Origin of the sequence: Psychrobacter sp. K31L (assembly GCF_017942195.1) — a bacterium.
GTDB lineage: Bacteria > Pseudomonadota > Gammaproteobacteria > Pseudomonadales > Moraxellaceae > Psychrobacter > Psychrobacter glaciei.
This window is the reverse complement of the sequence record NZ_JAGKSC010000002.1, coordinates 360,702-418,372: the sequence shown is the minus strand read 5'-3', so window position 1 is coordinate 418,372 and position 57,671 is coordinate 360,702. Positions and strand designations below refer to the sequence as shown.

The following is a 57,671-nucleotide window of genomic DNA, read 5'->3' as shown; positions in this document are numbered from 1 at the left end:
GAGCAATATTTGCCCAAGTTCAGTGGTGACGTTTTACCACAGACGCCAATTGGTATTTGCTTAGCATTAGCAGATCGTTTGGACACGCTCGTCGGTATTTTTGCCATTGACCAAGCACCAACGGGTTCAAAAGATCCGTTTAGCTTACGTCGTTCTGCTATTGGTATTCTGCGTATTTTGATTGAGAAGCAGCTACCGATTAACTTGGTAGCGCTGGTTGAGCAAGCCATCAAAGGCTATAGCACGAGCGATGGTAGCAAGATTGCCAAAATGGGTGATACGTTTACCCAAGTAATGGCGTTCTTGAACTCACGCTATCGTGCGATGTATACAGAGCAGGGCGTTAGCGTCGATACGATTCAGGCAGTGCAAGCGATTAACCCGCATATGCCGCTTGATTTTGACCAGCGTATTCGTGCCGTACAAGCATTTAGCGAATTGTCACAAGCATCGATGTTGGCTGACTCGAACAAACGTGTTGCCAATATTTTAGCCAAGTCAGAGGTAAGCGTCGCTGATAATGTCGATGAAGCGTTGTTGTCTGAACCTGCTGAGCAAAGTCTATATGCGAGTGTGCAGCAAGCACAAACAGCGGTGCAACCATTGCTTGAGCAGGCTGACTATACGCAAGTATTGCAAACGCTAGCGAGTTTAGACGAGCCGTTGACGCAATTCTTTGACAATGTCATGGTCAACAGTGAAGATACTGCACTAAAGAACAATCGCTTAGCGTTGCTTAAGCAAGTGCGAGCTTTATTCTTAACCGTGGCTGATATTAGTGAGCTGCAGTTGTGATAAGGGTTATAATATGCAATATGGCTTAACATTTATTGATGATGAAGATTTATTTAATCATGTTAAATCTACTGTTGAAAAGTATCGGGCTATTATCTGCCTGAGGGATTTTCGTAAAAATATCATTGATCCGATTAAGTTGACTTTTGATGCTCGTATTTATCAGCAGTCATGGGAAGAGATAATCGAAGGTGAAGTGATTAGACAGCTTGATAAGTCTAACAACAACCATATTGGTTATTTTCATCAAGATATTTTTCATTATATTGATGGATGGCACGTACCATCACAAGGTTTTGATGTCATTAATCAATCTAAGAAAATATATGTCGAAATGAAGAATAAACACAATACGATGAATTCATCATCCAGTCAGAAAACCTACATGAAAATGCAAGATCAACTGATTGAAGATGCGGAATCAGTTTGTTTATTAGTTGAAGTAATTGCCAAGCGTAGTCAAAACATACCTTGGAAAATTAGCCTTAATAGTGTTAGTAAAAGTAGAGATAATATTCGTAGAGTTTCAATAGATCAGTTTTATCGTTTAGCAACAGGACAAAATGATGCTTTTTATCAGATTTGTCAGGTTCTGCCTCGTGTAATAAATGATGTATTGGAAAGTACCAATTTAGATAGCATAATTCAAAATACGGTTATTGAAGAGCTGATGGAAGGTAGAACGGATGTCGATATCCTCAAATCTATATACCAAACGTCTTTTGCTACTTACGAAGGATTTACTGACTTCAAATGGAGATGATATTGCAGCAGATTTCATTGTTTGATGATGTTGATAGACTCCATTCAGATATGGACAAAAAAAGTATGCCTGAAGTTGAAATCAATCGTAATGCCCTGAGTAGTATTGAGCTGTTTGCAGGGGCAGGTGGCTTAGCTTTGGGATTAGAGCAAGCAGGTTTTAATAATGTATTCCTTAATGAAAAAGATAAATGGGCATGTCAAACTTTACGCCATAATCGTCCAAATTGGCAAGTATTAGAATCCCCAATAGAAGAAGTTGATTTTACTACTTATCGCGATAAAATCGATTTAGTAACTGGTGGATTTCCCTGTCAAGCATTTTCTTATGCAGGTAGCAAGGGCGGATTTGAAGATACTAGAGGAACGTTGTTTTTTGAATTTGCACGTGCTGTTCAAGAAATCCGTCCGAAAATCATGGTTGGTGAAAATGTTAGAGGGTTGCTAAATCATGATAAAGGAAGAACGCTTGCAACTATTAAACAAGTTATTGATGATATCGGATACCATCTCATTGAACCTAAGTTACTACATGCTAAGTATTATCAAGTGCCACAAAAAAGAGAGCGCTTGATATTAGTGGCAATTCGTAAAGACTTGATCAACAGTATCAATTTTCATTGGCCTGAGCCTGAAGAGCGCGAGTATACGTTAGCAGATGGATTGAAAAAAGGTGTTTTATACGATACAGATGTACCACAGTCTGAAGGTCAGAAATACCCTGAAAAGAAAAAAGTGGTGTTAGACCTTGTACCTGCCGGTGGTTATTGGCGAGATTTGCCGGAAGAGATTGCCAAAGCATATATGAAAAAAAGCTATTATCTTGGAGGCGGCAAGACAGGGATGGCGCGAAGGCTTGCTTGGGATGCACCCAGTTTAACATTGACTTGCTCTCCTGCACAGAACCAGACTGAGCGTTGTCATCCTGACGAAACTCGCCCTTTGACAGTAAGAGAATACGCTAGAATTCAAACTTTCCCTGATAACTGGACGTTCGCTGGCAGTACTAGTCAACAATATAAGCAAATTGGTAACGCCGTTCCTGTTAATTTAGCTAAGGCTTTAGGGTTGTCTTTATTTAAAGCTTTATCTGATTGCGGTGGTTCTAAGCAAGGCTAATTCTTACAGTGAAGTAATCAAAAACTGGCTTAACGTGGCCAGTTTTTTTGTTCTAGCACTGCAATCAGTGAGTACGATTATCTAATGAGCAATTCAGTGAAATCAGTAATTGAACGGTAAAGGTGTTGTATTGTCACTATTATTGACGGTAAAATTTATACTATTAAGACGTAGTGAATAATCATTGGCTGAGCCATTTTAATCATTTCTCACGTTTACCCCTCATTCAAGGAGCAATGCTGTGTTCGCTGCTATTATGATGATAATTATTATCTGGATTGTGATGTGGGGCTTTTACAAGTTTATGTACCCGCGCGCACCCAAAAGCATGATGCCAAAAGATGGTGATGTGACCACACTGCGTCACTGCAACTTCTGTGGTAACAGTTTGGCTGAATACCGCGGTGTTCTAGAGACCAAGCCGGGCTTGGTGGCAAGTAGCGATGGCAATACTGACGCTGATATTAAAGGCAGTCAGGAGTTATTCTTTTGCAACTATGAGCATCAAGCGGATTTTCATGCTGGAAGAACTTATAATCCTAATGCATAAGTAAGTAATTCGGCTGTGGATTAAACATAAAAAAGCGCTTGGCTCGATAGAGCTAAGCGCTTATCTGTTCAACAGATCCGTGTTTACCTATAAGATAGAGTGTGCATCCTTCATGATTTTATTGAGTAATGCTTCAGATTGCTTATCTCCTTGAACACGATCTTCATCACTTCTTTGATGCGCATGAATTTTCTCGTATAAATTCAGACAGCACAGTACCAGTAAGCTCTCTTGGCTGAGGCTCGGCGCGTCGCGTTTTAGGTCGAGCGCATAGTTATTAATATAAGAAACGGCTGAATGTAGTTCTTCTTGCTCATGTACTGGGCAATAGATGGGATAGGTGACCCCAGCAATCGCAATATCTACTTTTTTAATCTGCGGCTCAGGAGTGCTATTCGTTTTAGGTGCAGGTTTAGCAGCGACGCTCTGTGAAGCCAAATTATTTGAGGCTGAAGCATTTGGCACGGCTTTTTGGGATTTAAGGCCGTTGATTGGCCGTTGGTTGTTTTGTGATTGATTGTTTGGCGCTTGCTTATCTAAAGGGATAGTCTGGTCATCAGTCATGATAAATCCTACAATATATGTCATTAAAGTGAGTGATATAAGAGCTTACACGTGTGAGTCTGTTGGCTTAATCAATGCTGTATTTTTAATAATTAAGGTACTTGATAATAAAAGTACATTGGTAAACGTGGCTTTTATCGATAAAAATGCTATTTGAAGACAGTGATATTCGTCAATTATGTCCTCGTACCGCTATTTATGAACCTTCTGCTTGATCGATACGGGTTAAGCGTTTTAACACCACTTGCGTACGCTCAGCGGCCAGTTGATTCTTCTTTTGTAAGTCATTATTTTGCTGTTTGATATCGCTATACTGCTGCTTTAATTCATTATTATGCTGTAGCAGCTCGCTGTTTTCTTGTTGTAATTGGCTGATTTGCTTTTGCAATTTATCTTGCTCTTCACCGATCATATGGTGGGCTTCTGCCAGATTTTGATAGCGGTTATCGAGGTCGTTCAGCTTCTTTTTGGCGCCATCGCGCTCTGTATAACTGCTATCGAGCTTGGCCTGAAGTGTGGTAAGTTCTTTTGGATCGGTAGCGGGGTGTTTTTTGAGGCTGCTAAGTTCAGCACTGACAAGCTGATACTGTTTTTTGATGTCGAGTATCATTTTTTCTAATATTCTAAGTTGATCATACATAGTCAGTTTTTATCCTTAACAAGTAAGCGTGAATGAATTTTGTTCTCTGCGTTTAATAATGCCATAGGTGACCGCATAATATCTATATCAACAAAGTAATTGTATGCCGCTTTGTTTCATAACTTCTATTAGCCGCCGCCTCGTTAATGATATCGCGCGGCGTCTGTTTCTATTTAATACTACTAATCAATCACTAGGACATCTATTATGAATGATAATATCTCTGGCTGGAATACATGGCTGACTGCATTTGATGATTGGACTGACGTGTCTATCAGTGAGGTACACGGCTTGATGACAGGGCTGATGACCGCCTGCGATGCACCTGATGAAAAGGTATGGGCGAAGGTGTTTGAAGAGCTGAGCTTCGCCGCTTTACCAGAGCCTGCATTGACTTTGTTGACAGAAGAAGCTGAAGATATAGTGTTCCAGCTCAAAGACAAAGACGATGCCTACTCTTATACGCCATTAGTCCCAGATGATGAACATGATTTATACGAGCGCGTGATGGCACTGAAACAGTGGGCAAATGGCTTTATGACGGGTTTTGGCATTACTGATTGCCGTCTGAGTAGCGAAGAAAACGAGATGCTATCGGATTTGGCTAAAATCGGTGGGATTCGATTAGAAGACGATGAAGACTTTGAAGGTGGTGAAGAGTCTTACCTGCATGTTTATGAATTTGCGCGTATGGTACCAGTGAGCTTTGCCACTCGCCAACGTAAGCCTGTCAAAGACATCGCCTTGATTTCTGGACTTGCCATTGATGCCAAAACCACCAAAGAGTTGCAAGCTGAAGGTAAGGTGTCAAAACCAATGCCGCCAGTTGTTGATATTATGAACCAACACAATCCCTCATAATACGAGTATCACGTATCATAATAAGGATGTTTTATGACTATACAGAATAGTAACGATGATGCCAGTCAAGTATTGGCTGATGCTCATTATCCCACTCAAAGTATCGATTGGCTAACGCGCTTAATTGGCTTTGATACGGTCAGTCGTCATTCTAATTTGGCTTTGATTGAAGATGTAAAAGCTTACTGCGAGCAATTGGGTTTGAGCGTCGATTTGACCTTTAATGAAGCCAAAAATAAGGCCAATTTATTCGTCACTGTGCCAGCAGGGGCAAATGCTGACGACGTCAATCATGGTCTCGTGCTATCTGGTCATACCGATGTGGTGCCAGTCGACGGTCAAGACTGGACGTCTGAGCCTTTCACAGCAACCATTCGTGGTGACAAGCTATATGGTCGCGGCGCTTGTGATATGAAAGGCTTTATCGCTTGTGCGCTGACGATGTTGCCACAAGCGGTAAAACTATCTAATGCAGGCCAGCTGCGTCGCCCATTGCATTTGGCATTATCATTTGATGAAGAGATTGGCTGTCTAGGCGCGCCATTGATATTGGCAGATTTAAAGGCGCGCGGTATAACCCCTGATTATTGTATCGTCGGTGAGCCAACTAATATGGCTATGGTGGTGGCACATAAAGGCATTGCGGTTTATCGTTGCCGTGTGCATGGTAAGTCAGCGCATTCTTCATTGATTGCACAAGGGGTCAATGCCATTAGCTATGCCAGCCGATTGGTGGGCTATGTCGATACGCTTGCCGAAGAGCTAAGTACTCGTAACGGTGCTCTTGAAGATGGGGACGAGATATTCACTGTGCCTTATTCAACGTTGTCAGTAGGTACCATCCATGGCGGTACGGCCACCAATATCGTGCCCAATCTGTGCGAGTTTACCTTTGATTATCGTAATCTGCCGCATATGACGCAAGAGGATGTACTGGCACCCATTCAAGCCAAGATTGCGGAATTAAATTCGCAGATGCAAGCCCGTGCGCCAGAGACTGGCATTGAGCTGATGCAAGAAGAAAGCGTACCGGCAATGACTGATAATGATAGTGCTGAACTACAATCATTGATCGCTGCATTGACAGGGGATGATGAGCGTCATAAAGTGGCTTACGCGACTGAAGGCGGTCAATTTACCAATGCAGGTATTCCAACAATCATCTGTGGACCTGGTAGTATTGAACAAGCTCATAAGGCGGATGAATACGTTGAACTTAACGAAATTGTACGTTGTGATGGGTTTTTGCAGAAGCTGTTAACTAGTTGTGCGGTTAATTAGTAGATTGAGAAGCAAGTGATTGTTTTTTCATCTAACTTTTTATCTAAGTTGGCATAAAACACACCGTCTATATGGCGGTGTTTATTTTTTGCCTCTTTTTCATGTTTCAAGTTTATTTCAAATAAAAGAGTAGGGGTTGGTTGATGTCTTGGCACCTGTTTGCGGTATTTTTTGCGAGTACGTTTTTTATCTCAGCGACCCCAGGTCCCAATATGCTGCTAGCATTCCAGTATGGTATGAACTACGGCGTGAAGCGCACATTGTGGACGCTGGCAGGTTTAAGCCTTGGATTGTTTGTGCTACTGCTTTCGACATTGCTTGGCCTCGATGTGATCAGTCGCCAGTCACCTTGGTTGCTGACGATCATCAAAGCCGTTGGCGCGGCATACTTGATTTATCTGGGTATTAGCTCATGGCGTGATGCTGGCAATGGCAGCTTGATGAGTGATGCTCGTGAAATGAGCGAAGAAGTCGCGGCTGACTATCCTTCTTCTGATAGTGAAGATACAGTTGGTACACCGCAGCCGCGCTCACTCTCGAGTGCTGCTGCTAAAGCTGCCCCAAGTAATATGACTTTGTTTCGTACTGGCGTTTGGGTATCGTTGTCCAATCCAAAAGCCATTTTGTTCTTTGCTGCCTTTTTTCCTAAATTTATCAATTTCAGCGCGCCATTATGGCCACAATATATTCTATTGACCATCGGCTTGTTTTTGAGTGAGACAATTTGGCAGATCATTTATACGTTGGGTGGTAAGAAGCTGGCAAGTTGGCTCGATGTGGGTAATCGCTTGGCTTGGCTCAATCGTGGTTGCGGGGTGATATTTATCATCATTGCTGCTGCTTTATTGGCTGAAGTTATAAATAGTTTTATGGTTTAAAGATTTCTGAGTTCTGTGTTTAAAATAAGACTTTCAATGAAATATAATTTTTTCTATAAAGTAAAATTAATTATTGACTTTATTTTTTAAATCGTTATTATTAGCATTATTGATTTATTAGCTTCTATGTAAGCGATAAATCATTCCAATAAACCTGCTACTATTGTCTACAATAATTAGCCACAACCTATGGAGGAATCATCGTGTCCTATTTAACTACCAAGACGTTTTTAAAGACTGAATTTGTAAACTACATGACAGCAATGACAACTTCGAAAAGGTTTGGCTGAATCTATATACAAGCTATTGAATGATATCCTATTGAATAATATCAACGCATAGCCTCCTGTATCTACTTATGCTATCCCTCTTCTAAGTCTACTGTGTCAAAATCGCTCTGCGATTGTGCTAAGCCATATTGCGCTTGCTGTTATCTGTTTACCTAACATTTTTCTTCACCGTCATTGCCAATAGAGTGCTTCATGCTATTATTTAGCTGATGCTTTTCTATGCGTACAGCATTTACGCAATGGGCAGCGGTTTTGAACCATGTAACCTTTCTTTAAAACGTCTATAATAAATTAACCATGAATTTTTATTGATTTTTTAATTAATAAGAAACGGTATTTTATTGCCTGTGATTTAGCTTTATTTTTTTCTTATTAAACGTTTTGTTTAATTGATATGAATTAGTGATGTCTAAAATTATAAAAATCAGTAAATTAAAAAAATATGCATGGTTATCAAAATAATAAAATGGAAATAATAAGTAATGAGCATTAAATTAATATTAAACGAAAATCGTAAGCACGGCGTACCCGTCAAGATTTACACCTCGGATGTTGAGCAAGGGGCGATGCAGCAACTACGCAATTTAGCCCAGCTGGATTTTGTACACTCACATATTGCGGTGATGCCCGATGTGCATGTTGGCAAAGGCGCTACAGTTGGCAGTGTGATTCCGACTAAGTCTGCCATCATTCCTGCCGCAGTTGGTGTCGATATTGGCTGTGGTATGAATGCGGTGCGTTTGTCCCTGACGGCAAGCGATTTGCCTGATAGCTTGAGGTCATTACGATCGATCGTTGAGCAGCAAGTGCCTGTTGGCTTCAACATGCACAAGCAAATCCAAGCCAAGAACTCAACGTTTGACCCACTAGGCAAACGCCTAAAACCGATTACTGATAAGCATCCAGGTTTACTTAAAATGCTCAAAGGTTTTGAGCGTACATGGGCGAAGCAGTTGGGGACATTGGGCGGTGGCAATCATTTCATTGAGCTTTGCTTGGATGAAAACAATGATGTCTGGGTCATGCTGCACTCTGGCAGCCGTGGTATTGGTAATTGTATCGGCCAATACTTTATTAGCCTTGCCAAAAAAGAACGTCAATCGCGCTTTGGTCATGTGCCAGATCGTGATTTGTCTTACTTTGCCGAAGGGTCTAATAGTTTTGCCGATTATATCGAAGCGGTAGGCTGGGCGCAGGATTACGCGTTAGAAAATCGCCGTGAAATGATGCGCTTAGTGATTAAGTCATTACAGTCGCCACAAGCGGGGTTGCCACGATTTCAGCTCACCAAAGAAGCCATCAATTGTCATCATAACTATGTCAATGAAGAGGTACATTTCGGTGAGCAGGTCTATGTGACGCGTAAAGGCGCTATTAGCGCTTATGCAGGTGAGCTTGGGATTATCCCAGGCTCTATGGGTGCAAAGTCCTTTATCGTACGTGGTCTGGGCGAGGCTGAATCGTTTTGCTCATGTTCACATGGGGCAGGGCGACAGATGAGCCGAGGCAAAGCCATACGAGCGTTCACCATTGATGAGTTAAAAGCGCAAACGGATGGCGTTGAGTGTCGCAAAGACAAAGGCGTCATCGATGAGATACCCGGCGCTTATAAAGACATCGATGAAGTGATGGCCAATCAAACAGATTTAGTCGAAGTTGTGCATACGCTGAAGCAAGTCATGTGCATTAAAGGCTAACAAGTAAAACCATAGCGAGTCACGACGGTGTCAATCGAGTTTAATGTACTAAGTGTACTATTTGCGCTCGATTTCCTAATCGTGGTCTCACTATGGGGTCACTCGAATATATAAAACAGATTTAGAGTTATTAAAAATATAGGTAAAAATATAGGTAAAAATATGAGCTTAAAAGAAACCTTAAAAAAGGCCAAACAAATTGAACGGCAGTTAGAGCAGCAGGCTGTGACAGGTGTGCAACACTCGCTAGGCACTGTCAAACCGCGTAATTATTTGGCACTGGATCCACTATTAAGAAAAGGTGGTATTCACGAAAAAGAAGATATCGATATTGTCCGAAAAAAACGCCGCCGCGAAACCAAGCAGCAGTTACGGAAGACAGATTGGCTATCAGAATAATGATGGTTAGTATTCACGCACAAAAAAGCCGTTCGCTATTATAGTGAACGGCTTTTTTATTCTTACTCAAATTTATAACTTAACCATTGTTGCCTTAACCGCTATGCCAATACTTCGATTAGCTCACCTTTGACCATGTGCGGGCTGACGAAATCAGTAATACGTACGCTCACAAGTTTACCCAACATCTCATCCATTGTATCAACGTCATATGGGAACATAACCGTACGAGTATTATCCGCTGTACCGATTAAGCAGTCGGGATGACGGTTGGCAACTTGTTCAACCAAGACGCGAGTCGTAGTGCCAACCATTTCATGAGTTTTAGCCAGCGTCGAATCAATGATGACTTTTTGGAATTCTGCCAAACGCTCTTTTTTAGTTTTGAAACTCACATCATCTGGCAACTCTGCCGCTGGCGTGCCTGGACGCTTCGAATAGATAAAGCTGTAAGAGTGATCGAAGTTCAATTCTTTTGCTAGATTCAAAGTATCTTGGAAATCTTGATCCGTCTCACCAGGGAAGCCAATAATAAAGTCACTCGATAAGTGAATATCAGGACGAATGGCTTTAAGCTTATTAATCTGATTGATATAAACGTCAATCGTGTGATTGCGTTTCATCGCTGCCAAGATAGCGTTTGAACCGCTCTGAACCGGTAGATGTAAGTGCGATACCAGCTCTGGCAATTGTGCGTAAGCGTCAATGATGTCATCGGTGAACTCAAGCGGATGGCTGGTCGTATAACGAATACGCTCAACACCATCGACATGCGAGACATAATGTAACAGCTCAGCGAAACGGCAAATGCTGCCATCGTCTTTTTCACCGCGATAGCCGTTGACGTTTTGACCGAGCAGGTTGATTTCACGTACCCCTTGTTCGGCAAGGCTATCAATCTCAGCCAATACGTCATCGAGTGGGCGCGATAATTCTTCACCGCGGGTATAAGGTACGACGCAAAATGAGCAATATTTTGAGCAGCCTTCCATAATAGAGACAAAAGCTTTGTAGCCTTCTACTCTTGGCTCAGGTAAAAAGTCAAACTTTTCGATGCTAGGGAAGGACACATCAATCGTACCAATACGGTTTTTAGGCGCGATGTCACGCTGTTCATTTGATTGGTCGTATAGCTCAGGCAGGCGATGCAAGGTTTGCGGGCCAAACACCATGTCGACGTAAGGCGCGCGTTTTTGAATATTGTCGCCTTCTTGCGAAGCCACACAACCACCAACACCAATGACGAGGTCAGGGCGTTTTTCTTTTAGCTTGCGCCAGCGACCCAATTCTGAAAAGACTTTCTCTTGCGCTTTTTCGCGGATAGAGCAAGTGTTCATTAGTAGTACATCGGCTTCGTCGATATCATGCGTGACTTCCATACCGTGGGAATCACCGAGCACGTCGAGCATTTTGCCAGAGTCATAGACATTCATCTGACAGCCTTGGGTGGTGACAAAGACTTTTTTGGTCACTGCTTTTTCGACGGGTGCTTGGGCTGAACTTGCTTCTTTGAGTGCAGTGACAGCAGGCGCAGTAGCAGTTGTCTCAGCAACAGCAGCGTCATTGATGCGGGGATTAAATACAGTAACACTCATAAGGATAAGTCCATGATTGACTAAAAATATAGCAGGGTAGCCGATTAACAGGTGGCATATTTTATCACAACCCTCTGCCAATGTGAAAAATTAGCACAGGCTATTGGTCATCAATATGATAAACAATTCATAGCAGTATCAATTATTTACTAGAATTAGCAGCGGTTTTGACAAAAACTGCGACTAGACACCATTTCTATGTTACACCGCACTGTCCTATTTATTAACAAAAGGTAAAGGAGATAGTTGAAAGCACAATGAATATAGTATGATGAGTGCTATAACCTTGGCGATACTTAGCGAATCGCTATTCCCTTATTTGTAGAGATATCATAAAGAGAGTCAGTATGACAAAGTTGCGTGTTGCTCATAGCATCAAGGATGAAAAGTCTACCAGTAAAAAGCACGCGTCCAAGCGGCTCACAGCCGGTACGCTACGGATGAGCGCGCTGAGTGTAGCGGCAGCAGTGAGTGCGCTAGGCATATCGCAAGTCGCTTGTGCAGAGCTGACATGGGGTGATAACGACAGCTATCAGCCAGAAAGTAATTATCAACAAGACAGCAGTGTTGACTCATTTACAGCCGCTGCTATCGCAGCAGATCGCGGTGATGTCAGTGCGCTTTATAATTACGAACAAATGATGAGCGGCGGTTTGTTTGCGATGTATCCCACTTATTGGCGGATGAATCTAGACCTTAACTCACAAAGTTCAGCGGCTGTAGCGCAGTTTGTGCGTCAGTATCCTGATACAGTCATGGCTGAGAAGTTGGTTGCGGATTTTGCTGAGACCAAAGCGGGGTCAAACGACTATGCCTCAGTCAGACAAGTGGCGAACTTGATTACCAATGCCGATGCCAGCGAGCGCTGTGCCGTTGCGCTTGGGTTCAATAATGGCGGTGATACCATGCGCGCCATGGCCGCCAAGTCTGATGTGTGGCTGACCACCCAAAAACAGCCTGCCTTGTGTGATCAGCTAGCGATGGAGATGAATAATAACGCGCTGATTAGTAATCAAGATCGTGCTGCTCGTCTGAAACGTATGCTTCGTAAAGGCAAAACTGGCGATATTATGGCGTTGTCATCACGCTTAGGCACGCCCATTGCTTATTCTGCTTTGAGTGAGATTCAGCTAAATCCTTCATCATTCTTTACCAGTTTTGGTCGTGAGCCTGCCAGTCAGACCAATCAGTATCTCTATCTGTATGCGATAGGCCGTATCGCTGACAAGTCTTATCGTGAGGCAGCATTGCAGTTAGATTTTGATATCAAACAAGACAATCAGCGCTCAGTCAAACTATTGAATGATGAAACCCGTCGCTATGCTTATCGTACCATTGGGGTACAGCGTATGAATCATAATACTGACGATGGTTTTAACGCTGAAGCAGTTGATTGGTTCCGCAACAGTTTAGATGACGATTTTAACTTCGAGGAAGCTGAAGACTATGCCATGGCAGCGATTCGCTTTGGTCGTTGGGACGATGTGGTCGAAGCCATCTCAAAAATGGATGGTGAAACTCAAAAAGGCAATCAGTGGCAGTATTGGCTGGCTCGTGCTTATGAGCAATCAGGCAATAGCAGTAAGAGTAATACCGCTAAGAAAATGTATCAAAACCTAGCAAAAAGTAACGATTACTATGGTCTAATGGCAAAAGACAGAATCGGTCAGCGTTTTGACGCCAGTCGCTTAGGCGGTAGCAACTTACCCAATGTTAGTACTGCCGATCGTGCCCGCGTCATGCAAGATGGAAACTTTGCTCGTGCCTTTGCTTTATATAAAGCTGACGCTAGCCGCGCTTATGCCAACCGTGAGTGGAACTGGGCAGTCAAGCAAGCACGTGACAATCGTGATGACAATCTAATCATCGCCGCTGCTAGCTTGGCACATGACATGGGCTGGCTCGATCGGGCGATTTATGCCGTTGACAATACGGACAGAGTCGACAGCTTGGCATTGTCGCATCCGATGCCGCACCAAGATGCCGTCGTTCGCTACAGCCAATCGGCGGGGATTGATCCGGCATGGGCTTATGGCATCATGCGTCAAGAGAGTCGATTTGTAGCCTCAGCGCGCTCAGGTGTTGGTGCTAGTGGGTTGATGCAAGTGATGCCTGACACAGCAAAATATATCGCCCGTAATTTAGGTGAGACTTATAGCGCTAGCCGTGCCAACAGTGGTGATACCAATATCCGTTATGGTACTTGGTATATGGGGGATATTTTGGGCAAACTAAATTATCAGCCAGTATTGGCAACGGCGGGCTATAATGCTGGCCCTAATAATGCCAAGCGCTGGCAGCCGGTCTATGGTTCGTTAGCCGCTGATCAATACGTGGAGTCAATCGCTTTTCCTGAAACGCGCAATTATGTGAAACACGTAATGGAGAACGCTACGATTTATAGTAGCTTATTGGGTCGTAGTCAGCCGATTAGTCAACGTATGGGTACGGTGCCAGCTGCATTTTAGGTTATTCATTTAGTAAAAAAGAAACCATTGACGATAGACTGTTAATGGTTTTTTTTATATCTATTTTTCGGCATTCATTTTTATTTGAATCAATGGGTTATTATTCTGCTATATAGAGGTTTGTATTCTCTCTGATTTCTGTCTTATTTTTAATACTTAAGCGATGTTTACGTTTCTGCTATAGATTAAAAAACGCATTTTGCTACCATTGCTTTAATTGTTGTCTGTATTTTTTTTGGTTTATTTTAAGCTTGGTTCAATGAATATTTATACTTTGAGCACCTTTATTTAAGCTTGCCCACTCTTTTATCGTTGCTAGATACCTAACTACTTATGATCAAAAAATATTTCAATTTGCCTATGTTATTGCAAGCCAATCGTCAGCTGTCGAATCAGACGCGGGTGGACACTCTGTCGGAATCAGTCACGATAAAGTTATCTACGAAGCTAAATGACAGTGCGATACGTAAAAAGGATGCGATAGGCAAAGAATATAAGGATAAAGGGTATACGGTGATGGGCGGGGTCGCCTTGCTATTGTTACAGAGTGTGATGATCATACCAGCGCAAGCGGCCAATGCCGTCAAGAGTGGTCAACGTGTGTTAATGATTGAGATGACGCCTGCATTATGTAGCTTGCAACCAACACGAGTACGTATGCGCCAATGTCTAGAAGGGTATTCATTAACGGTATCAGGTTTGGACATGGGCTATGGCGAGCGCTGTGGGCGCGGTGTCGAGCCGCGCCTGACCCCATTACAACTAAAAGTTGTTAACCGTATCATGCCAGACACGACAGTACGTAGCCAAGTATGGCAACATTATGGTGCCTGTAGCCCATTAAGTGCGAGTAGTTATTTTCGCCAAATAACCAACTATGCCGGTGCCCTAAAATTGCCTAACGAGCTCAATACTGGCAACAGTTATACCGTCTCAAAATCACGCTTTATTGGACAAATGACTCGCCTTAATAGTGGCATGCCTGCTGCTAGCATTGATTTAATTTGCCAAGCGGGCAGTCGACGCCAAACGATATTAACCGATGTCCACGTTTGCTACGAAGGCAGTGAATTTGGTAGCTGCAGTGAAGTGGTAGATAATTGCGGCAAAAAGTTTATTATCTCAGGCGGTAAGTAACGTCCTTTTTGGTGAACGATGGATGAATATTGCTCATTTATAAATATCATCCTGTTTAAGTAACTTCTGCTAAAGCTATTTTTTTATCACTTCCTCTTCATTCTCCATCCTTTATCTATAAAGGCTTGACCGATACCAATATCCTCTCGTATAAAATGTAACAATATAGTGAGGGATAGCGTTCGCGCTTTCTCTAGACGGTTAACGGGGGGAAGTGCTACACTATCTCTCGGTTTAAGACTGCTAGTGTTCAGTGAGCAAGTCGATATCTATAATGATAATCATCAATTAGGGAGTATTCAATGTCAATGAAACAGCCTTTACGTGTTGCCGTTACTGGCGCCGCTGGTAACATCAGCTATGCGATGCTATTCCGTATTGCATCTGGTGAGATGCTAGGTAAAGATCAGCCAGTTATTTTGCAGTTGCTTGAAATCACTCCAGCACTTGACGCCCTGAAGGGTGTGGTTATGGAACTAGAAGACTGTGCATTTCCATTATTAGCCGGTATCGTTCAAACTGATGATGCAAACGTTGCATTCAAAGATATCGATTATGCTTTGCTCGTTGGCGCTCGTCCGCGTGGTCCAGGTATGGAACGTAAAGATTTGCTAGAAGCCAACGCTGCGATTTTCTCAGCCCAAGGTAAAGCATTGAATGACGTAGCAAGCCGTGACGTTAAAGTATTGGTTGTGGGTAACCCTGCCAACACTAACGCACTTATCGCTCAGCGTAATGCACCAGATCTTGACCCACGTAACTTTACAGCGATGACTCGTTTGGATCACAACCGTGCCATGGCGCAGTTGGCTGGTAAAACTGACAGCACTGTCAATGACGTGAAAAAAATGATCATCTGGGGTAACCACTCATCAACTCAGTATCCAGATCTAACGGCTTGTACTGTTAATGGTAAGCCAGCATTAGACTTGGTTGATCGTACTTGGTACGAAGGTACTTATATCCCAGAAGTACAACAACGTGGTGCAGCGATTATTAAAGCTCGCGGTGCATCATCTGCTGCTTCTGCTGCCAACGCTGCTATCGCACACATGCGTACGTGGGCACTAGGTACTGATGAAAACGATTGGGTATCTATGGGCGTTTACTCAAACGGCGAGTATGGTATTGCCGAAGGTTTAATCTACTCATTCCCATGCACGTGCACTAACGGCGACTGGTCTATCGTAGACGGCGTTGATGTGTCATCTGATTTCTCAAAAGAGAAAATGGCAGCGACTGAGCAAGAGCTTAGCGAAGAGCGTGATGCGGTAGCTCATTTACTACCATAATCAAATAGCTTGCTAAAACTTTAGTGCTACTTGCAATCATGTTATGTATAAAAAGCCTTCTTGTTTGAAGGCTTTTTTACGTTTAAATATCTGTTATTTTTAATCGCTCTTATCAATTGTATTAATGTTTGAGGCTCAACTATTAATACAATTGATAACGTTAGATAAACGTTGGTTAACAGTTATTAAAATAAAGCTTGCTACAATAAAGTGGTTAGCCTAAATAATAAATAAAACTAAAATTGCACCATATAAGGAGAAAAGTATGTTGGGTGAACCTGAATATAATATGAATGAGTTATTTGCTCAATTGGGACTTGATAGCTCAGATGAAGCGATTGATGACTTTGTTGAAAAACACCAATTGGCAAAAGAAGAAAAGCTAGTAGAGGCAAAAGTTTGGACAGACAATCAACGTGCTTTTTTACAAGAAGAATGGGAAAAAGATGCGGAGTGGGTAGAAGTCATCGATGATTTAAACGTGCGTATGCATCCAGACGCGTAAAAAATAATCTAAAAGATCTAAAAGACAAATAAGAAGTATAGAAAAGCAAAAACCCACGACATTGTATTTAGAATGTCGTGGGTTTTGCTTTTCTATATCTTGAATGCAATGCGTATGATCTAAGTTCGAGACTTTGCTACATTCTAGTTAGGCTGCTCTGCTCGCCATTCAAGCAACGCTTTTACATCATTATGAATACCAACTTTTAGCGCCTCTAAGCCATCATAATGTCGTTCACCATGCAAATAATGTAAAAAACGAACCTGTAAATTTAGTCCATATAAATTAGCCTGCAATTCTGGGAAATGTACTTCTAAACGCCAGTCACTGCCTTTATCGACAGAGGGTCTGATGCCAATGCTGGCTGTGCCAAACAAGCTGTGTGGACGCAAACCTGTTACGCCTAATTTTCCATTAATCGCTTGCTCGGTCAAACCATTAGCGATGACTTTGCCATGGTCATCTAAACTCACCACATCGACGGCAAAGATACCATGCAAAGCAGGTTTTAAGCGCTGCAAATCGATATTAGCTGTAGGGAAGTCCATGGTGCGGCCTATCTGATCGCCACCAACAACTATGCCTGTAATCGCGTAATCACGACCAAGCAGCGTGTTAGCGGCGTCAATATCACCAGCCAATAACAAGTCGCGAACGCGAGTAGAGCTAATACGGGAAGCTTTACCACTGTCATCTATAACGGTATGCAGATTGGTCACATCCAAGCCATAATCCCGCAAAAACTGACTGTCGCCAGTACGGTCATGACCAAAGCGAAAGTCGTCACCCAGTACCAATGCTTTTACGTTCAAACGCTTAGCCAATATATCTGCAAATGCCTGTGCTGATAGCGAACGAAAATCAGTATCGAAGCTCGCTACAATCAAAGTCTCGACCCCATGCTCTGCTAGCAGCGCTTGCTTTTCGGCTAGATTGGTCAGGCGCGCGGGGGCAGTAGCGGGGGCAAAAAATTCACGAGGCTGTGGCTCAAATATCATGACGGCAGAGCCAAGATTTTGCGCTTGGGCAATCTCATGAACTTGAGCCAGCATCGCTTGATGACCCAGATGTACGCCATCAAAATTGCCGATAGTCAGCGCACAAGGTGCTAGATTTATCGGATTCGTACGTGCAGGCAAAGCGCTCGGCGACGCAATCAGTTGCTCAAGAAAATAGGTGTTCATAAGTTTTCAGCTATGATAAGACCAGATAAAAAACGAAAAAACACACCTATACTAACAATCGATGTGTCTAAAAGCAGCCATTATAAAGTAAAATAGCCCCACTAACATCCTATAGTCGACGCATAGTGAAAGTATCAGTCACTCAGCGTGGTCATTCTTTATGAGTTATTTGTATTTGCTTGTGTTATCAGTATGACTATTATTCACTATTATCGATGATGCCGATAATAATGCTAAAAATTATGGAGATCTTATGTCTGATGTTGCCTTGAACGCTATACCAACTGATTTATCGACACATCAGCTCGCTGATCAGTTTGTTGTGCAGCGTGCGAGTAAAGAAGATTTAGCAGAAGTCTTAGCCATTTATAATCAAAGCATACCTGCTAAACAAGCAACAGCTAACCTTACATTGGTAACCGTAGATGAGCGAGCTGCTTGGTTTGATGAGCATCTAAGCAGTCCAACAAGGCCCATATATGTGGTCAAAACATTGCGAGGAGGGGATGATGCAGAGCGAGCGCAGTCGCCGATAGTTGCATGGGGCAGCTATAGTGATTTGTATGCGCGGACAGCCTATCATATCAGCACTGAGATCAGCGTCTATCTAAATCAAGATTATCAGGGTCAAGGCCTAGGTAGCTTGTTGACACGCTGGATGTTGACGCAAGCGCCAAGCTTGGGCATTCGAAATATTGTCGCGCTTGTCTTTGCTCACAATCAGCCAAGTTTAGGACTTTTCCGTAAACTTGGCTTTGAGCAGTGGGGCTACATGCCAGAAGTTTGCGATATGGAAGGGTTTATTGCTGATGTCGTGATGCTGGGTAAAGCGGTGACATCGGATGATGCTTCAGATAAGTAAGCTAAAATAGCTTAACCCAAGATCTTCCATTGACCTTCTATCTTCTGTAGCTGATAGGTCAATGGCGCAGGTTCGCTCTGTCCTTTGAGCATCAACTCACCAGTAATAGTGGCACGAGTCTTGTCATCATTATACTTGGTATCAGTGATAGTAACGCCATCGACAGTCTGCTGAAAAGCGGATTGTGTTTTGGCAAGTTCTTTTTCAAAATTCGCCATATCTACTTGATAGTATCCAACCGCTTCTTTTACATCGCCATAATATAAGCTATTTAGCGCCTGTTTGACGGTGTCTTCTGGCGTACCAGCTTCAGTCGGATTGGTCACTAAGCTTTTTTGTTTGGATGAAGCAGTGATTGGGTTGATGTTATCACTATCAATGGCTGTCTCATCTTTAGCGCTATCCGTCATTTGCTCGCTTGCCACTGTGTTATTTGCATCAACGTCTGCCGTTTGATTGGCTGCATCGACTTCAGGGTTCCCAGCCACGGCAGCTGTATCGCTCGCTGTGTTTGCGCTATCGGCTTCTACATTATCATTGTTGTTACACCCGCTGATTAGCAGTCCGGTGCTCAATACACCAGCAGTTAGTAGCATTGGTAAGCGTCGCAGCGTTGAATATTCGACTGTCATAGTAAACCTCAAATTTCATTTATTTATCAATAACCGATTATGACAACTATCAGCAGCATTCACTGTCAATTCTCATATTAAGCTTGTTTTGGTTTAGTAAGTCATTTATTCAGCGTTCACAAATAAATTAGCCATGCTTTAGCTGACGCGGACGGAAGCCTGTCGCTAATAATACCACCCCATAAACTAGGGCACCCACTGCACACATAATGAGCAGAGCCGCGATACGTCGCCACTGAGCCTCATCGGCTGGGAAGTAAGGTAACATGATATAAAGGACACCAATCATAGAAGCGGTAGAGATTGCAAACTGAGTAAACAGCTTTTTCCAGTGGCTGCCAAAACGGAAAATATCGCGCTTATGTAAGAAATAATATAATAAGCCCGCGTTTACGAATGCCGCTCCTGTGGTCGCAAGGGCAAGACCACCATGCAGAGGTATCTCTAAAAAGTAAAATATCCCAATAAATATCACACTAAAAACCATATTGGCAAATACCGATACGATACCGATTTTTACTGGTGTTCTAGTGTCTTGACGGGCAAAAAATGCTGGCGCAAAGATTTTAATGAGCATAAAGCCTAAAATACCACCCGCCATACTGCGTAATGCCAGCGAACTCATTTGCGCATCACGCAAGGTAAATTCACCACGTAAAAACAGCGCTTGCATCAGCACATCAGCCAGTATAAATAAGGCTGCTGATGCGGGCACACCCACCAATATGATTAAACGTGCTGCCCAATCAATGGTCTTTTTAAAGCTAACATCATCTTTTTTGGCTTCGCTTTTCGATAAACTGGGCAAAATGACTGTACCAATCGCTACACCAATCAGTCCTAACGGCAATTCACTCATACGCTCCGCTGCATAAAGCCAAGAAACCGAACCACCAATCATTAACGAGGCAAAAATGGTATTGAGGAGCAGATTGATCTGAGTGACAGAGACACCAAAGATAGCAGGCAGCATAAGTTTTAAGATACGTTTCACGCCTTCGTGCTGAAAGTCAATCTTAGGTGCAACCAGTAGATTTTGTTGCCATAACTGCGGCAGCTGTATCAAGAACTGTAGCAAACCAGCGATTGCAACGGCATAACCGAGTGCCATAATCGGTGTGTCGAACATAGGGGCAAAAATTAATGCGCCACCAATCATACATAGGTTTAACAGTACGGGTGCAAAAGCTGGCGCAGCAAAACGCCCGTAGCTTTGTAAAATACCGCTAGCAAAAGCAGTCATAGAAATAAATAATAAATAGGGAAAGGTAAGGCGCAGTAGCTCAGCCGTGATGGCAAATTTACCAGGTTGGTCAGCAAATCCGGGAGCAAACAACGTTACTACCCACGGCGCCATCAAAATGACGACCACGGTGAGCATCGACAAAATCAACAACAGGGCGCCTGAGGTACGACTGACTAATATCTGTACCTGTTGTAAGCTGTATTTTTCTTTGTATTCGGACAGTACTGGCACGAAAGCTTGGCTAAAAGCGCCTTCAGCAAACAGACGGCGCAAAAAGTTAGGTATCTTAAAGGCGACCAAAAAGGCATCCATCAGACCACCTGCGCCAAACACCCCTAATAATACGACATCGCGTACCAGACCTAAGATACGGGACAGCATGGTCATGCTGCTGACGACCATGGTTGAGCGAAATAACCGACTTTTTGCCATGAGAACCTATTTTGCTAAGTTGTTTACTGCTGGTTGTTTACTGATGATTGTTTGCTGAGTTGCTGTTATCAAAAAACTGACGGATTATAGCACTTTCATAATCGAGATAAATGGATTGGATGTGGAATTGCTTCATGGTGCTTAGATAAGCTAGGGCGTGTCCTCATTTTAAAAATGGTGATAAAAGTGAGGTAAATTGTAGTCAAACAAGGAAAAGAGCGCAGATATTACTTAGCTATTTGACGATGATTGGCAAGATTTAACCATTTTTAGCCCATTTAGATCGCTATCAGTTGAATTGAGGACACGCCCTAGTCCGTAAGGTTTTTCCCTACCAGTTCACGCAACTTTGGCCAGTCAAAATAATCGCCAGGATCTGTCTTTCGACCCGGTGCGATATCGCTATGACCAGTTAAGTGTCGGCGGGTTTTGGGGTAGGCATCATATAGCGCAGCGATAACGGCTGCAAGTGTGTCATATTGCGCCGAGGTGAAGGACACAAAATCTGACCCTTCCAGCTCAATGCCAATGCTATAATCATTACATTCAGGACGGCCAAGGTAGCTGGATCTGCCTGCGTGCCACGCGCGCTCGGCAAAGTTTACAAACTGTGTGATAGCACCATCACGTTCTATAAATAGATGTGCTGAGACTTCTGCGCCTTTAATCGTCTGAAAATAAGGATGCGCATCCCAGTCCAATTGATTGGTAAATAATGCTTTTACATAATGAACGCCATCACTGCCGCAGACGCCAAACTCATTCGGTGGTAGGCTAATATTGTGAATGACAATGGTGTCAATAGTCAGATGGTCGGGTCGTTTATTATAGTTCGGCGACATAAGCCAAGTGGCTGAGTATAAGCGCCCATCCTTTATAATCATTGGCGGTATCGTGGACATAGTGCTCTCTTTTTATAATTTGTTAATAAGTGCGTAGCAAATAATTGTGATTATCGATTTTTTATTAATTGATAGCAAAACTCTCTAAAAAATAGCTAATCACAACCTTCTTTTGACGATTCAATAGACCCAAAAACGCGATGAGCGTATGGCTTCTACAGTGCGAGATATTACTCATGTCTATATATTCAAACCTTGTGGTGCATTGCAACTTTTTGGCGACAGATTGTACGCCAACAAAGATGAGCAGGCGCTCGCGTTTGCCATTAACGGTTGCAGGTCTGTTACTGACGGCACAAGCGCAGGCATTTTTGCCAACGCCAGCAGAGCTTGTGACCACAGGTGAGCTAGCGTTGGATAACAAAGCTGATGCTGGGCTAAATAATAACATCAAGCCAAATAGCACCTCAAATAAAGATATCGCTGATCATCCTCGCACTAATACTAGCGGTGTCGATAATAACGTTAGTCATATTGTCGCTAGCAACACCAACACAGAACAGCTGCTAGCATCATGGCGCGAGCAAGCAAAAACAGAAAACCTAGCTCAACATACGACATGGCGACGTTTATTGTACTTCTTTGATGATCAAAAGAATCTAATTGGTAAGAAAAAAAACACAAGTCTCGTTGATGATGCTGGCTTCTTTTTAAGTGAAAAAGGTGCGCAAGACTCAGGCGCAGAACTTGATGCATTGCTGGTCGCCCTTGCTGAAGAATCAGTGCTGACTCATAATACGGTTGTCAAAGACAATACCGCTAATAATTCGGTACTTTGTCGTTTCCCAGCGCGCGTACAATGGCTGACCGATACGCTAAATATCGATAAGACAAGCTGGCAAGCTGAGTGTCCAGAGCTGGATGAGTGGATGCAAAAGCTGGCACCTGAGCAGCTGTCTATTATGTTTGCCGAAGAGTATTTGGACAATCCCATATCAGCCTTTGCCCATACCTTGTTGCGTATTGACTCAAAGGCCAGTGTGGCTGATCCCAGTCAGATTCATCATGCCTACGCGCTGAATTATACGGTCGATGGTGATCCAAACGATAGTTTTCCAGTTTATGCCATCAAATCCATGACAGGTCTCTATGATAACGCCATCGAAATCGATCCTTACCCAGAAAAACTGGCGAAATACTTGCAAGACGATGAGCGTGATGCGTGGACGTATCAGTTGAACTTGACCCCAAGCGAGGTGCAACAAATCATGTTGCATGTTTGGGAAACCAAAGGGTTAGAGTTACCGTATTACTTCACCACTGATAACTGCGCCTCTGAGGTTTTGCGCCTCATCGATGTCGTGCGTCCGCAGCAGCATTTATTAAGCCGATTGCCTTATGCCGTCGTACCCTCTGACGTCATTCAGCTGCTTAATGAAGAAGACTTACTGGCAAACCCTCGTTATACGCCAGCTGACAATACCGTACGTCAAGCCGCGCTTAACCAAGCCAAGGCCGCCGCTAAGCTGGGTTATCAGCCATTGACTAAAGAAGCTGCTCAAGAGATTAAATCCGCAGAGCGCAATCCAGAATCCAGTATGTCAGCAGATGGTCAAACCATACTAGATCTACCTATCGTCGCTGCCAACAATAATCCAATAGACAGACATCCATTGCAAATGGCGCAGATTGGTGTCGGACAGCGCGGTGACAATAACTATATCGATGTGGGCGTGCGTGCAGGCTTTCATGACACCCTTGATCGGGCCGCTGGTTTTTCACAGTTTTTTAATTTAGAAGGGCTGGCAGCGACGCTACGCCTTTATGACAAAGATGACAACAATAGCAACCACAAACAGCCAGACAGTGTGGTCTTGCAGAATTTTACACTGCTGCGCGGACGCTCATTTAACCCAGTAAATAGCGCTCAGCAAGGCAAAACTTGGGGCGTCAGTGTCGAGGCGACTCGAGTAAACGACGGCTCACAGCAAGATGGCACGGATCATCTGGTTGGGAGCGTGGGTTATGAGACTGGCTGGTCGTGGGCATTTGGTACACCAAGTGCTGGTACTGGCGAGATGCCGCCGCAATTATGTTACACCTTGCTATCAGGCACGGGACAAGCAGGGCGCGGTATTAATAAAGGCTTTCGCGTAGGTGCAGGTGTGAATGCTGGTTGCCGTTATCAAATTAACAATCAGTTACGTGCGCAGGCTGAATTGCAATTGCCATATTGGTATCATGGCAGCAGCGATGAGTCTAATGCTCGCGGTCATTACTGGCAGCCGGTCTCAACTTTGGGTCTACAATACGATATCGATAAAAAACAAGCATTACGTATCAATGCCAACTACGAGTGGCAAGATCGCATCGATGCCAATGACGATGTACAACTGTCATATAGACGTTATTTTTAGCACTTATTATTAAAAAAATGTATAAGCAGTCATTAGAAATGGCGTTCGAATAAAGGATAAATGATGAGTACGCAAAATTTACTGATTATCGGACAAGGTGATATCGGTTTGCCGGTCACCAACAAGCTTGCGCAAGATGGCTTTAACGTTACTGGGCTGGCACGCAATGAACGCGAGCACTATCATCTGGATAGTGAGGCAACGTTTATGCAAGCCGATGCGTTGACATTGACCGCTGAGCAGCTGCAAGACTTTACACATATGGCGATTATCGTCACGCCCGATGACTATTCAACCAGCGGCTATCACGAGAGTTACTTGGCGATTAACCAGCATTTGGCGACGTTTGCTCCAAAGTTAACCAACCTTAAACGTATTGTCTTTATTTCCTCAACAGGTGTTTATGGGCAAGATAACGGCGAATGGATAGATGAAAATACCACGCCTGTCAGTCCTGAGCGCGAAGCATCAAAGGTCATATTGCAAGCAGAGCAAGTCTTGCAGCAAGGCTTTGGTGATAAAGCCATTATCATTCGTCCGAGCGGTATTTATGGTCGCGCGCGTCTCATGCGCCTGCGCAAAGCCAAAGAGAAACAAAAAGAGCCAGTAGCCGCACAGCACTGGAGTAATCGTATTATGGATCGTGATTTGGTCAATATTATCACCAACGTCCTGACCATTGACGCACCAAAGTCACTCTATATCGCCACTGACTATGCGCCCGTCACTACTTATGAGCTAGGCGTTTGGTTAAGCGAGCAAATAGGGGAGACGCCGCCTGCTATTGATCATTCAAAAACAGCAGTTACGGGGAAGCGCTTGCATAGCAACATTCCGTTAGCTTGGCTGGATTATCCTGACTGGCAGGCAGGTTACCGTGATATTTTGAGCCATCAAGAGTAAGCCCTTAAGAGTCAGCTTTTAAGAGTCAGCTTTTAAGAGTAAGATAATTGCCTGATTTAAGCATTCTTATTCGTTTTATATTTTATAAATTATGGAGATTTCATGACCCAGCCTTCTACTTCTGATGACCGTTTGTCTCATGCTAATCTGGCAGCAGAAGGCGGTAAGCTGGCAGAAAACCATGTGCAAAAAAAGGCTGAGCAATCGTCTATGCTAGCTGATTCACAGCAGCCTGCAATCGTCCATCCCAACTTTGATCCCAGACAATCTCCCCTTGATCCTGCACGGCCCTTAACTGATATCCCAGAGCCTGCCCGCCGCTTGAACGGTCAATTGAGACGGCTTTACGGTAACTCTGCGCGGTTCTATCAGCCCAATGAAGACCGCTTTTCGAAATGGGCACTGATTGCTTCAGAAGCGCTGGCTGAGCATTTGTCATTACTCAATGCTGCCAAGCTTATCGAGTTGCCTGATAACTTTTATGAGAATCATAGCGAGCAGCCATTGTTATCAGCATTATCCGATATGACTATGTTAGATATGTCAGATATCCAAAAGGCCATTCGTGCTTACCCAAAACTGCATCGCTTTGGGTTTAGGCCTGCTGATCGCTCTGAAATGATTGAGTCAGATAATAAACGCCACGACGCTTCAGCATCGCTACGAGCATTGACCAAGCGTTATAATCCTGATGAGCTACTCAATAGTCTGTATGCCGATGATTGGCAAGTGGTTTTGCAGCCGCAGCAGTTTGAGACAGGAGAGGGTAGTTTAGCGACAGATATCATGGCCTGTAGTGCTGCTGTCCACGCTCTAAAACAGTGTAGTACGCGCAAAAGTATCAATCATAGCTATAGCGCTGCGCAAATATGTCAGCATGTACGTAGCTATTTGCTCAGTCAGATTGTTTATGAGCCCTCGCAGCGGCACGCGTATCGTCAAATTCGGATGTTTTCTGGTCACATTATTGTTGCCGCTTATCATTTGGGCTGGGAGATACAAGTACGGAACGATGGCCAAAGCTATTTTAATGTCTCATCACGTAGTGGCTTACTGACTCGCTATGCCAATATGCAGGATTATGAGATCAATGGTTGGTCAAGCTGATCAATAATGCGTACAATAATGCCAGTTTTTCGCCCCTCTTTTTGCTGATAGGAATGTCATAATGTCTCACGTAGCACGCTCTCAAGACTCCACGTTTTCATCTCATCAATTCATTCAATTGGCCTTAGACAACCAAGTCCTGAAGTTTGGTGAGTTTGTACTCAAGTCTGGTCGCATTAGTCCGTATTTTTTTAATGCTGGCTTGCTAGCGACGGGTGAGATGTTGTCGTTACTAGCGCGCGGTTATGCCGATGCCTTGGCCGAACAGTTGGCTGAGCAAATGGCTGCTAGCGATAACGGTATAGATGAGCAAGAGCTGGTTATTTTTGGCGCGGCTTATAAAGGTATTCCATTTGTGGCTGCAACCGCGCAAGCCTTATGGCACCATCATGGTATCAATGCCAAGTGGGGTTATAACCGTAAAGAAGCCAAAACTCACGGTGAAGGTGGTAATTTGGTCGGTGCTGATGTCAGTGGCAAAGCAGTTTGGGTACTTGACGATGTCATTACGGCTGGCACAGCGATGCGCGAAGTGGTCGATATTTTAGAGCAAGCAGGTGCCAGTGTGGCAGGTATTATCGTGGCCCTTGATCGTAAAGAAAAAGGCTTGGCTGAGCATTCTGCTATTCAAGAGCTTGCTGCGACGCTAGAAGTGCCAGTGCGCGCACTGGTCGATATTGACGACTTAATCAGCTATTTGTCAGACGGCGAGAGCCAGTACAAAGATGCGACTCAACTAGCCAAAATGCAACATTACCGCGCGCAGTACGGCGTATAGTTGGGCACTGAAGTTTGAATCTGTTTTAATAAAAATATAACGTAAGTGAGCCTTATCATGAGCCAAGAAAATCAAAAAAAATCTTTAAAAATACTCGTCATCATGGATCCTATCGAGCGGGTTAATTATAAAAAAGACACCAGCTTGGCGATGATGTGGGCAGCGCAAGATCGCGGGCATCAGCTTGGCTACTGTCAGATTCATGACTTATGGTTGGATCGTGGGCAGTTGATGGTTGATACTCAGCCGCTCACGGTAAAGCATGATCCAGCAGATTTTTATACGTTGGGTGATAAAAGCACAGGTCCAGTCAGTGGTTATAACGTGATTTTGATGCGTAAAGACCCACCGTTTGATATGCGCTTTATTTATGCGACTTATATGCTCGATCACGCCAAAGCGGCAGGCGTGCTCGTAGTCAATGATCCACAAGCGATCCGTGATTGTAATGAAAAACTATTTGCGACATGGTTTAGCGACTATATGAGCCCAACGATTGTGACCAGTAAACAGGCACATATCCGTCAGTTTATCGCTGAACAACAAGATGTCATCGTCAAGCCACTAGACGGCATGGGTGGAACTGGTATCTTCCGTCTGACCGCCGATAGTCCCAATATTGGTGTAACGTTAGAGGTGCTGACTGAACTTGAGACACTGCCAATCATGGCGCAGCGTTACTTGCCAGAGATTAAAGATGGCGATAAGCGTGTATTAATCGTCGACGGCGTCGTGATAGATTATAGCTTGGCACGTATTCCAAGCAAAGGCGAGACCCGTGGCAACCTAGCAGCTGGTGGTAGCGGCGTGGCCATGCCATTGACTGATATCGAAAGCCAAGTAGCGGAAGTTGTGGCACCAATCGTCAAACAAAAAGGCCTGATGTTCGTTGGTCTAGACTTAATCGGTGGGCGCATCACTGAGATTAACGTTACTAGCCCAACATGCGTGCGTGAGATTGATGATCAATGCGGTACAGATATCGCAACCGATTTTATCATGGCGATTGAGAATAAATTTACTGCATAGTTTTAGCTATGTTAAGGAATACTTTGACTACGTAAAACCCATATTTTAAGGTATTGTTAGTCATTGATTTTTCTTACCGTTTATTAGCATTACACGACGCCAAGCTGTGACCGATCATGGCTTGGATTTTTGTTATTTTTGCTGCATAAAGTGCTGTATATAAGACGATGATTTCCTCTATACTATGCGGGCTTTGGCTAGGTCATTATTTTTTCATAATTGTCACCGCAGCAGCGAGATAAACCCTTCATATAAATAAAGTAAAGATAGGCAGGCGTTCATGAAAACACCGCATATATTGATGATGGCAGCTGGTACTGGCGGGCACGTTTTTCCAGCGCTTGCCGTTAGTGATGAGCTGACCCAGCGCGGTGCGGTCATTCATTGGTTAGGAACGCCAAACGGTATGGAAAATGGTTTGGTCAAACCGACTGGCTATACTTTTCATGCTATTAATATGCAAGGGCTGCGTGGTAAAGGCGTTGGTCGACTATTAAAGCTACCAATGACTCTGCTGTCAGCGACGATGGCTGCCGTAAAAGTGATTCGTAGTAATCAGATTGATGTGGTTGTTGGGTTCGGTGGTTATGTGACTGCACCTGGTGGTATCGCTGCACGTCTAACCAATACGCCACTGATTATCCATGAGCAAAATGCCATCGCTGGCATGAGCAATCGCTACCTGTCTAAGCTTTCGACTAAGACGTTACAAGCGTTTGAGGATACCTTTGCTAATAGTGCACAGAATGCCAAGCTTGAGACAGTGGGCAATCCCGTGCGTAATGCCATTACTGGTGTCGCAGAGCCAACCGTACGCTATGATGTGAATGATCGCTCACCGCTTAAATTGTTGGTAGTAGGCGGATCACTTGGCGCTCAAGCCTTAAATGACACCGTGCCAAAAGCGCTTGCATTGCTAAATGAGCCTTTTGAAGTGCGTCACCAATGCGGACGTAACAATGAGGCCGCCACGCAAGCAGCTTACGATAGCGAAGACTTAAGCAGGCATCAGTTTACGGTACAGCCTTTTATCGATGATATGGCAGCGGCTTATAACTGGGCAGATATGATTGTATGCCGTGCAGGCGCGTTGACCGTGACGGAAATTCAAAACGTTGGAATTGCTGCTATTTTTGTGCCGTTACCACATGCCGTTGATGATCACCAAACGGCTAATGCTCGCACGCTAACCTCACATGATGCGGCAGTCTTGTTACCGCAGTCGGAGTTGACAGCCAAGCGTTTGAGTGATGAGCTTGCTGTACTTAATCGAGAAAAGTGCTTAACGATGGCAAAAAAAGGTCATGCTCTTGCCAATCGTAGTGCGAGTAAGCAAGTTGCCGATATTATTTGGCAAGCGTTGTAGCCTGTAACTCATACCCATTATTTTTAATTTACCAAATTTTATTGACCTTTAATAAAGAGAGATCCTTATGTCTACCTCTGCGAAAGCATTACCTAAGCGTTTGATTGAAATACCAGAGATGCGCCGTATTCAGCATTTGCATTTTGTCGGTATTGGCGGTTCAGGTATGTGCGGTATCGCAGAGGTAATGAACAATCAAGGCTATCAAGTCAGTGGTTCTGATATCGCAGAAAGCTTGGTGACTAAGCGCCTACAGCAGATTGGCATCGACATATCGATCGGTCATGACTCCAAAAATATCGCCAATGCGGATGTTATTGTCGTCTCGTCAGCGATTGATCGCAGCAACCCTGAAGTAAAAGCAGCATTAGAAGCGCGTCTGCCAGTGGTACGCCGTGCCGATATGTTGGGTGAGTTGATGCGCTATCGTCATGGTATTGCGGTTGCTGGTGCGCATGGCAAAACCACCACGACCAGTTTGCTGACCACGATGATGGCAGAAGGGCAGCTCGATCCTACTTATGTAATTGGTGGTAAGCTGAACGCCTCTGGCAAAAATGCCGCACTTGGTAGCAGCCGTTTCTTGGTGGCAGAAGCCGATGAATCGGACGCATCATTTCTGTCTTTGCATCCGATGGCAGCGATTGTGACCAATATCGACCAAGACCATATGGAAACGTATGAAAATAGCTTTGATAAATTAAAAGCGGCTTATATTCAGTTTTTGCAAAACATGCCGTTTTATGGCTTGGCAGTGGTGTGCGGTGATGATCCAGAATTGTATGCAATGATTGATGATATCGGTCGCCCAGTCTTGACCTTTGGGCTTGAACCTTTTAACGATGTACAAGGCGTTGACTTGGTGACGGAAGGCACTAAAACGCACTTCACAGTATTGCGCCGTGACCGTGAACCTTTGCGCTTGACGCTTAATATTCCTGGTACGCATAACGTCTACAATGCCCTTGCCGCTATCACCATGGCGACCGATGAAGGTGTCGATGATGAAGCGATCAAACGCGCTTTGCAGAAGTTTGAAGGCGTTGGTCGTCGATTTGAGCAGCATGCCTCTGTCGATATCGATGATGGTAATGTCTTATTGATCGACGACTATGGTCATCACCCAAAAGAAGTCGACGCCACCATTAAGGCCGCTCGTCAAAGTTTCCCTGATCGTCGTTTGGTAATGCTATTTCAACCGCATCGTTACAGCCGTACCCGGGATTGCTTTGATGACTTTGTCGAAGTGCTCTCAAGCGTAGATGAGCTATTATTATTAGACGTCTATTCAGCAGGTGAAACACCAATTACAGGCGCTGATACCAAATCATTAGCACGCAGTATTCGCTTGCGTGGTGAGGTTGAGCCGACGATTATTGATAAAGATAATTTAGCCCCTGTCATGCAACGTTTACTAAAAGCCAATGACATGCTCATTACTCAGGGTGCAGGTAATGTGGGACAGATTGCTGTCGACTTGGCTGCCAATAACCTTTACATTTAGTAAGCTAAAAATTTTAGGAACTGTCCTTATGACAACGAACGATAATCAAGAAAGTATAAACAATAATAATGCTATTAATTCTGCTGAGGATAAGACAGCCATTATCAATCCAGAGTCCGCTCTAGCCGCTGCTGCACAAGCAGAAAAAAATGATATGGAAAACAACCAGTCGAACCAAGATAAACTATTGAACGCTGATGCCAAAGAAGTAAAAGATGCTGGACAATTTGGTAAAGTAGCCGTCATTTATGGTGGCAGCAGCAATGAGCGCAGCGTATCGTTAGATAGTGGTGCCGCTGTATTGCAGGCGCTACAAAACCAAGGTGTTGATGCCACTCATTTTGATCCTAAGCATCAAGACATTACTGAGCTTCGTGACTATGATCGCGTGTTTAACGTGTTGCATGGTCGCGGCGGCGAAGATGGCTTGCTACAAGGCGTGTTGCAATGGTTTGATATTCCGCAGACGGGTTCAGGTATTCTGGCATCAGCGCTAGGTATGGACAAAGTTCGTACCAAGCAATTGTGGCAAGGTTGCGGTTTAGCGACGGCACCATTTTCATTGTTGACGGCCGATACCGACTGGCAGCAAGTGGTTAACATGTTAGGTTTACCACTTATTATCAAGCCAGTTCATGAAGGCTCCAGTATTGGCATGACCAAGGTCAACAATCTTGACGAGTTGCCAGCGGCTTATGCAACAGCGGTACAATGCGGTGATGCGGTCATGGCTGAGCGCTGGATTACTGGTCGCGAGTTTACGATTGTCATTATCGATGACGAAGCCTATCCGGTCATCCGTCTTGAACCTGCTGATATTACCAACTTCTACGATTTTGAAGCCAAATACAATCGTAACGATACCAGCTACTATATTCCGTGCGGCTTGAGTGATGCTGATGAAAAGCATTTGCAAGACTTGAGCCTTGCGGCATTTCGCGCAGTAGACGCAAAAGGCTGGGGGCGTATCGATGCCATGCAAGATGAGGCGGGCAATTTTTGGTTACTTGAAATCAACACCGTACCGGGTATGACCAGTCACAGTTTGGTACCGATGGCAGCTAAGGCGCGTGGCATGGATTTCGATACACTGTGCTGGCATATCCTTGCGCAAACGTTATAAATAATTGATAACAGCTCAGATGTTTTTATCTAGGTTAATATGAATGACGCAGTTTATGACAGAATTATTGATAGCATAGATGTGTAAAAAACGGCTATTAACGAGTAAAAATAACCGTTCGAATAGCACTGATACTGTTGGTTGTTGGCAAACATAAGCATAATTGAATGTATCGCTAGCCCTGCTATACCACAGCTTCATGTAAACTTGTGTAAATTCGTTGTCCGTAGTAGGGGTTAGGCTATTGTTTGACCGCAAAATACGTTAATATTGTAATTATTGAATCGTTTTAGTGATATTTATGAATGATTTATGACCTTGCGTTGTAAATCGAGAGAAATAGACGCTTAATCGAGAATGATAGCGTCTCAAAGACGTTTTTAGATAAAATTTTTGATAGTATATTCGTTTAATATGTCGCTGCAAAATATAAGCAGACTCACCTTTAACAAAAGCACTATTGGCTTCATGCAAATAGCTTTATGCAAAAACAGGGACAAAGGTCATTATGGCTCAAACTGTCAACGACGTAACTGACTTGATGAGTGATAAAGCCCGTCGTCCAACATCTAACTTCCAAGTACCGAATTCGGTCAGATATTTTTTTATGGTATTGGTGTTAGGTTTGCTAGTGCTTATATTAATTATGGGTGGTAAAGCCTTACGTGATGCGCCTCCAGCTGCCATTCATGTCAGCAATCAGGGACTCACGGTTGCTCAGTACCAAAAGCTACAGCAAGTCATGAATCAACAGAAAGTGAGCAGTTTTTTTACTTCTGATTTACAAGCATTAAGAGATATTACTACGGGTCTTGCTTGGGTGGATCAAGTGAGTGTGACTCGTGATTGGCAACGTGGCATTGTGGTCACAGCGCTGCCCAAGCAAGCAGTTGCAAATTTTGGTACAGAACGTTTGGTTGACGCAAAAGGGATTGTTTTTGTCCCTGCTGATAGTAAGGATTTGACCCAAGCCCAGTTTGCCACTTTGCAAGGTGAGATAACGCAAGCGCCGGTCATCATGCAACAGATGCAACAAATCAACGATTGGTATGCACCACTCGATATGCAAGTTGCAGATATTATCCTGTCGCCAAGAATGACATGGCTCATTCGTTTTGATAACGGTCAGCGAGTCATTGTTGATAATGAAAATACCGCGCAAAAGCTGCTGAATCTTAGTCAATTACTAGGTAATCAATTAAGTAATCGCCGAAGTGAAATACAGTCTGTAGATTTACGTTATAAAAATGGCTTTACCATCGCTTGGAATATGGCACAACCAGAAATCGAAGCGCCAAAAAGCTGACTGTCATAAAAAATAGTGAGTAGTAAAAACAGTAAGCAAAAGTAGTTGATAAACCACCAGTACTTCATGACACTTTGTTTATTTAGCATAGAGATTGTAGGTGCGGTAGGATGTAACGGCGGAAAGATGGTGGTTTTTTTAATGATTTAATGGAGACGTCATTTGGTCTCCTGTTTAGCGATAATTTGTCTGGTACCATGAAAAATACTGAAAATCTGGTTGTTGTCCATCTAAGTGCCACGGCAGTGTATGTCGTTATTGGCAGCGTTGTCTCTGCAAAAGACATTCGTATTATGGGTGTAGGGCAAGTTAAAAATAGTGACTTCTATCAAGGTCAAATAAAACATCGCGAACGCTTGCAAGGCGCTATCAGGCAAGCCATTCAAGAAGCAGAAGATACTGCCAATTGCCGTGTGCATAGTGTGTGGTTGACGTTGGCAACGCCTGAGCTCCTGAGCAAAAACAGTGCGGGCGAAGTACTAGTAGAGGATGAGGTCGTCCGTGCCAAAGATATGGTACAGGCATTGTCCAACGCCAAATCACGCGACTTGTCCTCAGACTATTATTTGATGCATTGTTGCCAGCAAGGTATCTATGTCGATGAACAAGACTTTATGGTCGACGATGCGATTGAGACGGTAGCGCACAATATCAGCGTGATGTATCACATGATGATGATGCCGGTCGCCAGCCGTCAGAACATACAAAAACTATTGCAGAGTTGTGATGTCGGCATCGATCATATTGTCTTTGATGCGGTGACCAGTGCAGAATATAGCTTGATGAGTGATGAACGCCAGCAGGGTGTCTGTTTGGTTGATATCGGAGCGAGCACGACTAGCATCTGTGTTTATAAAGAAAACAAGTTGATTTTTACCCATTGTATCGCGACTGGCAGCCATGAGGTGACGATGGATATTTCAGCAGATGTCGGTATATCGATGATAGAAGCTGAAAAGCTTAAAAAATCGCATGGTACGGTCGATGTCAATAGCGTCGATCCTAGCTCGTTCTTTATCTTTAAACCGCAAGGGACCAGCGACGAGATTAATATTGGTATTTATAATTTAGCCCGTATTATTGAAGCGCGTTATGTGCAAATCTTTACTGAAGTGGCGCGTCAATTGCATGAGGCGGATTTGATCAGCTATATTGATAAAGGCATCGTGCTGACAGGCGGCGGTAGCGTAATCAAAGGCATGATACCCTTTGCTAAGAAGCTGCTTAAAATGCCAGTTGTTTTGACCAATACCCACCCAGCAATCAGCGCTTATAATCACTTTGATAATGACGAATCATTTAAACAGCTAAATATTCAAGTCAATGATCGCGCTTATCAAACGGCATTTGGTACACTATTATATAGCCAAAGCGAGCAGTTTCGCCACAGTGAAAAAAGCGAACCGGAAGCGATTCAAAAAAACAGAGTAACAGGCGTCTTTCAAAGTGCAGGGCAACGTTTTGCTAGTGTGCTCAAAAAGATACTATAACTCCGCTGCTAACGACGTTGGTATAAACATATTTATATAAAAGAATGCTTATACAATAAGCATTGTTGTTCTGAAAGATGTACCGCAATTAAGCGTATAACGTAATATCAAAAGCAATATTGAAAGTAGCATTTAAAGTAATACCCTGAGCAATGATGACATATTTTCGTCCAAGCTTAACGGTTTAAGATATAGCCCTGTTTTATTTAAATACATTTATATATAGTAAGTCGATAGCGCGTCATATGAGTGCGTTACCATGTATCGACCATCACGCTATCTGCAACTGGAGAATCTTTTTTATGTCAAAATACACCATGCCAGATGATAACCAGCTTCAAAATAACGGCCAAGCAAGCTTCACAGTATTCGGTGTGGGTGGTGGTGGCGGTAATGCGGTTGAACATATGGTACAACAAGGAATTAGAGGTGTGACGTTCGTCTGTGCTAATACGGATAAACAAGCACTTGATCGTCTGACAGCGCCGCATAAGTTACAACTGGGCGCAAAAACGAACCGCGGTCTAGGCGCTGGTGCCAATCCAGAAGTCGGACGTGAAGCAGCAGAAAGCGAAGAAGAAGCCATCCGTGCGTTACTCGAACATTCAGATATGGTCTTTATTACCGCTGGAATGGGCGGCGGTACTGGTACGGGTGCAGCGCCAGTCGTGGCTCGTATTGCCAAAGAGATGGAAGTATTGACGGTCGCTGTTGTGACTACACCTTTCAAATTCGAAGGCGGGAAACGTATCAAAGCAGCTAAGGCTGGTATTGAGCAACTGACCAACTTCGTTGACTCTATCATTACCATTCCAAATGATAAGTTGATGAGCGTCTACGGCAATATCTCTATGCAAGATGCGTTCAAAAAAGCGGATGATGTGTTATTACACGCCGTGCAAGGTATTGCTGAAACCATCGCAAGCGAAGGTATGATCAATATTGACTTTAACGATATCCGTACGGCGATGACTGCTAAAGGTCACGCCATGATGGGTATTGGTCGTGCCAGCGGTGATGATCGTGCGCGTCAAGCCACTGAAAAAGCCATTAGATCGCCATTGCTTGATGATTTACGTTTAGAAAACGCCAAAGGTCTACTGGTTAACGTTATCTCTTCTGAGTCATTATCATTAGATGAGATGAGCAAAATCAGCGCAATCGTTGAAGAAATTACCGATATCGATGATGCCCATATCTTCTATGGTTCTGTAATCGATGAAAAAATGGGTGAAGATCTACATGTGACCGTTATTGCAACGGGTTTGACCTTGGATGAAAATGCAGGCCAAGAGCCAGAAGTAGTGGAGCAGCCTGTGCCTTCTGTGAATAGCACACAGCCTGTTGATCCTAACTTGCATACGAGTGCGCTAAACAGCCAAAAGCAGTCACAAGCGCAACTGCATCAAGATAGTTTAGCGCGTGCAAATCCGACGCAAGAGCAGCCCAAAACCAAGACCAACAGCATTCAAGACTATTTAAAACGTCAACAAAATAAATAGGTATTCTGCAATATTATTGGTCAGAAAAAGCCAGCGCTATGTCGCTGGCTTTTTTGTGCTCATCCATAAGAAATGATTTGTTTTGAAACATTATTTTTTAGTAAGCCATTATTAGAGCGTGCTGAACGTTCACCGATAGTCTCTGTCAGTGCATGATTAAAGGATCAAACACGCCTTAGCCATATGCCATACGATATATGCTGTAATCATTATATTTATTCATAACTGGCTGTTTTTTAAGGAGATTTATAGGTCGGTAAAATATAATTCATTCGAATAAAAAAATCACGATAAGTGTTATCAATCAAAGAGATAAGAAAATTAACGCTTTTTAACTGTGGCGAATGGGGTGTGGATAATGGTACACTAGGTCAATTGTAACAAAATATGTGGGAAAACAGCCATGAACCAACGAACCATAAAAGCAGCGATAGCTGTTACAGGTACCGGTCTCCATAGTGGTCAGCCTGTTGATTTAGAGTTTCATCCACAGCCAGTTGATACTGGTATTGTTTTCGAGCGCTCAGATATTGAAGGCAGTCAGCCAATTCCAGCCAGTGCTTTCTTAGTACAAGATACTATGATGTCATCCAATCTCGTATTCGGTGGCGCACGTGTAGGTACTGTAGAACACTTATTAAGTGCAATTGCTGGACTGGGTGTTGATAACCTATTGATTCGTGTTTCCGCATCAGAAATACCTATCATGGATGGTAGTGCTGCACCGTTTGTCGCGTTACTGATGCAAGCTGGTTTTTGTGAGCAAGAAGCTTCAAAGAAGTTCATTAAGATTGTAAGACCAATAAAAGTAAAAGTAGACGATAAATGGGCAGAGCTACGCCCTTATGAAGGCTTTGAATTAAATTTTGAGATTGACTTTGATCATCCTGCTATTGATAAAAACTTTCAGCATGCACAGCTACAGTTTTCTACGCAAAACTTTATAGAAGAGCTGAGTTCAGCGCGTACTTTTGGTTTTTTACGAGACATCGAAGCCCTACGTCAGAATAACTTGGCTTTAGGCGGTAGTATGGAAAACGCGATTGTCATCGACGAGGCCAATATCCTTAATGAAGAAGGCTTACGTTTTAATGATGAGTTTGTGCGCCATAAAATTTTGGATGCTCTAGGCGATTTATATCTGATTGGCTATCCAATTTTGGGTCGTTTTAACGCTTATAAGTCTGGTCATGCATTAAATAATTTGTTGGTACGTGAGATATTGTCTAATCCTGATAGCTTTGAAATTGTAACTTTTGATGACAATGTAACCTGTCCTATCGAATATTTGCCCCTAAAAGGGGTAGCAGTTGAAGGATGAATACAGGAATACACACGAAGTATCGAAACATTTACGCAATATTACATAAAATGGTTATAAGAACCGTTAATTTATATTCTCGTACATAGATATATAAGTAAGTATTTTTAAACAATACAACGTTAGCGTAGATAATACCGACGCTGTAGGTAATCAAAAAATCATCTGTTAGTCGCATTCACATTGTGAAGCTGACTAACAGATGATTTTTTTTGTTTACGTCATTACAAAAACCTAGCGTAAATGGCCACGTTTTTTGAAAATAGTTACATAACTTTACATGTTGAAGTCGGGATTTTTAATGATTTGCTAAGCGCAAAAGTGCTTTTTTGAGCTTTTCATCAGTGGTGACATGCTCTGCGGCCTGTGATATAGTCCGCTTTGTGTTTTGGCTAAGAGCCTGATTTTCATTGGCTTTGTGAGACTTTGATAAAGTTGCTGATAGCGCTAATGGTTTTTTAGATGAAAGACTATGCGCAGATATTTTAGCTACAACGACGCGAATTTGCTTGAGTTGTTTAAATGTAATCGACTGCTCTGTTAATATCTGCAAATAAGCGTTCTGTAAATAGCGAATATGGTTAGCAGCGGTCATTGAGCCCACACTGAGTGTTAATTGCTCAGAGGTTAAGCCAACGACCCAGCAGGTACTAAGAATTTCTTCCGGTAGACAGTCTATTAGAAGCTCTTTTATCTCAGTGGTTGCTTCAATATATAGACGCATATTGTCAGCAAGGGTTTGGGGTAGCGCGCTACCAGCAAAAGCTTGATGATCGATAAGTTGGGCAAGCCGATTAGGCTGTTTTTTTGACATCGTAATGACTCATCTAATAGGTGACAAAATCGATATTCATAATAAATAAGCTCAATATATATGGGATGGATAGCAAACGATTTATGAAGCAGAAGACCGCGCTGCCAATAATACCAGCGTTAGTTACTGTAGAAAAAAGAGTGAGCTGTTGTACTAAGGATTTTATCATGTTTATTTGATGATTATGTCCTCTAAACTAATTGATGCTTTGTCACGGATGACGAGCAGTCTTGTATTAACAAATAGGTAGTAAATTTATGAAACAAGCTTTATTAATTTTGTCAGTACTGGGAATGGGCATAGCACAAACGAGTGGTGCTGCCGAGACCACCTTTCAACCAAATAATACCTTGAGTCATACCATCACCAATATCTCTACTTCTGCGAACTACGGTTCTAGTCGTAACATCTATAGCACTAATAGTGGTGCTCATGTATATAGCAACGACGAAATCAGCCAAGCGATTGACAACTTAAGCGCACATGCCAAGCAAAAAGAATATCAGCTTGCCTCGCTAACCAGTCGTTTATCGTATGAGCAGCGTCAGCAGCAAGCCAGCCGTGTGCCTGATCGCAACTCTGCTCCTGCTATGGCAGCAGCAAGCGCATCACGAGTAGCGCTATCTAGAAGCTCTGGTTACTGTGCTCGCTATGTACGCAAAGCGCTACAATCAGCAGGTTATGAATTTACGCCAAATCCTTCAGCTTATCAGTACGCCTCTCGTGGTACGCTTGCTCAAGCAGGCTTTAGCAAAATCAGCAACGATATGTCGCCACAAGTTGGTGATGTTGTAGTCTACAATCGCACGTCAAGTCGTCCACATGGTCATATCCAGATCTTTGATGGCAATGATTGGGTATCAGACTTCCGTCAAAACAGCATTAGCCCATACAGTGGCACTTATAGCTATACTACATGGCGTGACTCGCAGTACGTTGATGATGCATCAGACCGTGGTATCTACCTTGCAATGGCTGACTAATAAGCGTCAAGTACATCGTGTTTTAAGTAAACCGTTTTCTCCGAATCCAGTAATGCTCTTAATGACATTGCTGGTTTTTTTTGTTTAATAATATTAGATACGCGTTATCGTTCAATTGCTATCGGTGACGCTAGCTGGTTAAGTAAGGCGGCTTCAGGATCAAACCTAGACCAGTAGCGACGGTCGTGAAAGTCAGGCGGGGAGGCATGTGTAGGTGCGAAATATAAAGCGGTTTCACCGAACCATAAAATGACGCAAGGATTTATGTGCTCAATAGTCATATTACTGATAGCAAAATTTTGGCTAGACAGTTTGTCTAATGGCACACCGAAGGTTCGCTCGCAGCTATGAGGTGTATGCGTTTTCGATAATTTGTTCGAGGCATTGGCCTCTATGGATGATATTTGCGTATTTGCGCGGTCAGTCCAGCTAATCTTTGCTGGTGTAGGCCCATTTGCTAATAACAAAGGGGATGGTGGCAGAGTGGCAGGGTTTCGATAGCTGTCAAACTGATAAAGCGCATAACGACCGTCTGGGCTGGCGTTAACTTCAATATAATTCGAATTACTGCTAATGTCAGCCATATCGTGATTATTTATTGAGTTACCTGTTATAAAGCATTCAAGACAGCTCTCTTCCCACAGATAGTCAGTAAAGCTGACGTTTACTTCTTTCCAAGTAGGCCAGTCTAATTGGCTAACCAAAGACTGTGTGGGCAAGGTGATTTGATAGGTTAGCTGTAAATGCAACTGTGGCTGCTGCATGATAGTCGCATGCACAACGACTTGGATAGCTCTTAGCGTGTCTATGCTAACGCCAAGCTGCTGGGCATCATCTGCTATCTTTTCAGTGGCGATGCAAAGGTTAAAAGTCTGGCTCATAATTTGGTATGACTCAAGTAGTTATAATAGGGTCTGTTAAACATTCAAATGTGGAACTGGCAGTCCTAATATTTGAATGTTCAAAAGACCCTAAGTTCACAAAAAGATAAAAGCCGCGAGCAGATTGCATCGCGGCTTTTAGGTTGTATCAAAACACTCAAATCAAGCTGAGCATGACACACTATTGCGTGTGACGAGCAAGGTTTGATAGCTTAGGGTTGGCGTTTGGATTTTTACGTAGTAACAATGCCATGCGGCCAATTGAATGTACCAAAGATGCCTTTGCTGCTGCGGCAAGCTCAGCACCGATGACATCGCGTTCTTCTTTTGTGCCAGCAGGCAATTTCACTTTGATGAGCTCATGATCTGATAAAGCGCGATCAATCTCTTCAGTAATGGTCGGGGTAATACCTTTATTGCCAATCATAACGACAGGTTTTAGCTCGTGACCGATGCCTTTTAGGCGTTTGATAGTAGCGTTATCGAGTTGCATAGAATTCCTAGGTGTTGGTAAAAATAAAAATGGTACTGTCAAAAAACAGTGATTAATCATTATAGATAATCTGTGCCCATCTTGCATGAGATCAGCAGGATTTTGCACGATTTTACGTGACGAAAATGTTAAACTGAATGTTTGGTCACATTATAAACGCTACTGCCTTATAAAGCAGTGTTTTAACCAATAGAATTTGGTCAGTTTGCGACCATCAACGAATAAATAGCCTGATTGATGACACATCTAGAGTAATCGACGCTTTATTGAATTTAGGTTGTCAGTGATAGAGCGATTAAAAAAATTGTATTCAGGTTTTGTAAGGTAATAGGAGCAGGTATTTTGGCCACGCGTATTGAGAACAAAAAACTGTCAAAGAGCAGCAGTGCTTGGATGAAAGAGCATATTGACGATCATTATGTCCAAAAGGCGCAAAAAGATGGCTATCGTGCCCGTGCCGCTTATAAGTTATTAGAAATAAATGAAAAGACCAACCTTATCAAAAAAGGCATGACGGTCGTTGATTTGGGTAGTGCACCGGGCAGTTGGTCACAAGTTGCTGGCCAATTGGTAGGTGAACAAGGTATCTTGATTGCCTCTGATATTTTAGCGATGGATACCTTGCCTGATGTTACTTTTATCCAAGGTGATTTTCGTGAAGCTGAGGTTTTTGACGCCATTATGGCAGAAGTCGGTGACAGGCAGGTTGACGTAGTATTGTCTGACATGGCACCCAATACTGCTGGCAATAGCGCAATTGATCAGCCGCGTATGATGTACTTGTGCGAGCTGGCAGTGGACTTTGCACTTGCAACCTTACCAGAAGGTGGCGCGCTTATTATGAAAGTGTTTCAGGGCGAGGGTACACAAGAATTACGCAAGCAGATGCAGCTCGATTTTAGTAAGATTCGTAGTATCAAACCAGGTGCATCACGACCGCGCTCAAAAGAGATGTTTTGGATAGCGATTAAATAGTTTTAACATCAATGAGTTGTTGCTATTGTAAGCGAGATGATGAGTCACCATAAAGTATCATTATTGCACTATAAAAACCGCTACAATCGTTAACTGAATAAAAGTGAAACCTGCTTGAATTATGCAGGACAACACCACATATCATGGTATATTAACTTTGTTTCGAGCATATGTTTTAAGCAAAGTCGTCTGAAAATAAGCGCTTTATCAGCTCATTTACGATAGGTCAATGATAGCGAGTACTTGTTAATGCGTCTTTTTAGTCGCTGCAATGCAAGTACAGTGTTAAATGTCTAGGCAGTTATTCAAGCAATGAGCAATGCGTTTATAGACGTCACGTGTTTAGTAAACACACCAATAAGTAAGGGATGGGAATAACTAGTGAGCGACATGGTAAAAAATACCTTATTGTGGCTGGTGGTAATCGGCGTTTTGGTGCTGGTGTTTAGCGGCTTTGACCAATCGTCTGAGCCGGATAGCCTTAACTACTCTGAATTTGTGACCGCTGTGTCAGAAAGTCAGGTAGCCAGTGTTGAAATTGATGGCGAGCAGATCACCGGCGAAAAGAAAAATGGCTCATCTTTTGAGACCATTAGACCAGCCGTGGCTGATGAGCAACTAATGCCATTATTGCGCGAGAACCAAGTTGAGGTTCAGGGCACAGCACCGAAACGTCAAAGTGTGTTGATGCAATTACTGATAGCCAGTTTCCCAATCCTATTGATTATTGGTCTGTTCTTATTCTTTATGCGTAATATGCAGGGCGGCGCAGGCGGTAAAGGCGGCGGCCCAATGAGCTTTGGTAAATCAAAAGCCAAGATGCTGACTGAAGACCAAATCAAGGTTAACTTCGAAGACGTGGCGGGTTGTGAAGAAGCCAAAGAAGAAGTGGTCGAAGTGGTCGAGTTCCTGCGTGATCCTGATAAATTTACCAAACTTGGTGCAACCATTCCACGTGGTATCTTGATGGTAGGTCCACCGGGTACTGGTAAAACGTTGCTAGCAAGAGCGATTGCTGGTGAAGCGAAAGTACCATTCTTCTCAATTTCAGGTTCTGATTTCGTTGAGATGTTCGTTGGTGTCGGTGCCTCGCGTGTCCGTGATATGTTTGAGCAAGCGAAGAAAAGTGCGCCCTGTATCATCTTTATCGATGAGATTGATGCAGTCGGTCGTCATCGTGGCTCTGGTATGGGCGGCGGTAATGATGAACGTGAGCAAACACTTAACCAACTATTGGTTGAGATGGATGGTTTTGAAGGCAATGAAGGCGTCATCGTTATTGCCGCCACTAACCGTGCGGATGTGCTTGATAAAGCGCTATTGCGTCCGGGTCGTTTTGACCGTCAGGTACAAGTTGGCTTGCCAGATATCAAAGGCCGCGAGCAAATATTAAAAGTACATTTAAGAAAGTTGCCGAATACCGTTAGTGTTGATGCCAACTCTTTGGCTCGTGGTACACCAGGATTTAGCGGGGCACAGTTGGCCAACCTTGTAAACGAAGCCGCTTTGTTTGCTGCGCGTCGTAACAAGCGTAGCGTTGATATGAATGACTTTGAAGATGCCAAGGACAAGCTGTACATGGGTCCTGAGCGTAAATCAATGGTTATCCGTGAAGAGGAACGCCGTGCCACTGCTTATCATGAAGCAGGTCACGCGCTAGTGGCTGAGCTACTACCGGGTACCGACCCAGTGCATAAAGTCACGATTATGCCGCGTGGTTTTGCCCTTGGGGTAACTTGGCAGCTGCCTGAGCATGATCAAACCAGTATGTATAAGTCAAAAATGCTCAGTGACATTGCGATTTTATTTGGTGGTCGTATCGCTGAAGAAGTCTTTATCAATCAAATGTCGACGGGTGCCTCAAACGACTTTGAACGTGCAACCAAAATGGCACGAGCGATGGTAACTAAATATGGCATGTCTGATGCCTTAGGTATCATGGTCTATGAAGATGATGACAATTCACAAGGTTACTTCGGTGGCGGTGGTCGTACGATTTCTGAAGCAACGCAGCAAAAAGTTGATGACGAAGTTCGCCGCATGCTAGAGGAGCAATATGATATTGCTCGTGAACTGATTGAAGGCAATCAAGAGAAAATGCATGCGATGGTTGATGCGCTGATGAAGTGGGAGACCATTAATAGTGATCAACTACAAGACATCATAGCGGGTGAAGATCCACGTCCACCTAGAGTGTACCAGCATAATGAAGTAAACTTAGCCAAAAACGATGTGAAAACGACGGGTTCGACTCCGCCGCCATTACCAGCGATGTAGTTTACCGCTCATGAGTAGCAAACATAAAAAGCCCTTTTTAATAGAGGGCTTTTTTATTGTCATCATTTTATGAAGGATTTAGAAAGACAGCAGATTTACTGATATCATAAGAGAAAAATAGAGCGCTAGCCCAGTTTTTATAAATTTAATCTACAACGGATTGGCTATGTCATTATTTCAACCTTTACCTATTTATACCGTCTCTAGTCGCGAAAAAACTTTAGATTTATCGCAACCACACATTATGGGCATCCTCAACGTCACACCCGATTCATTTTCAGACGGCGGCCAGTTCAATGCTATTGATAGCGCGCTTGCTCATGCCAAAGAGATGATAGAGGCGGGTGCGACCATTATTGATATTGGTGGTGAATCTACCCGTCCAAATGCTGACGCCGTTGCTACCACTGAAGAAATGCAACGAGTTGTGCCGATCGTTAAAGCAATTAGACAGCAACTTGGTAATGCCGTTTGGTTGTCTATCGATACCAGTAATCCTATCGTTATGCAGGCAGCTTTTGAGGCAGGCGCTGATATTTGGAATGATGTGCGCGCCCTCAAACGCGAGGGTGCAGCAGCGTTAGCGGCGGAGCTTGATATACCAGTTATGTTGATGCATATGCGTGGTGAGCCGACGACGATGAATAATCTGGCGCTTTATGACGATGTCATCGCTGACGTTAGTGCGGAGCTAAGCGCTCGTATCGATGAGGTCACGAGCGTTGGTGTTAAGCGTGAGAAAATAATTATCGACCCAGGTTTTGGTTTCGCCAAAAACTACGAACATCATTGCGCGCTATTGTCTCAGCTAGGAGAGTTAAAAAGTCTTGGGTTGCCTATGATGTTTGGTATCTCCCGCAAGCGTTTTTTGGCAGAAGTATTGACCAAGAGTGGCGTCGAAGCGGTGGCTACAACTGAGGCGGTAGAACGAGATACGGTCGGTGTTGCTGCTGGTATATTTGCCCTGCAACAAGGCGCTAGTATTATACGTACCCATAATGTCGCGATGATGCAGCAAGCAGTGGCGTTATGGCATCAATTGTCTGCCTACAATCAACACTAAGAAGTTAGCGTTAGTATGGCTCTAATCACTGCCAGTACCACATTTGAATGTTCAACAGACCCTAATAGTTAGCGCCAATAATTAACATTTAATATTAATCTGAACACCTACTAAAATAATGAGAGTAATGCTATGACCACTACGACCCAGCCAGAGCCAACCAATGAACAGCGGCGTGTCATCTATCAAGCCCGTCGTGGATTAAAGGAGCTGGACTTTTACATTGACCTATATGTGAAAGAGCTTTATTTAACAGCAGACCCCGCTGAGCAGGAAAGCTTTGCCCAGATGCTGACTCATGAAGATCCAGATTTATTAGATTATTTTACCAATCAAAATCGTCCAGATGATGAAAGCATATGGGCACTAGTGAATAAGATTAAAACATGGCGTCATACTAAGGATATCTAGTGGATTTACTTTGAAACAGATACAGTGCGATTGGGATGAATTTTTCGTAGCCTCTGTGATAGCAGTAAGCAAGCAAAATTTATAACAGTCGTACCTAACGAGTAATGTATCGATTTTATTCTGAACTGACCATATTATAGCTGGGTAGCTTATCAGTTAAGCTATCCATGATTTTGAGTTTCCTTTTATGTGGTTAAATTTGTATTGATGACTGAGACAGTCTGATAAATATGACGGTTTTTCCCATATGGCAGTTTTGTATATATGACAATGATTACCTCACCACGGATTGATACTGCTATCAAGACCGCTAGCCATTTGCGTACGTTACTGTATCTTGGTTTGGCGTCAGTCATGCTTGGATTGGCATGGCTTGCTGCATTGGCGCTGTGGCAATATGTATTGATATTAACGATCACGGCAGCCGTCGTTAGCTATCTGGCATTGTCGCGTCCTATTTTATTGCATCTAACGCAGCCACCGCTCGACCAGCGTGTCGATCAACAGTGGCAACTTCTGATACGTACGAGTCAAGGTGATGGGCTATGGCAAGCACAATTGAGGACTGTTCAACATAATTATTGGACGATGAGCTTTGATTTTATTATTACAGAGCCTTATCAGCGTTCCTTGTCGGTGACTGTATTTCGCGATCAAGTGAGCCTTGAGCAATGGCGAGAGCTAAATATTCTGGCGAATGTGAATGCTGCAACAACAACTTGATTGGGCACACGAGGTTTCTCCTGAATGTTCAACAGACCCTAGGTTTGTAATGATTTTAATAGGCCAATATGGTGAATAACAAAACACCTATCTCGATAGTAAGATAGATTTGTTATATTGAAATACGAAAACATATTCAGCTTTTATGCCATCTATTGATTTTATAACAGTCTGGTCAGATGGCATAGCGGCTTAGAAAAACAAATAAAATGAACAAAAAGGAAGAAATTATGAGCTTATTAGGGAATTTAGTCAGTCAAGTAGCACGTAGTGCGATGGCTCCAGATGATGCACAGCGCAATCCTGTCAATCAGCGTACGACATCACGCCGCACTGGCGGGCTGGGTGATATTTTAGGTGGGGTATTGGGTGGTGGCCAAACCGGCGGTTATAACCCACAGCAGTATGATCGTCAGACGGATAATGGATTTGGTCTGGACGACATTATAGGTAGTCTCACCGGCAGTAGTCAACGCGGCGGTATGAGCACTGGTGCGGGTGGCTTGGGCGACATCCTAGGTAGCGTACTGGGTGGTCAAAGTAATAGAAGTGGTAGCGGTGGTAAAGGCATGCTGGTTGCCGCTCTCATGCCCATGGTATTGAGCTGGATTCAGCGTAATGGCGGCTTAGGCGCTGCTCTCTCAAAAATTACAGGTATGGGTCACGACAATCAAGTACGTTCTTGGATGAGTAGCAATGAGGTCAATGACAATTTGGATCCCAATGAAATCAACCAATTATTTGACGAAAATGAGATTCAGCAAGTAGCCGCACAGACTGGTGCTAATGAGACTGAAGTGCGTCAAGGTTTAGCGGAGTTGCTGCCAGAAGTGATGAACCAATTGACGCCAAACGGCAACCTAGACAATGAAGCTGAGGCCAATCAAGAGATTGAGCAAATCATTGGTCAGTTATCGAGTCGACTGGGTACGTTAAAATAACCACACTAAAATAGCTGCTTTTTAACAAACCAGTATTGATAAAAATGCAATAAAAAAGAGTATGTCTAATCACGTACTCTTTTTTTACGACTAATCAATCGTTATGAGTCATTAGTCTAAAAGCGCTCATCTAACGTGTCTAGCGTATAGTTGAGCGCAGCAAAACAGATATCACTCTTGAAACCTCTATATTGCAAAAATCGTAGTTGGCGAGCTTTGTCTTTTTGCTCAGTGGGGATGTCGTCACCATATTTTTTGGTGCGGGCGGCAACCGCTAATTTCAGCCAATCAATCCCTTCGACGAGGTTGTCGGCGCTGTCATCTACAAATTCGCTAAACTCATCTGACTCTGCATTCGCCATATCGATTAGCTCGTCGATATTACCAGGCATGGCCATCTTTTTACGATAAAACTCCTGCTTGATACGTCCACGTCCCCGACCTTTACGAATATTTTCACGAATAAGCATGAGGGTAGTGCGATAGTCACTTTGATAGCCTTTCTGCTCAAACTCTTCAAGTAGTGCATCGATTTTGGCAGGATTCTGCTCCTTATCGAGCAGCTTTTGTTTTAATTCAGCCTTGCCATGTTCACGGCGTGATAAATAATAAAACGCCAACCAACGTAAGCGGCTTTCCGCTTTAATGGCATCAACATCGGCCTGTCGTTGTTCAGGGGTACGTAGATAGGCTTTTAATGCTGATGGCAAGTTATCCATTTGATTAACTGCAGCAGTGTCTTTCTCTGGCTCTGATAAATGCTCATCGGTGGAACCAAATGTGGTGTCGTCGATGATGTTATCTGTATCTGAGTTTTCTTTTATATTGGACTTGCCATCTAGCGAGTTGTCATGAATGTCACGCTTAACTTCCGCTAGCATCTCTTTGATACTTTGCGGTTCAGGTGATTGATAAGTAGGTACGTTATTAGGCTCTGGCTCGAAGTTAGCAGCCGGATGGAAGCGTTTCTTACGCTTTTTAGACTTGGTTTTAGAGGATTTGGATGAATGTTCAGGAGTAAAAAATGAGCTAGTGTCGTTGTCGAAGTGATCAACGGTTTGGGACGTTTCATCGTCCTCAAAAGTTGAGCGCGCGGGACTAGACTTTGGATGTTTTGATTTAACTACAGGCTGTTGTCGCTTAGCAGATTTTTTAGAGAGATACTTTTGAGTGGCTGTTTTTTGTTTAGAGACAGGAGTACTAGCTGAATCGGCTTCCGACTCAGCTAGAATTTCGGCTAATGTTTTAATCTTCATAACTATTAGGGCGTGTCCTCAATTCAATCGATGGTCATCTGAATAGGTCAAAAATGGCTAAACCTTGCCAAATAGCTGACTAATATCTCGATATTATCTGCGCTATTTCTCTCTTTTGACTGCAACTTATCTCATTTTTATTGCCACTTTTAAAATGAGGACAGGCCCTAGTTTGCTAATCAGTAAAAATAGTCAGGTAACGATTACTGTACTGGACTTGCCACTGTTTCTTTATTAGCTTTGGCTACCTCTGGTGCTTTACTATCGTCGGCAACACTACCATCATCGGTAACACCTAGCTTTTCAGCACGGATTTTGGCTTCAATTTCTTCAGCAATGACAGGGTTTTCTTTGAGGAATAACACTGAGTTTGCTTTACCTTGACCGATTTTTTCATCGCCATAGCTATACCAAGAGCCTGCTTTACCGACTGCGCCAATTTCGACACCCAAATCAATCACTTCGGCTAAGTGGTTGGTACCTTCGCCATAAGTGATTTCAAACTCGGCTTGACGGAATGGCGGTGCCATTTTATTTTTAATAACTTTCACACGAGTTTGGTTACCGATGATTTCATCACCATTTTTGACCGCACCGATACGACGAATATCCATACGGACTGAGGCGTAGAATTTCAGCGCATTACCACCGGTCGTGGTTTCAGGGCTACCAAACATCACACCAATTTTCATACGGATTTGGTTAATAAAGACCACCATACAGTTTGAGCGTTTGGCATTACCGGTAATTTTACGTAGCGCTTGGCTCATTAGCCGTGCTTGCAGACCCATGTGTGAGTCACCCATTTCGCCTTCAATTTCTGCACGTGGTGTCAAGGCTGCGACTGAGTCAATGACGATCATGTCGACAGCACCCGAACGTACCAACATGTCGGTAATCTCAAGCGCTTGCTCGCCATTATCAGGCTGCGAGACTAGCAAGTCATCGGTCTGTACCCCAAGTTTACGCGCATAGACAGGATCTAGAGCATGCTCTGCATCGATAAAGGCACATACGCCACCTTGCTTTTGGCATTCTGCAATCGCCTGCAAAGTCATGGTGGTTTTACCTGAGCTTTCTGGGCCGTAGATTTCAACGATACGCCCTTTTGGTAAGCCGCCGATACCAAGGGCAATATCTAGACCAAGCGAGCCTGTGGATACTACGTCGACATCAAGCGCAGCAGAGTTATCGCCTAAATGCATAATGGTATTTTTACCAAATTGCTTTTCAATTTGACCTAGTGCCGCTTTGAGGGCTTTGGCTTTATTGTCGTCCATACTGGATTCCTTATCTTCAATCATTAGTGTAAGACTATAAATTTGGTGCTATAAAGAAAATATTCGTACCATGACGGTTAATGGCTCAATAGTGCTGATAATTATCTACATAGTAACCAGCGTTCAGCTAGATTATATAGGTTGTCATATCGATGAGATAGATAGTAATATTGGATATATCACCTTACTATACAGTAAAATCAAATAATGATAAAAGTAAAATTAAGTTCGTAATTAATGGCTACAGGGGTAACTTCTAGGCTGTATTAAGCTCGTTAATCATGAAGCGCTTCTTTGTGCCACTATTACTTAGGTAAGGCAATTATAACAAAAACCACGGATCATATAGCGGGTTAGATGATGTTAAACGACACTATATGTCGCATGATAAACGACTGAAATTTTATATAGACTATGCTAGAACTTATGTATTATTTCAGACGGGATAATGGGGTAGTTTGTCAATAGATTTATAAGTTGTCCACAACAAATAAATAGCGTTTATTTACCTTATGTGAAACATCGCTAATATTAAAATAATATTTTAAAATATTAAAAATAATTTATTATGATTTAAATTTACATATAAGTTGTTGAATAATATAGGTTTTTAAATTGTACAAAAAATGAACGATTTTACCTAACCCTTTAAGCTACCTAGGAAAATTCTTGTCAAGTAGTGACTTATACACAGGGTTATCCACAGCTTATGGGGAGAACTCGTGCAGCCCTTATAGTGCCAATGTTTGCCTGAATGTATAGTGTCAGCGAATCATTCAATTATATGTTTTGTGCCATCATGCAACTATTTTTTCATCTGGCAATTTCGTCAAAATTGCTATGTTTCACATATTGCTGCTCTGTAAATTTAATAAATAAAATTTTTCAAAGCGTCTCAAACAGAGGGTTTGGCTGATTAAATACTGAATATATCTAGATAAAATGAGGGTGGGTAATACCAGCTGCATAAAAAAGCGGCTAAATGTCTTAGCCGCTTTGTCAAAAATCATTAAGGGTAACGCGATGAGGCTTACTCTTTAATATAGATTAAATCCCAGACACCATGCCCGCGCTCTAAACCGCGGCGCTCAAACTTGGTCATTGGACGAAAGTCAGGGCGGTCAGTAAAGTTGCCTGCACCCGCTTGATTGGTGAGTCCTGAAAAACCGTCTAAAACCTCAACCATCCAAAAGGCATAATGCTCCCAGTCGGTTGCTGTATGGAACCAGCCACCTTGTTTTAAACTGCGCGTGACAATCGCCATACGCTCAGGGCTGACAAAACGACGCTTATAATGGCGCTTTTTTTGCCATGGATCAGGGAAGTAGAGCTGAATACGGTCGATATGATTTTCTGGAAGCTGCTTGAGCAATTGGATGGCGTCGCCGTTAATGATTTTGACGTTACTTAAACCCTTTGTACCTGCCATATAAGCACATTTACCGATACCTGGCTCGTGTACTTCAACACCCACAAAGTTACGCGTCGGCTCGGCAGCTGCCATCTCAATGAATGAGTCACCCAGTCCAAAACCAATCTCTACAGTAAGCGGCGCATCAATACCGTTGGGCGTATCGGCGAATAGTACGCGCAAGTCATCGATACCATCAAGATTGCCGTCACCGAAGCTGTTATTAACCAAGTAGTCAGCAAACTCTGGATCAGTGAGAGCCATCTCGGCGTTCTTATTCATGTGCGTGCGCCGTTTCATAAAAGTATTCACAATACGAATATGTTTATCATTTTGCGAAACGGTCTCGATGGCAGTATTAGGCTCAGCCACTTGATTTATATCATTTGAGTTATCGGGATTAGAGGATTGGTTCATAGGGTTACTAAGACTTTATAAAGTTGCGAATATAAGCGTATTATAGGTTAAATATGAGCAAGTGTGAACGTTCAATTATCAGGCAGTTGCTGATGGCGTAAACCGCTTTCACTCTCCTTTCAAACATTTTCTAAGCTTTCGTACATAATTTTAAACCTGCATCGATGATATCGCCCGTAGAAACTTTGGCGTCAGCAGATGATAAATAGTTGTTATCTGTTTCAGTATCTGTCTCAGTATCGCGCCAGATTGTATCTTTTGCACTGAGTGTTTTCATTGGCGGCTTATCGATGTCTGTATTTGAATCAGCATTGAGAATATAACGCTCTCCACTGAGGGTTATTATAGAAACAATTGATTTGTCATTAATTTTATCACATCTTATTACCACACTCTCGGCGGTAAATGGCCATTGACCTACAAAGGTGCTTTGATCAAAACCTAGCTCATTTTTATAAGGATCAGATATGGCACTGACGTTAACGATGATAAGGGTTATAGCAGTAGCGATTAGAACGGTAATAATCATAATGGTTATGATTATATTGCGCTTGAGTGTAGACATGAGATGCTCACGAATCAAATAAGGACAAGAGCTTAGTCGCTCTATGATTGGCTTTTGCATCAGTTTATACTAAAGATATTCTATAAATATGAAATATTAATGAAGAATATAAAGAGTGTATTTAATCTAATTATTCGCTGAAAAAAGTATCTTACAGTGATTATTGATACGCTTTTTATCGAGAGCCTACTGCTATGTTATTTATCGAGACGGATTCACCGCCACCGTTTTACCAAGAACAGCTGACTGCTGCCAAGCGTGAGCAGTTGGATAAATGGTTTATCGGTCATCGTACCCAACGCTATTATCTCAAGCGCTTCGCGGAGTTTGATAAGCAAGGCTATTTGTCGCCAAAATGGCACTGGGCCGCGTTTTTTATTACTTTTCCTTGGCTGCTATATCGCAAGCGCTATATGGATGCGATCGTCTATAGCGTGGCAGGTTGGTCCTTTATTCAGCTTAATATTGCGATTGTGTTGGTTGTCTTTGAATTTGTGGCGATGTCTTATATTCCTGATGCGTATCAAATGGCAACGCGGCTAGGTATTGCAGCGATGATTTGGTTATATTGGGCGTGTATGGTGGCGCGTTGGACAGACGCTTATTATTACCGTATGGCACGGCGCGAAATCGCTGATGCGATTGATGACCATCCACGAGATGACACCGAGCAGCAGGCACATCTGCGCCGAGAGGGTGGGGTGAGCTTATTTGGTTTGGGATTGGGTTTTGGGCTTTTTGCTTTCGCCTTACTGGTGATTAAGGTGCAGTTTTTACCTATTATCGCAAAGCCAAAAGCCAATGAAATATTATTCAATGCTTATGACATCACCAAAACGACGCAGAATCGTGTGGCTGTCATTTACCAACAGACTGGGCAGTGTCCCATTGATTTGCCATTTAACATAGACGACCCGCAAGTGCTGGTGCGTATTGACACTCAACTGCCGGGCGTTCCTAAAACAGATTGTGCTGTCATAGGAACGATTCATGATGTTAAATTCCCACTGCGTTATCTCAATGAGCAAACAGTGGCTTTCTATCATGTGGAAGATGGCGATAGTTGGCAATGCACCAGCTCGCTAAACGAAAAACTGGCGCCGCCAAACTGCTCAACGGATTAAAAAAGGTAGTTAGGCTTTAGGATCAGGAACGATATCGTCTTTTTCATCAACGGGCGTCGCTTGGTTTTTTAGGGCGTCAGAAAACTCACTCAAATCCATCTTACGCGCCTTGCCAATATCCTCATCAAACAAGCTTTCAAGCTCTGCCATTGATGATTGTACTGATTCAATCAGGCTAGCTTCATCATCATAGATGGCTTGCTGACGTTCAATCAAGTCGTCATCATAATCACGGAAAGTCTGTACAGTTTCGCGTGCTTTTTCTGGAGAGATGCCGAGCAGCTGCAAGGACTCACGCGACATATCTAACGACGATAAATAAGTCTCACGCCAAATATGACGCACCCCAACTTCACGTAGGCGATAATAATGCTGACGATCACGCGCTCGTGCCAAGACGATTAAATCAGGGTAGTTTTTACGCAAATATTGAGCGGTGGTAATAGAGCGCTCTAAATCGTCAATGGCAAGAATAAACACACGTGCTTTTTTGATACCAGCGGCACGTAATATTTCAGGGTTTTTTGGATCACCATAATAGACTTGGTTACCAAAGCGACGGACAAAATCCACCCGATTGGCAGAGCGTTCGATGGCTGTGAATTCGATATTATGCATGCGTAATACACGACCGATAATCTGACCGACACGGCCAAAGCCCGCGATAATGACCTGATGCTCATGATCGGGAATGGTGTCGTACTCACGGCTGGGTTTGCTTTTGGCAAATAATGGCTCTCCTATTTTTTCTAATAGTAAGAATGCCAATGGTGTCAGCGCCATAGAGATGGTCACAATGAGATTTAGGGTGTTTGCTAGCTCAGGTCGCAGGACGTTTTGGGCGGTGGCCACACTGAACAAGACAAACGCAAATTCACCCCCTTGAGCGAGAGTCACCCCCAATCTGATACTGGTTGGCCATCGATTGCCAGATATTTTTGCGATAGCGGTGACCACACCGAATTTGATAAACATCAATGCCATCGCACAGCCGATAATAAAGATGGGCTTGGCCAAAATGAGTTTGACATCAGTCAACATACCGACTGACATAAAGAATAGCCCCAACAGCAATCCTTTAAAGGGTTCGATACTGGCTTCTAACTCGTGACGGTACTCCGAATCTGCCAGCAATACGCCAGTCAAAAATGCGCCAAGCGCCATCGATAAACCAATTTGACCCATCAAGATAGAGACACCCATGACGATAAATAGTGCGACCGCAGTCAGTAATTCTGTCGCACCACTAGAGGCGACAAATTTAAAGAAAGGTCGAACCACATAGCGGCTGGCAAAAATCAGTCCAGCGAAAACGGCGAAAACCTTGCCAAAATAGATTAAGTCATAGCTCTGCTCGCGCACCCCTGACAAAAACGGAATGACCGCTAATAAAGGAATCACGGCAATATCTTGGAATAATAAGATGGTAAACGCTTCGCGACCATGGGTACTAGACAGCTGCTGTTTTTCAGTCAGTATTTGTAGCACAAAAGCGGTGGAAGAGAGCGCCAAGCCGAAGCCGACGATAAAAGCAGTATCGAGTTGTAAGGAGAAAAATTGATATAGAATACCCATCAATAAGGTACCGGACAGACCGACTTGCAAGCCGCCAAGGACGAATATTGAGCGGCGCAGCGCCCAAAGCCGTGAAGGCTGGAGCTCAAGACCAATGATGAAGAGCAGCATCACCACGCCAAATTCAGAAAAATGTAATAAGCTCTCAGCATCGCCCGCTACATCTAGCGCACTAGGCCCTAATATCAGTCCGGTGATCAAATAACCAAGGACGGTCGCAATACCAAAGCGTTTGCCAAGGGGTACAAAGAGCAGCGCGGCTCCCAAGAAAATTGTAGCTTGTAACATTAAATTTGGTGAGCCGGCGGCGGCAGCGAACATCTGGAATCCTCAAAATTGGCAATAAAATAAGCAATGTAAAACAGTCAATATAAAACAAGAAGGACAATAATAAATAACGCGAGCATACGTTATTTTTTGCGATAAATCTTCCACACGCCATTATCGGCAAGCGGATTGTTATAAGCATCATTACGACGCTTACGCGGTGTCTGCCGACTGTCTATCATTTTAAAATTGGGCAAAGCGTGGACAATGAGTCCAGTACGATAAAAGCGTACGCGCTCAGGCTCTAACATCTCACCTTTATTATCGCGACAAAAGACGTACGCACGCAAATCAATAAATTCACGATGAGCGACCAAACGAGCCTCATCGTCGTTATCAAATACGGCTGCCATACGCGCAATCTCATCAGCGCTGTAATCCCCGCATTTATCCGTAAGTGCACCGACTGAGCCAAAACTTTTAGATTCTTTAGCGTGAGTTTTGGTTAGATGCAGTCGTTGCACATGATAAATAAACTGCGGTATTTCGAGGCTGGCTGGTAGCGGCAGATAATCGGGTGGTAGATTGGCCGCAGGATAAAAGGCCATCGCGCGTTCGAGCAGAGTCTGCCAACGCTGTTGATAGGCTTTGACTTCGGCTAAATTGCCTTCATAGATAGGCATGTCGCGAACTTGTCGCAAAATATCAGGTGGAAATTGCGCATCACGAAAGCTGGCGATGTCTTCTTGCAGGGTTGATAGCAAAACCTTGGCGTGTTTTTTGCCATCTTTTGAGGTAGGGTCGTCGATATAGTCTGGGGCGACAAAAGGTGCTGAGCGTCTAGACATAGTGGGATATCATCAATGAATAAATTAAAAAGATACTAATAAGTATGTTTGCCAATGTTCAATAGGGTTTGAATTGATCATTTATCATTAATTGATAGTTATTATAACCATATAAACTTACTGGCACTTTATTTTTTTAAAGTGATTGAGCAAATTTTAATGAGAGTTGCCAATATAGCAGCCATATGAAGAGCTGGCTTAGTATTAAATTAGCATCGCTTAATCTTAATCTTAATATTAATACAGCATACAGATTTTGCTGAGTAGCGTTATTGACGGACTCTAATATAGCTGCTCAATGATTGTGACCAATATGACTCCCATTATCAACGGCTCGCTCGGAGATGTCACAGACTAACGCATCGCTATGGGTAGCTGTTTGCGGATGCGATGAGCTTTCGACCTGAATAGTCGCATGATGAATGCCAAGTGTTAACAAGCTTTTTTCCAGATCCTCAATCAGCAGACTCGATTCGTGAATACTCATTTCTCCATCGACGACAACGTGACAAGACAGTGCATTTAAGCCGCTGGTGATACTCCAAACGTGCAGGTCGTGTACCTTGTGTACTTGAGGATGGGCGATCAGTTTTTGCTCCACATTGACTAGCGATATACCTGCTGGTGTGCCTTCCATCAATATATGGACTGAATCGCGTACGACGCGGTAACCACTGATTAAAATCAGGATGGCAACGATGACTGACGCCGCTGCATCTGCCCACAACCAACCAAAACCTATCATTAGTAACGCGGCAATAATAGCCGCAACCGAACCCATCAAGTCGCTCAAGACATGCAAATAAGCACTTTGCATATTCAGATTCACTGGTGCTTTGCTATCAGATGCTTTGTCTGTACTGGCGCCGTGGCTATGCTGATTTTCAGCGTGGCTACCTCGGTGCATCAACCAAGCGACTAAAATATTAATCAGCATGCCGATGGTCGCAATGATCAGCATCCCTTGGGTAGCAATGTCAGGCGGTGAATTAAATCGTTTAATCGCTTCATAAAAAATCATCAGCGCGATAATAACCAAGGTAGCGCCATTTACTCCCGCCACCAAAATTTCAAAGCGCTTATAACCAAAGGTCTTTTGATGGGTCGCTGCTTTTTCACCAATTTTGAATGCCATTAACGTCGCGCCAAGGGCCACCGCATCGCTGAGCATGTGACCGGCATCGGATAATAGTGCCAAACTACCGGTGAGCCAGCCACCGATCGCTTCGATAAACATGTAGCCAGTGATTATAATAAAGCTAAACAGTAAAGTGCGCTGATAGCCTTTGGTATCGCGCGGTGCCGTGGTCTGTTCTAAGTGTTCATCGTGGTCGTGAGTGTCTTGCTTGTCATGAGTGTAATTGCTCTCATTATCTTGAAGCAGAGGTTCAGGCATATCAGCATCGCTCTGATGAGAATGGTTACTTCGTTCAGGGTTTGAATTATTTTGACTCATAACAACACTCAGGATGATAGAAGGTAAAATGGAT

Annotated in this window: 51 protein-coding genes (1 of these 51 only partly in view); 34 read left to right on the top strand and 17 right to left on the bottom strand. The window is 43.4% G+C overall.

What is annotated here, in order from left to right:
- The 4 genes from glyS to J5X94_RS04895 form a co-directional block, all read left to right on the top strand.
- Positions 1–795, top strand: the 3' end of a protein-coding gene (gene glyS / locus J5X94_RS04910; protein WP_210540440.1) for a glycine--tRNA ligase subunit beta. 1,299 nt of this gene lie to the left of the window's left edge; 795 of the gene's 2,094 nt are visible here — the last part of the coding sequence; its start codon lies off the left edge, out of view; its stop codon occupies positions 793–795.
- Between the two features lie 13 nt (positions 796–808).
- A complete protein-coding gene (locus tag J5X94_RS04905) occupies positions 809–1,558 on the top strand; it encodes an Eco47II family restriction endonuclease (protein WP_210540439.1) in 750 nt (249 codons plus the stop codon).
- A 2-nt stretch (positions 1,559–1,560) separates the two neighbouring features.
- A complete protein-coding gene (locus J5X94_RS04900) occupies positions 1,561–2,676 on the top strand; it encodes a DNA cytosine methyltransferase (RefSeq protein WP_228293160.1) in 1,116 nt (371 codons plus the stop codon).
- Between the two features lie 283 nt (positions 2,677–2,959).
- Positions 2,960–3,226: a hypothetical protein gene (locus J5X94_RS04895; RefSeq protein ID WP_210540544.1), complete on the top strand. Its 267-nt coding sequence runs from the start codon at positions 2,960–2,962 to the stop codon at positions 3,224–3,226.
- A gap of 87 nt (positions 3,227–3,313) precedes the next feature.
- Here the strand turns inward: J5X94_RS04895 and J5X94_RS04890 are convergent, their stop codons facing one another.
- Both J5X94_RS04890 and J5X94_RS04885 read right to left on the bottom strand, forming a co-directional pair.
- Positions 3,314–3,790 (bottom strand): cell division protein ZapA, encoded by a 477-nt coding sequence (locus J5X94_RS04890; protein WP_210540438.1) that lies wholly within the window; start codon positions 3,788–3,790, stop codon positions 3,314–3,316.
- Positions 3,791–3,986: 196 nt separating this feature from the next.
- A complete protein-coding gene (locus J5X94_RS04885) occupies positions 3,987–4,430 on the bottom strand; it encodes a hypothetical protein (RefSeq protein ID WP_189585515.1) in 444 nt (147 codons plus the stop codon).
- A gap of 207 nt (positions 4,431–4,637) precedes the next feature.
- On the opposite strand from J5X94_RS04885, the gene J5X94_RS04880 reads away from it, so the two are divergent.
- The 5 genes from J5X94_RS04880 (at position 4,638) to J5X94_RS04860 (ending at position 9,836) form a co-directional block, all read left to right on the top strand.
- On the top strand, positions 4,638–5,291 hold the full coding sequence (locus tag J5X94_RS04880) for a UPF0149 family protein (protein WP_189585512.1): 654 nt from the start codon (positions 4,638–4,640) through the stop codon (positions 5,289–5,291).
- A gap of 33 nt (positions 5,292–5,324) precedes the next feature.
- Complete coding sequence (argE, locus tag J5X94_RS04875; protein ID WP_210540437.1) at positions 5,325–6,572, top strand: acetylornithine deacetylase; 1,248 nt, start codon at positions 5,325–5,327, stop codon at positions 6,570–6,572.
- Positions 6,573–6,715: 143 nt separating this feature from the next.
- Entirely contained in the window at positions 6,716–7,450 is a 735-nt protein-coding gene (locus J5X94_RS04870) for a LysE family translocator (protein WP_201592132.1), read from the top strand.
- A gap of 772 nt (positions 7,451–8,222) precedes the next feature.
- The gene (locus J5X94_RS04865; protein ID WP_210540436.1) at positions 8,223–9,437 is read left to right on the top strand and encodes an RtcB family protein; all 1,215 of its coding nucleotides are present in this window, start codon (positions 8,223–8,225) and stop codon (positions 9,435–9,437) included.
- 162 nt (positions 9,438–9,599) lie between these two features.
- Positions 9,600–9,836, top strand: a complete 237-nt coding sequence (locus J5X94_RS04860) for a hypothetical protein (RefSeq protein ID WP_210540548.1) — start codon at positions 9,600–9,602, stop codon at positions 9,834–9,836.
- Positions 9,837–9,937: 101 nt separating this feature from the next.
- Here the strand turns inward: J5X94_RS04860 and miaB are convergent, their stop codons facing one another.
- Positions 9,938–11,431 carry a tRNA (N6-isopentenyl adenosine(37)-C2)-methylthiotransferase MiaB gene (gene miaB, locus J5X94_RS04855; RefSeq protein ID WP_210540435.1) on the bottom strand — a complete coding sequence of 498 codons (1,494 nt, stop codon included), beginning with the start codon at positions 11,429–11,431 and terminating at the stop codon, positions 9,938–9,940.
- A gap of 347 nt (positions 11,432–11,778) precedes the next feature.
- Here miaB and J5X94_RS04850 point away from each other — a divergent pair, with 347 nt between their 5' ends.
- The 4 genes from J5X94_RS04850 to J5X94_RS04835 all read left to right on the top strand — a co-directional run bounded on the left by J5X94_RS04850 (position 11,779) and on the right by J5X94_RS04835 (position 16,833).
- Positions 11,779–13,899 carry a lytic transglycosylase domain-containing protein gene (locus J5X94_RS04850; protein WP_210540434.1) on the top strand — a complete coding sequence of 707 codons (2,121 nt, stop codon included), beginning with the start codon at positions 11,779–11,781 and terminating at the stop codon, positions 13,897–13,899.
- 360 nt (positions 13,900–14,259) lie between these two features.
- Positions 14,260–15,036: a ribonuclease T2 gene (locus tag J5X94_RS04845; protein ID WP_228293170.1), complete on the top strand. Its 777-nt coding sequence runs from the start codon at positions 14,260–14,262 to the stop codon at positions 15,034–15,036.
- A gap of 308 nt (positions 15,037–15,344) precedes the next feature.
- The gene (locus J5X94_RS04840; protein WP_240215757.1) at positions 15,345–16,328 is read left to right on the top strand and encodes a malate dehydrogenase; all 984 of its coding nucleotides are present in this window, start codon (positions 15,345–15,347) and stop codon (positions 16,326–16,328) included.
- A gap of 265 nt (positions 16,329–16,593) precedes the next feature.
- Positions 16,594–16,833, top strand: a complete 240-nt coding sequence (locus J5X94_RS04835; RefSeq protein WP_210540433.1) for a DUF2789 domain-containing protein — start codon at positions 16,594–16,596, stop codon at positions 16,831–16,833.
- A gap of 143 nt (positions 16,834–16,976) precedes the next feature.
- Here J5X94_RS04835 and ribF read toward each other — a convergent pair whose 3' ends face one another.
- Positions 16,977–18,017, bottom strand: a complete 1,041-nt coding sequence (gene ribF, locus J5X94_RS04830; RefSeq protein ID WP_228293159.1) for a riboflavin biosynthesis protein RibF — start codon at positions 18,015–18,017, stop codon at positions 16,977–16,979.
- A gap of 253 nt (positions 18,018–18,270) precedes the next feature.
- Here ribF and J5X94_RS04825 point away from each other — a divergent pair, with 253 nt between their 5' ends.
- Positions 18,271–18,879 carry a GNAT family N-acetyltransferase gene (locus tag J5X94_RS04825; protein WP_210540432.1) on the top strand — a complete coding sequence of 203 codons (609 nt, stop codon included), beginning with the start codon at positions 18,271–18,273 and terminating at the stop codon, positions 18,877–18,879.
- An 11-nt stretch (positions 18,880–18,890) separates the two neighbouring features.
- Here the strand turns inward: J5X94_RS04825 and J5X94_RS04820 are convergent, their stop codons facing one another.
- The 3 genes from J5X94_RS04820 to ampD all read right to left on the bottom strand — a co-directional run bounded on the left by J5X94_RS04820 (position 18,891) and on the right by ampD (position 22,091).
- Positions 18,891–19,511, bottom strand: coding sequence for a hypothetical protein (locus J5X94_RS04820; protein WP_228293158.1), 621 nt, complete (start codon positions 19,509–19,511; stop codon positions 18,891–18,893).
- 127 nt (positions 19,512–19,638) lie between these two features.
- Complete coding sequence (murJ, locus tag J5X94_RS04815) at positions 19,639–21,189, bottom strand: murein biosynthesis integral membrane protein MurJ (protein WP_210540431.1); 1,551 nt, start codon at positions 21,187–21,189, stop codon at positions 19,639–19,641.
- A gap of 311 nt (positions 21,190–21,500) precedes the next feature.
- Positions 21,501–22,091, bottom strand: coding sequence for a 1,6-anhydro-N-acetylmuramyl-L-alanine amidase AmpD (gene ampD, locus J5X94_RS04810; protein WP_210540430.1), 591 nt, complete (start codon positions 22,089–22,091; stop codon positions 21,501–21,503).
- A 176-nt stretch (positions 22,092–22,267) separates the two neighbouring features.
- On the opposite strand from ampD, the gene J5X94_RS04805 reads away from it, so the two are divergent.
- The 12 genes from J5X94_RS04805 to lpxC all read left to right on the top strand — a co-directional run bounded on the left by J5X94_RS04805 (position 22,268) and on the right by lpxC (position 37,877).
- Entirely contained in the window at positions 22,268–24,448 is a 2,181-nt protein-coding gene (locus J5X94_RS04805; RefSeq protein WP_228293157.1) for a DUF4105 domain-containing protein, read from the top strand.
- A 63-nt stretch (positions 24,449–24,511) separates the two neighbouring features.
- Entirely contained in the window at positions 24,512–25,351 is an 840-nt protein-coding gene (locus J5X94_RS04800; protein WP_210540428.1) for an SDR family oxidoreductase, read from the top strand.
- 102 nt (positions 25,352–25,453) lie between these two features.
- Positions 25,454–26,458 carry a hypothetical protein gene (locus tag J5X94_RS04795; protein WP_194619350.1) on the top strand — a complete coding sequence of 335 codons (1,005 nt, stop codon included), beginning with the start codon at positions 25,454–25,456 and terminating at the stop codon, positions 26,456–26,458.
- A gap of 61 nt (positions 26,459–26,519) precedes the next feature.
- Positions 26,520–27,236, top strand: coding sequence for an orotate phosphoribosyltransferase (gene pyrE / locus J5X94_RS04790; protein WP_210540427.1), 717 nt, complete (start codon positions 26,520–26,522; stop codon positions 27,234–27,236).
- 57 nt (positions 27,237–27,293) lie between these two features.
- A complete protein-coding gene (gene gshB / locus J5X94_RS04785) occupies positions 27,294–28,265 on the top strand; it encodes a glutathione synthase (protein WP_210540426.1) in 972 nt (323 codons plus the stop codon).
- Positions 28,266–28,545: 280 nt separating this feature from the next.
- The gene (gene murG / locus J5X94_RS04780) at positions 28,546–29,631 is read left to right on the top strand and encodes an undecaprenyldiphospho-muramoylpentapeptide beta-N-acetylglucosaminyltransferase (RefSeq protein WP_189585462.1); all 1,086 of its coding nucleotides are present in this window, start codon (positions 28,546–28,548) and stop codon (positions 29,629–29,631) included.
- Between the two features lie 67 nt (positions 29,632–29,698).
- Complete coding sequence (gene murC / locus J5X94_RS04775) at positions 29,699–31,135, top strand: UDP-N-acetylmuramate--L-alanine ligase (RefSeq protein ID WP_210540425.1); 1,437 nt, start codon at positions 29,699–29,701, stop codon at positions 31,133–31,135.
- Positions 31,136–31,289: 154 nt separating this feature from the next.
- Positions 31,290–32,258 carry a D-alanine--D-alanine ligase gene (locus J5X94_RS04770; RefSeq protein ID WP_210540541.1) on the top strand — a complete coding sequence of 323 codons (969 nt, stop codon included), beginning with the start codon at positions 31,290–31,292 and terminating at the stop codon, positions 32,256–32,258.
- Positions 32,259–32,766: 508 nt separating this feature from the next.
- Complete coding sequence (locus tag J5X94_RS04765) at positions 32,767–33,564, top strand: cell division protein FtsQ/DivIB (RefSeq protein ID WP_210540424.1); 798 nt, start codon at positions 32,767–32,769, stop codon at positions 33,562–33,564.
- Positions 33,565–33,761: 197 nt separating this feature from the next.
- Positions 33,762–35,054 carry a cell division protein FtsA gene (gene ftsA / locus J5X94_RS04760; RefSeq protein ID WP_201592179.1) on the top strand — a complete coding sequence of 431 codons (1,293 nt, stop codon included), beginning with the start codon at positions 33,762–33,764 and terminating at the stop codon, positions 35,052–35,054.
- Positions 35,055–35,356: 302 nt separating this feature from the next.
- The gene (gene ftsZ / locus J5X94_RS04755) at positions 35,357–36,556 is read left to right on the top strand and encodes a cell division protein FtsZ (RefSeq protein ID WP_010201472.1); all 1,200 of its coding nucleotides are present in this window, start codon (positions 35,357–35,359) and stop codon (positions 36,554–36,556) included.
- 403 nt (positions 36,557–36,959) lie between these two features.
- Positions 36,960–37,877 carry a UDP-3-O-acyl-N-acetylglucosamine deacetylase gene (gene lpxC, locus J5X94_RS04750; protein ID WP_189585450.1) on the top strand — a complete coding sequence of 306 codons (918 nt, stop codon included), beginning with the start codon at positions 36,960–36,962 and terminating at the stop codon, positions 37,875–37,877.
- Positions 37,878–38,175: 298 nt separating this feature from the next.
- On the opposite strand, the gene J5X94_RS04745 is transcribed toward lpxC, so the two are convergent.
- Complete coding sequence (locus J5X94_RS04745; RefSeq protein WP_189585447.1) at positions 38,176–38,691, bottom strand: hypothetical protein; 516 nt, start codon at positions 38,689–38,691, stop codon at positions 38,176–38,178.
- A 257-nt stretch (positions 38,692–38,948) separates the two neighbouring features.
- Between J5X94_RS04745 and J5X94_RS04740 the strand changes: the two genes are divergently transcribed.
- Positions 38,949–39,674 (top strand): CHAP domain-containing protein, encoded by a 726-nt coding sequence (locus J5X94_RS04740; RefSeq protein ID WP_010201465.1) that lies wholly within the window; start codon positions 38,949–38,951, stop codon positions 39,672–39,674.
- 104 nt (positions 39,675–39,778) lie between these two features.
- Here the strand turns inward: J5X94_RS04740 and J5X94_RS04735 are convergent, their stop codons facing one another.
- Both J5X94_RS04735 and J5X94_RS04730 read right to left on the bottom strand, forming a co-directional pair.
- Positions 39,779–40,555 carry a hypothetical protein gene (locus J5X94_RS04735; protein WP_210540421.1) on the bottom strand — a complete coding sequence of 259 codons (777 nt, stop codon included), beginning with the start codon at positions 40,553–40,555 and terminating at the stop codon, positions 39,779–39,781.
- Positions 40,556–40,736: 181 nt separating this feature from the next.
- Entirely contained in the window at positions 40,737–41,048 is a 312-nt protein-coding gene (locus tag J5X94_RS04730) for a YhbY family RNA-binding protein (RefSeq protein ID WP_010201459.1), read from the bottom strand.
- A 342-nt stretch (positions 41,049–41,390) separates the two neighbouring features.
- On the opposite strand from J5X94_RS04730, the gene J5X94_RS04725 reads away from it, so the two are divergent.
- The 6 genes from J5X94_RS04725 to J5X94_RS04700 all read left to right on the top strand — a co-directional run bounded on the left by J5X94_RS04725 (position 41,391) and on the right by J5X94_RS04700 (position 47,438).
- Positions 41,391–42,023 (top strand): RlmE family RNA methyltransferase, encoded by a 633-nt coding sequence (locus J5X94_RS04725; protein ID WP_025652421.1) that lies wholly within the window; start codon positions 41,391–41,393, stop codon positions 42,021–42,023.
- Between the two features lie 381 nt (positions 42,024–42,404).
- Positions 42,405–44,300 (top strand): ATP-dependent zinc metalloprotease FtsH, encoded by a 1,896-nt coding sequence (gene ftsH, locus J5X94_RS04720; RefSeq protein ID WP_308430273.1) that lies wholly within the window; start codon positions 42,405–42,407, stop codon positions 44,298–44,300.
- A 166-nt stretch (positions 44,301–44,466) separates the two neighbouring features.
- Entirely contained in the window at positions 44,467–45,363 is an 897-nt protein-coding gene (folP, locus tag J5X94_RS04715; protein WP_210540419.1) for a dihydropteroate synthase, read from the top strand.
- Between the two features lie 132 nt (positions 45,364–45,495).
- Positions 45,496–45,774, top strand: coding sequence for a succinate dehydrogenase assembly factor 2 (locus tag J5X94_RS04710; RefSeq protein WP_010201454.1), 279 nt, complete (start codon positions 45,496–45,498; stop codon positions 45,772–45,774).
- Between the two features lie 264 nt (positions 45,775–46,038).
- A complete protein-coding gene (locus J5X94_RS04705; RefSeq protein WP_210540417.1) occupies positions 46,039–46,497 on the top strand; it encodes a hypothetical protein in 459 nt (152 codons plus the stop codon).
- Positions 46,498–46,727: 230 nt separating this feature from the next.
- Positions 46,728–47,438, top strand: coding sequence for a YidB family protein (locus J5X94_RS04700; RefSeq protein ID WP_210540415.1), 711 nt, complete (start codon positions 46,728–46,730; stop codon positions 47,436–47,438).
- A gap of 116 nt (positions 47,439–47,554) precedes the next feature.
- On the opposite strand, the gene J5X94_RS04695 is transcribed toward J5X94_RS04700, so the two are convergent.
- The 4 genes from J5X94_RS04695 to J5X94_RS04680 all read right to left on the bottom strand — a co-directional run bounded on the left by J5X94_RS04695 (position 47,555) and on the right by J5X94_RS04680 (position 52,367).
- Positions 47,555–48,694, bottom strand: coding sequence for a regulatory protein RecX (locus J5X94_RS04695; protein WP_210540413.1), 1,140 nt, complete (start codon positions 48,692–48,694; stop codon positions 47,555–47,557).
- 203 nt (positions 48,695–48,897) lie between these two features.
- Complete coding sequence (recA, locus tag J5X94_RS04690; protein WP_189585426.1) at positions 48,898–49,974, bottom strand: recombinase RecA; 1,077 nt, start codon at positions 49,972–49,974, stop codon at positions 48,898–48,900.
- A gap of 1,030 nt (positions 49,975–51,004) precedes the next feature.
- Positions 51,005–51,802 (bottom strand): tRNA (guanosine(46)-N7)-methyltransferase TrmB, encoded by a 798-nt coding sequence (trmB, locus tag J5X94_RS04685; protein ID WP_010201446.1) that lies wholly within the window; start codon positions 51,800–51,802, stop codon positions 51,005–51,007.
- A gap of 130 nt (positions 51,803–51,932) precedes the next feature.
- Positions 51,933–52,367 carry a hypothetical protein gene (locus tag J5X94_RS04680; RefSeq protein WP_210540411.1) on the bottom strand — a complete coding sequence of 145 codons (435 nt, stop codon included), beginning with the start codon at positions 52,365–52,367 and terminating at the stop codon, positions 51,933–51,935.
- A gap of 194 nt (positions 52,368–52,561) precedes the next feature.
- Here J5X94_RS04680 and J5X94_RS04675 point away from each other — a divergent pair, with 194 nt between their 5' ends.
- Complete coding sequence (locus J5X94_RS04675) at positions 52,562–53,491, top strand: DUF2628 domain-containing protein (RefSeq protein ID WP_210540409.1); 930 nt, start codon at positions 52,562–52,564, stop codon at positions 53,489–53,491.
- 9 nt (positions 53,492–53,500) lie between these two features.
- On the opposite strand, the gene J5X94_RS04670 is transcribed toward J5X94_RS04675, so the two are convergent.
- The 3 genes from J5X94_RS04670 to J5X94_RS04660 form a co-directional block, all read right to left on the bottom strand.
- Positions 53,501–55,387 carry a monovalent cation:proton antiporter-2 (CPA2) family protein gene (locus J5X94_RS04670; RefSeq protein WP_010201442.1) on the bottom strand — a complete coding sequence of 629 codons (1,887 nt, stop codon included), beginning with the start codon at positions 55,385–55,387 and terminating at the stop codon, positions 53,501–53,503.
- 89 nt (positions 55,388–55,476) lie between these two features.
- Positions 55,477–56,181, bottom strand: coding sequence for a hypothetical protein (locus tag J5X94_RS04665; protein ID WP_189585413.1), 705 nt, complete (start codon positions 56,179–56,181; stop codon positions 55,477–55,479).
- Positions 56,182–56,476: 295 nt separating this feature from the next.
- Positions 56,477–57,577: a cation diffusion facilitator family transporter gene (locus tag J5X94_RS04660; RefSeq protein WP_416346165.1), complete on the bottom strand. Its 1,101-nt coding sequence runs from the start codon at positions 57,575–57,577 to the stop codon at positions 56,477–56,479.
- Positions 57,578–57,671 lie beyond the last annotated feature (94 nt).

Bases quoted from the DNA above. Each gene is read 5' to 3' on its own strand.
- J5X94_RS04905 (WP_210540439.1), top strand. From the start codon at position 809: ATGCAATATGGCTTAACATTTATTGATGATGAAGATTTATTTAATCAT.
- J5X94_RS04895 (WP_210540544.1), top strand. From the start codon at position 2,960: ATGTGGGGCTTTTACAAGTTTATGTACCCGCGCGCACCCAAAAGCATG.
- J5X94_RS04890 (WP_210540438.1), bottom strand. From the start codon at position 3,790: ATGACTGATGACCAGACTATCCCTTTAGATAAGCAAGCGCCAAACAAT.
- J5X94_RS04885 (WP_189585515.1), bottom strand. From the start codon at position 4,430: ATGTATGATCAACTTAGAATATTAGAAAAAATGATACTCGACATCAAA.
- J5X94_RS04880 (WP_189585512.1), top strand. From the start codon at position 4,638: ATGAATGATAATATCTCTGGCTGGAATACATGGCTGACTGCATTTGAT.
- argE (WP_210540437.1), top strand. From the start codon at position 5,325: ATGACTATACAGAATAGTAACGATGATGCCAGTCAAGTATTGGCTGAT.
- J5X94_RS04870 (WP_201592132.1), top strand. From the start codon at position 6,716: ATGTCTTGGCACCTGTTTGCGGTATTTTTTGCGAGTACGTTTTTTATC.
- J5X94_RS04865 (WP_210540436.1), top strand. From the start codon at position 8,223: ATGAGCATTAAATTAATATTAAACGAAAATCGTAAGCACGGCGTACCC.
- J5X94_RS04860 (WP_210540548.1), top strand. From the start codon at position 9,600: ATGAGCTTAAAAGAAACCTTAAAAAAGGCCAAACAAATTGAACGGCAG.
- miaB (WP_210540435.1), bottom strand. From the start codon at position 11,431: ATGAGTGTTACTGTATTTAATCCCCGCATCAATGACGCTGCTGTTGCT.
- J5X94_RS04850 (WP_210540434.1), top strand. From the start codon at position 11,779: ATGACAAAGTTGCGTGTTGCTCATAGCATCAAGGATGAAAAGTCTACC.
- J5X94_RS04845 (WP_228293170.1), top strand. From the start codon at position 14,260: ATGTTATTGCAAGCCAATCGTCAGCTGTCGAATCAGACGCGGGTGGAC.
- J5X94_RS04840 (WP_240215757.1), top strand. From the start codon at position 15,345: ATGAAACAGCCTTTACGTGTTGCCGTTACTGGCGCCGCTGGTAACATC.
- J5X94_RS04835 (WP_210540433.1), top strand. From the start codon at position 16,594: ATGTTGGGTGAACCTGAATATAATATGAATGAGTTATTTGCTCAATTG.
- ribF (WP_228293159.1), bottom strand. From the start codon at position 18,017: ATGAACACCTATTTTCTTGAGCAACTGATTGCGTCGCCGAGCGCTTTG.
- J5X94_RS04825 (WP_210540432.1), top strand. From the start codon at position 18,271: ATGTCTGATGTTGCCTTGAACGCTATACCAACTGATTTATCGACACAT.
- J5X94_RS04820 (WP_228293158.1), bottom strand. From the start codon at position 19,511: ATGACAGTCGAATATTCAACGCTGCGACGCTTACCAATGCTACTAACT.
- murJ (WP_210540431.1), bottom strand. From the start codon at position 21,189: ATGGCAAAAAGTCGGTTATTTCGCTCAACCATGGTCGTCAGCAGCATG.
- ampD (WP_210540430.1), bottom strand. From the start codon at position 22,091: ATGTCCACGATACCGCCAATGATTATAAAGGATGGGCGCTTATACTCA.
- J5X94_RS04805 (WP_228293157.1), top strand. From the start codon at position 22,268: ATGTCTATATATTCAAACCTTGTGGTGCATTGCAACTTTTTGGCGACA.
- J5X94_RS04800 (WP_210540428.1), top strand. From the start codon at position 24,512: ATGAGTACGCAAAATTTACTGATTATCGGACAAGGTGATATCGGTTTG.
- J5X94_RS04795 (WP_194619350.1), top strand. From the start codon at position 25,454: ATGACCCAGCCTTCTACTTCTGATGACCGTTTGTCTCATGCTAATCTG.
- pyrE (WP_210540427.1), top strand. From the start codon at position 26,520: ATGTCTCACGTAGCACGCTCTCAAGACTCCACGTTTTCATCTCATCAA.
- gshB (WP_210540426.1), top strand. From the start codon at position 27,294: ATGAGCCAAGAAAATCAAAAAAAATCTTTAAAAATACTCGTCATCATG.
- murG (WP_189585462.1), top strand. From the start codon at position 28,546: ATGAAAACACCGCATATATTGATGATGGCAGCTGGTACTGGCGGGCAC.
- murC (WP_210540425.1), top strand. From the start codon at position 29,699: ATGTCTACCTCTGCGAAAGCATTACCTAAGCGTTTGATTGAAATACCA.
- J5X94_RS04770 (WP_210540541.1), top strand. From the start codon at position 31,290: ATGGAAAACAACCAGTCGAACCAAGATAAACTATTGAACGCTGATGCC.
- J5X94_RS04765 (WP_210540424.1), top strand. From the start codon at position 32,767: ATGGCTCAAACTGTCAACGACGTAACTGACTTGATGAGTGATAAAGCC.
- ftsA (WP_201592179.1), top strand. From the start codon at position 33,762: ATGAAAAATACTGAAAATCTGGTTGTTGTCCATCTAAGTGCCACGGCA.
- ftsZ (WP_010201472.1), top strand. From the start codon at position 35,357: ATGTCAAAATACACCATGCCAGATGATAACCAGCTTCAAAATAACGGC.
- lpxC (WP_189585450.1), top strand. From the start codon at position 36,960: ATGAACCAACGAACCATAAAAGCAGCGATAGCTGTTACAGGTACCGGT.
- J5X94_RS04745 (WP_189585447.1), bottom strand. From the start codon at position 38,691: ATGTCAAAAAAACAGCCTAATCGGCTTGCCCAACTTATCGATCATCAA.
- J5X94_RS04740 (WP_010201465.1), top strand. From the start codon at position 38,949: ATGAAACAAGCTTTATTAATTTTGTCAGTACTGGGAATGGGCATAGCA.
- J5X94_RS04735 (WP_210540421.1), bottom strand. From the start codon at position 40,555: ATGAGCCAGACTTTTAACCTTTGCATCGCCACTGAAAAGATAGCAGAT.
- J5X94_RS04730 (WP_010201459.1), bottom strand. From the start codon at position 41,048: ATGCAACTCGATAACGCTACTATCAAACGCCTAAAAGGCATCGGTCAC.
- folP (WP_210540419.1), top strand. From the start codon at position 44,467: ATGTCATTATTTCAACCTTTACCTATTTATACCGTCTCTAGTCGCGAA.
- J5X94_RS04710 (WP_010201454.1), top strand. From the start codon at position 45,496: ATGACCACTACGACCCAGCCAGAGCCAACCAATGAACAGCGGCGTGTC.
- J5X94_RS04705 (WP_210540417.1), top strand. From the start codon at position 46,039: ATGACAATGATTACCTCACCACGGATTGATACTGCTATCAAGACCGCT.
- J5X94_RS04700 (WP_210540415.1), top strand. From the start codon at position 46,728: ATGAGCTTATTAGGGAATTTAGTCAGTCAAGTAGCACGTAGTGCGATG.
- J5X94_RS04695 (WP_210540413.1), bottom strand. From the start codon at position 48,694: ATGAAGATTAAAACATTAGCCGAAATTCTAGCTGAGTCGGAAGCCGAT.
- recA (WP_189585426.1), bottom strand. From the start codon at position 49,974: ATGGACGACAATAAAGCCAAAGCCCTCAAAGCGGCACTAGGTCAAATT.
- trmB (WP_010201446.1), bottom strand. From the start codon at position 51,802: ATGAACCAATCCTCTAATCCCGATAACTCAAATGATATAAATCAAGTG.
- J5X94_RS04680 (WP_210540411.1), bottom strand. From the start codon at position 52,367: ATGTCTACACTCAAGCGCAATATAATCATAACCATTATGATTATTACC.
- J5X94_RS04675 (WP_210540409.1), top strand. From the start codon at position 52,562: ATGTTATTTATCGAGACGGATTCACCGCCACCGTTTTACCAAGAACAG.
- J5X94_RS04670 (WP_010201442.1), bottom strand. From the start codon at position 55,387: ATGTTCGCTGCCGCCGCCGGCTCACCAAATTTAATGTTACAAGCTACA.
- J5X94_RS04665 (WP_189585413.1), bottom strand. From the start codon at position 56,181: ATGTCTAGACGCTCAGCACCTTTTGTCGCCCCAGACTATATCGACGAC.
- J5X94_RS04660 (WP_416346165.1), bottom strand. From the start codon at position 57,577: ATGCCTGAACCTCTGCTTCAAGATAATGAGAGCAATTACACTCATGAC.